Below are 57322 nucleotides of genomic sequence, written 5' to 3'. Positions count from 1 at the left end.
AAGATATTGAGTGCTAGAGATCTAAATAGCTTAAGCCATTAATAGCGATCTGCTTCAATAACTATCACTTCCAAGTTCAACGAGCCTCATTGATTTGAGGCCGTATGGGCTTAACTGGAAAAAAGAGCTTAATCTTGGTTGAAGAATATAACCAAGCTGCCACCTTTTAAGCTACTTCCGTAGTTAATCGTAAAACCTATTCCCACGTTATCGACCCACTCATTAAACAGGTTTGGGTTAAGCAACCAACCAACACTGCCCTCGTAGTAAGATGTGGTGCCCATAGATGCCACGGTGTCACCACCAATATCAATTCGTCTTATACTCGAGTACATCGAAGTGATGTTCTTATCCCAACGCACGAGATCATAGAAAACCTTGGCTTCATTGGCGATATACCACCCTTCAGGATGACCGACATTGCCATTATTCGCCTCGCCCCAGCCGATGCCATTAAAGTAATGCCAACTGGTGCTCAATTTATACTTTCCCCAGTCATTCTTATCTTCGTACATCAGCTTGATTTTAGGCTCGATGATGTAAGCCCAAGCATCAGTATTGAGATATACGCCATCCAGTTGGTCTTGAATAGGCTTTAGCAACGAAGCGCGATATTCATAATCATTGCGGTAGTAAGAGATGTGGTTACCGATTGCAGAGCTGAAGCTCCAATATTCGTCTAGCTGGGACACATTCGCGAATTCGACGTAGCCAGACACTACCGACTCTTTTTGAAAATCGTTTCTGTTTGCTGCCGCGTACTCGACATCGTTCTCGATTCGCAATGCAGACAAGCGTAGCGTCACCTCTTGATGGTTGTCTTCGATGTAACTTGGTAATTCAAATGTGTAAGGCAAACTCAGGGAGGTGATGTTTTGGCGACGACTTACCGAATCATTCGAACCGATGTCTTCATTGTCCAAACTAAACACTTTATTGGGGTCAAAGTTATTGATACCAAAAGTGAAAACATCGGTGTCGTTGAGCAATACACTGGTGGCAAAGCTCTGCTCTAGATCCTTTCGAAAAAGATCAGATAGCGTATTGGCATTAACAGTGGTCGCCAAAGCGGTAAAAAATAGAGGAACCGCAAGCGTCCAAGATGTGTTAGTCATAGAAAATGACTTCGAATGTGGCATTTCTTTTATCACTTAAAGCACTTCCTAGCTCAAACGCTATTAGAAGTATAAATTCAAATATCGAAAAGAGCTCGCCAACTAACGCGCAAGCTCCAAAATGTTACGTTGTACAAAGGTATTTCTACCACTTTGCTTCGCTTGATAAAGCGCTTGATCGACCTTTTCGTAAATAGACGCAATAGATTCGCCACCTTCTGGCACAAATGACAACACACCTTGTGACGCTGTCACTCTATCCGATACCGTTGAGTGTTCATGAGCGTAGTTCATCTCATGCAATGCCTCTTTAACTCGAGTCGCGTGTACCTTAGCGCCTTCACTATCTGTATCGCTAAGAATCAGAACAAACTCTTCACCGCCATAACGACCTACAAATTCTCCCGCACGAACAAACAGCTGTTTCAAGGTATTAGCAAGCCCTTGTAAGCACTTATCCCCTTGAATATGACCATAATTATCGTTGTAAGGCTTAAAGAAGTCTACATCTAGAAGTATGACTGTCATGGATATATTACGTCTTCCGTGCCACGCTATGCTCTCTTCAAGCTTAGTATCCATATATCGACGGTTATACAATTTGGTCAGGCCATCTTCGTTGGCTTGTTGCTGCAGAAGGATGTTCAGTTCTTCGAGTTTGGCTGTGCTTTGTTTTAGCTCTCGTCTCATGTGCGCGATACGTTGCATCGCAATCAGCTTAGAATTCAAAACAACCTTGTTTACTGGCTTGATCAGGTAATCATCGCCACCAGCGTCAATCGCTTTTGCGATCATCTCAGGTTCTTCGTGACCACTAAGAAAGATGATGGGAACCCATTCTGGGAATCGGCTTCGAACCTCATTCGCCACTTCAAAACCATCCATATCAGGCATGCTGATATCAAGTAACACGAGTTCAGGATCAAAATCAGAATAAACACTCAGGGCTTCTTTTCCGCTACCGACAGCTTCTACAATATGACCCAGTTGCTTGAGTCGGATAGCAAGTTGCATCCTGTCTAGTTGAACGTCATCAACCAGCAATATGCGCATTGAAGATCCCTTTTCTATCATCACATCACCTTTATCTAGTGTTGAATATTCAAAGTAGCTCAAATTTGGGCTTAAATCATGCCCTAATCTCTATATTAGATTGACTTTTTTACAGATCTTTTTAGCATTGTTTCTTTTTAAAGAGAAATACTATGTCAGACGCTACAAACAACGAACAACAAGAAATCGATTTAACCACCATCTCACCAGAACTTCGTCAAGTTATCGAATTTGATGGCGTACCAAAAGAGATGCACTTTATGGTTACTTCTATTCACGAAGTGTCTGAAGAAGCAGTACGCGAAGCTTGGGATAGTCTTCCAGCAAGCGCACAAAATGTTTTAGACAACTTCGAGCAGTTCCACGCTCTAATCTCAGTTAGCCAAGCTTTCGCTGGTGTTAACGTGATGGAAGAGTTCCCTACTCTTAAACTTCCAGAAGACATGTCTGACGAAGAAAAAGAAGAGTACCGTGCTCAACTGCTAGACCAAGTTCTACACAACTGTGTAAAAGACATGGTTAAACAAATCAAGAAAGCTCGTCGTGATGCAATCTTGAAGCGTGATTTCAAAGAAGTTTTTACTAAGTAAGTCGCTAGTCGCCTAAACTAGGCTAAGCGCTAACAGTACTACTTAGAATTAAGCCGCATGTTTCTTTAAACACGCGGCTTTTTTATATCCGCTATTTTCTGTTCGTCGATCGTTACGTCTGTATGTTCTTGTTGCTAATGTTCATATGATTCGACAAATCATATGCTTTAACACTCATATAGTGTGGCGCAAAACTGGCAGTTATACCGTATAAAAATGACGCATGTATCCATTCATGGAATCAAGACCGAATTTTCAGAACCTATAACAGGCAGTATCGCGGCAATATCGAAAAACTGACCTTGTCAGGTTTAATGCGTTACCGCGATATCTCTTTGAGCGACACTCACACCTTTAATTTGAGCGTAAACACGCTGCCCGATTTCTAGATTTAACTCATCCAGCGCCCACAATGTAATGGTTGCCCATAGGTAGCACCCAGACTCTAACTCTAGCTCGACCTCGACACTCTGCTTATTTGTGCCTTGTTGGTGCGTCTCTACGCTTTTAATGGTGACAGGAAGGATGTTACGTATAGAAGTCCCTTTCGGCCGTTCTAGCGTGATAGAGACATCATTTGCCCTAACTTGCAGCCTCACTGTCGTACCAAGCTCACTCGATACTTTCTGAACCCATAACGACGTCGACTTTCCTAGCATCAGGCGAGACAGCGCATAATCGTCATTGTGTTCCGCTAATGTCGCTTCAAACAACGAGCTTTGCTCTGAGAAAGATTGCCAAGGTTGCATGGCTCTCGATGCCCAAACCTCTTCCGTCACACCCGACGAAATCACTTTGCCTTGGTCAATAATCACAAGGTGATTTGCCAAGCGTAAAATTTCATTGAGGCTATGGGTGACATAGATGATCGGTATTTGGACGGTTTCGGATAAGTTTTCCAGAAATGGCATCACTTCGCGCTTACGAGGCAAGTCGAGAGACGCTAAAGGCTCATCCATCAACAAAATGCTCGGCTTTGATAACAAAGCGCGGCCAATCGCCACACGTTGCTTCTCACCGCCAGACAAACGAGCTGGGTATCGGTCAAGCAATGAACCCAAAGACAACAGCGAGACTATTTGCTCAAAGTGCGCTTGATCGACGCTTTTCATACCGTATTTAAGGTTCGCTGCCACCTTCATATGTGGAAACAATCGCGACTCTTGGAACACATAACCGACGTTGCGTTTGTGAGTCGGCAAATTAATGCCATTTTCACTATCGAACAGTGTGGTTCCAGATACGCTGATCAGACCTTTATCGGGCTGTTTAAGGCCACTGATTGCATTGATAAGTGAGGTTTTACCCGCGCCAGAACGACCAAAAATTGCCGTAATGCCGCTACTTGGTAATTCCAAGTCGATATCAAAGAACGTTTCACCAAGTTGTTGTTGATATTGGAGGATCAAAGCACTCATGCATTGCCTCCCAAGCGTTGTGCTGACTTTTTGTTGAGCCACTCAGATAGCATCAATGAACCCAGCGCTATCACAATAGAAATGACACACAAACGCGCGGCTTCCATTTCAGCGCCAGGGGTTTCAATAAAGGTATACATAGCCAAAGGAATGGTTTGAGTTTCACCGGGAATATTTGAAACGAAGCTAATGGTCGCGCCAAACTCCCCTAGGCTTCTTGCGAATGAAAGCATGGTGCCGGTAATGACCCCTGGGATCATCAAGGGTAAAGTGATCGTGAAAAACACACGAAGAGGTGAAGCGCCTAATGTAGCAGCCGCCTCTTCAAGCTTACTGTCTACGGTTTCTAGGCTCAATCTAATAGAGCGAACCATCAGCGGCAACGCCACAACCACACAAGCGAGTGCCGCGCCCTTCCAGCTAAAGCTGAATACAATACCAAACACGTCATTGAGCCACGAACCTATGATACCTTGCCTGCCCATCATCACTAGCAGTAAATAGCCAATAACCACAGGTGGAAGTACCAAAGGTAAATGGACAATACTCTCAACAATGCTCTTACCTACAAATTGTTTCTTAGCAAGTAGCCATGCTAAGCCAATACCGATAGGGATAAGCCATAAGATTGCAAACCCAGCGACTTTTAAGCTCAGCATTAAGGCTTGGTATTCGTATTCCGATAAATACATCATTTAACGCACTTCAAATCCAAAACTGTTCAAGGTGTCTTTCGCTTTTTCGCTCTTTAGGAAAGTATAGAACTCTTCTGCCACAACTTTATCACTCAACTTCGCTACAGGGTAACGTATTGGTGTGTGCAGATCTGATGGGAAGGTCGACACTAGGTTTACTTCTTTAGAAAGCAACGCATCCGTTTTGTAGACAATGCCAAGCTTAGCTTCACTGCGCTCGACTAAGGCTAAGGCCATACGAACATTGTTACTTGGTGCCAATCGAGTTTTCACATCGTCCCATACACCTAACGTTTCTAACGCTTCTTTTGCATAGATACCAGCAGGAACCGACATGGTGTTACCCACTGCAAGCCTTTCATTAGTAAGAAGTTTAGCCCATTGTTCACCTTTTGATAGGTCTAACGTTACCGATGTCTCTTTAGGAGCAATCAGCACCAGTTCGTTTTCACATAGGTTTGTGACATTGTCACTATAAACCAATTTACGATCGACTAAATGCGTCATCCATTTCTCATTTGCCGAGATAAAAATGTCTGCTGGTGCTCCTCTTTCGATTTGTCGCACCAAAGACGATGTACTCGCGTACACAGGAATCACATCGACAGAATGGTCTTTCTCAAACTCTTCAACCAACAGATTAACCGCATTGGTCATCGACGATGCAGCGTAAACTCGTAGCTTTTCCGCAGCAAAAAGATGACTAGAACTCAATGCCGAAGTTAAAGCCATGGTTAAAAGGAAGACTCGCTTTTTCATTGTTATCACTTATCTATTGTTCGTTTAAGTTCTTTAGCTAACTTCTAAATGGCGGCTTAAGCTGTTAACTCTGGCCAAAGCAGATCAAGATTTAAGTACTCTTCGATGGCATCAGCGATTCGATTAATACCCAGCTCTTTAAGCTGTTCGTGGTCAATCGCGGTCACATCGTTGGCTCCTGCCCATTCGCAAATAAGCGACAACGCATCACTGTTGTCGAATACGCCATGCAAGTAAGTACCAAAAATCGAGTTATCTTGATTCACAGCGCCATCTAGGCTGCCAGATTCTAACTGAACCGGTAAGGCTGTTTCTTTGACATCAGTCCTACCTACGTGGATTTCATACCCTTTTACTTGTGCTGTTTTGCCATCCAGCGTCATGGTGCCGCGTACGTTGGTTAAGGTTTTCTGCTGTGTAAGGGTCGTTTCAGTATCCAGATACCTTAACCCTTCGCTGCTGCCGGGTTCCCCTTCAACGCCATCAGGATCGTGGATGATGTTACCTAACATTTGGTAGCCACCGCAGATACCCATCACTTTGCCGCCTAAGCGCAGGTGGCGTTGAATATCTTTATCCCAGCCTTGTTCTTTTAGGTAATCCAAATCTGCTCTTACCGACTTTGTACCCGGCAAGATAATTAAATCAGCATTGTTTACACGTTCGCCTTTACCGACATAACGTAAATCAATCGAAGGATTCAATCTTAACGCGTCAAAGTCTGTATGGTTGCTGATTCGGGTTAGCACTGGCACCGCCACCTTAAGCTTAGCTTCTCCGTCAGACTCTTGAGCAGAGGTAATGGCATCTTCCGCTTCTAAGTTAAAACCATGCAGATATGGCAAAACACCAATGACTGGCTTGCCGGTTTTTTCCTCTAGCCAATCTAGGCCAGATTGAAGCAGTGCGATATCGCCTCTAAAACGATTTATCACAAAGCCTTTTACACGAGCTTGTTCAGATTCAGACAATAGAGCTAATGTCCCGTAGAGATGCGCAAAAACGCCACCACGGTCAATATCAGCAACGATGAGCACAGGGATGTCCGCTTTCTCAGCAAATCCCATGTTAGCGATATCATTTTCACGAAGATTGATTTCGGCTGGGCTCCCCGCACCTTCAATCATCACGCTTTCATATTCTTCAGAAAGTCGGTCAAACGAATCGATAACTGTATCCATCGCCACTTTCTTGTAATCATGATAACCCGTCGCTTCCATGTTGCTCAGCGCTCGGCCTTGCAAAATCACTTGCGCGCCGGTATCTGAGTTGGGCTTTAGCAATACAGGGTTCATGTGAACGGTTGGCTCTATATTACAAGCTTGCGCCTGAACCGCTTGAGCACGGCCAATTTCGCCACCATCTTTTGTCACAGCACTGTTCAACGCCATGTTTTGTGGCTTAAAAGGTGCCACTTTGATTCCTTTCCTTGCCAAAACACGGCATAAACCTGCCACCAAAACACTTTTTCCGGCATCTGACGTTGTCCCTTGAACCATAAGGGCACTTAATGGTGCTCGCATTTGTACTTAAATCCTTAATTTCTTAATTTTCAATTTATAGCTGTGGGCAATATTTCTCTGCGACCATCTTAACGTCATTGCCGAGTAGATGCTCAATAAAATGAATGGAAAATGAATGTGTTACTCACTCTGGATTCAACCCCAGTGTTGTTTAATAGCTCCATCGAAACGAAGCTTGTGAACGATAACAGGCGCTTCAACAAAAAACGTACTAACGAAAAGAAACGTTTCAAATTCAGAAAAACGTTTCTACTAAAAACAACATTAAGGGATTCACCATGAAAAAAACTGTATTAGCTATCGCATCTACTATTATCCTTGCTCCTACTTTCGCAATGGCTAGTGACCACAACAGCAACAAGCACGAAAGCGCTATTGCTTATACTGGCCCAATTGAAACCGTTTCTGTTGCGACACTACTTGCCGACACAAGCATGTTCGCAGAGCAAGAAGCAATTGTGGATGGCAAGATCGTTCGTCAACTTAAGAATGACACGTTTGTCTTCTCTGATGGCCAGAGTGAAATTCAAATCGAACTTGATGATGATATCCGCCTAGCACAACCACTGACCGCTGATACAAAAGTTCGTATCTTCGGTGAATATGAAGGTGGTAAGACACCTGAAATCGAAGTGGACCACATCCAGGTTCTATAAGCGATTAATATAAAAATACCGACTTCAAATAATTGGCCTGCATATTGCAAGCTTTTTTGTATTATACTGCCGCAAAATACAATTTATATGGAGTCACCATGCTAGGTTGCACGAATAAGACTGTCCTTTTAGGACTCGCTGCACTGTGTTCATTCTCTGCGTCTGCAAACAACTTTAACTACAACACATTCGAGCTGCGCATGGGTACTAGCCCAAGTACTTTCGGTGGTGAAGTCACAACAATGTTCACTCAGAACTCTCATTTTGTTGCTCGTATCGATTCAGAATTTGAAAGTGATTGGGATGCAGCGGTAGGTATGGGATTCAACGGCCCAATCAGTCAATTTGCTGACGTTACTGGCCAAATGTTACTGCACAACATTGAACGGAATGACGATAACCACATCAAAACAGAAATTAACCTTGGCTTGAGAGCTTGGTTAATGGCAAACGTTGAAGTTAACGCACGCCTTGGTCAACTGATCGACAACGATGACACTCGTTCAATTTTGGGTATCGGTGCTCGTTTCCATTCAACTGATCAACTGTCTGTTGGTCTTGATATGCGCAATAACGGCACATATGGCCACCAAATCTTAATGTCGGCTCGATTCGGATTCTAATCTAGATTTCAATTACTGAGTAATAAATAGCTAAACGTATTACATAGAAAAGCCCCGAACATATTAATGTTCGGGGCTTTTTTGTTTGTTAGTTTCGCTGGCTTTTAGTCGTTCACGACCTGAGCCAGCGACTTGCTTTATAAGCTAACCATCAGCATCTTTTTCTGGTGATCTAAGTACTCTTCATAAGTACCTTGGAAGCTCACTAGCTGTTGATCTTTTACATCGATGATGTGTGTTGCTAATGAAGAAACGAACTCTCGGTCATGGCTTACGAAGATAAGCGTGCCAGTGTAAACCTTCAACGCGTCGTTCAGGGCTTGGATTGCTTCCATGTCCATGTGGTTGGTTGGTTCGTCCATTACAAGCACGTTGATGTCTTGCATCATTAGCTTGCCGAATAACAGACGGTTCTTCTCACCACCAGAACAGTTACGCGCTTTTTTGTTCGCATCGTCAGCAGTAAACAATAGGCGACCTAGAATGCCACGTACCATAAGGTCATCGTGCTTCACTGTGCGCCATTGAGAGATCCAATCGAAGATGCTCAGGTCGTTGTCAAAGTCAGTCGTGCTATCTTGTGCGCAGTAGCCTACCGATGCGTTTTCAGACCATTTAACGATACCTTCGTTTTGCTCTAGTTCTTGAACTAGGCAACGTAGCAGCGTGGTTTTACCCACACCGTTCTCACCGATAACAGCAAGACGTGTGCCCGCTTCAAGCAACAAGTTACCACCAGCAAACAGTGTTTCGCCATCGAAGCCGTGACTAAGCTCTTTAAGTTCAAGCGCTTGACGGTGTAATTTCTTACCTTCGCCAAAATCAATAGATGGGCTCATACGGCTCGATGATTTCACTTCATCAAGCGTGATCTTATCCATTTTCTTGGCACGAGAGCTTGCTTGTTTTGCTTTAGATGCGTTAGCACCAAAACGGTTTACGAAATCTTGAAGCTCGCTGATTTCAGCCGCTTTCTTAGCGTTGCTTGCTAAAAGCTGTTCACGAATCAAGCCAGATGCTTCTAGGAAGTACTCGTAGTTACCAGGGTAGACACGTAGCTCACCGTAGTCGATGTCTGCCATGTGTGTACACACAGAGTTCAGGAAGTGTCTATCGTGCGAAATGATGATCATTGTACATTTACGCTGGTTTAGCTCTTCAGCAAGCCAGTTGATCGTGTGAATGTCCAAGTTGTTGGTTGGTTCATCAAGAAGCAGGATATCTGGGTTTGCAAACAGAGCTTGTGCCAATAGCACACGCAGTTTCCAACCTGGAGCTACTTGCTGCATCAAGCCGAAATGGAACTCTTCTTCAATACCCGCTTGAATTAGGATGTCGCCAGCACGGCTTTCTGCTGTGTAGCCATCCATTTCCGCGAATTCACTTTCAAGTTCTGCGACTTTCATGCCGTCGTCTTCGCTCATTTCTGGCAAAGAGTAAATGCGGTCACGTTCTTGTTTTACTTCCCAAAGTTTTCTGTCGCCCATGATCACAACGTCGATAACGCTGTACTGTTCGAAAGCGAACTGATCTTGGCTTAGCACACCCAGTTTTTCTCCTGGAGTGATAGAAACGTTGCCCGAGCTTGGCGTTAATGCGCCACTTAGGATTTTCATGAACGTTGATTTGCCGCAACCATTAGCGCCGATCAAACCATAACGGTTGCCGTTACCAAATTTAGCAGAGATGTTTTCAAACAGCGGCTCTGCGCCAAATTGCATTGTGATGTTCGCGGTAGATATCAAAGAACTAATTCCTAAGCGTGTACTGACAGATAATTATTAGGCTATTTCAAGAACCTAAATAAGAAGTACGAAAGTATGGATTAAACAAAAATCGAAGCGCGGATTATATAGAGATCTCGATCACGTTGTCGAGGCTAAACAGTAAACGAATAGTAAACATAGACCATTTAGATGCTTTTCATACGTTATGGGGTGTAAATAAAAAAATCCCCACCAGCAGAACTGGTAGGGATTTCATTTATCAACACTAAAAGTCTTTTAAGCTCGTCACCTTTGAAACTATAGCTCTTCAAAACGAAAAGCTTTGATGACGAGCAGAACTTGTTATTTAGTAATTTTCTTCTGAACGTATTTTTTGCTCACGTCGACAACCGCAACATCTCTAAAGAAGCTTCTACCCAACAGAAGTGGGAAAGAAAGATGCGTTCGGTCGGCTAGCGTAAATTCAGTTTTGTCTTTTAGATCGCCAATTTGAATCGAAGCTACAACCACAGCGCGTCGTTGTGTGCCTTCTGCGCTTGATTGCTTGATCTTAACCCAGCGTTCTACTGGTAAGCTGATCTCTTCAGTTGTAATTCCGTCGTGTTCAATCTTGAACTTAACCCAGTCTTTGCCGTCACGTTCAAAATCAACAATATCAACTGCACTGATTGAAGAGGTTGTTGCACCGGTATCGACACGTGCTTTAAACGCTTCTTTTAAACCAGGAACAAACACCCACTCTTCTTCACCAAGAATCAGTTTGCCGTCACTTGTTTTTCTAACCTTCTCTACTGGTTTTTCAACAGGTGCAGGTTTTACTTCCGGCTCAGTTGGTTTTACTTCTTCAGGCTTCTCAGTAGGTTCCGTTACTTTCTCGCCTTCTGTTGCGTCAGTTTTTGAAGAGTCATCCACAACAGGTTGTTCGATTTGAGGCTTTTGCTCTGGCTCAACAGGAGCTTGAGTTGTAGCCGAACAAGCAAACAGGCCACCACTTAGCATTAAAACTACAATCGCTTTCCAATTATACATTCAGTCACCTTCTATTTTGAAACGTTTGCTATCGCTTTTGCTACATAAGGAATATGAGATTCGGAAAGGCCTGCGATATTGATGCGTCCATCACCAACACCATAGACTCCATATTCTTCACGTAATTGATTCATTTGAGTTTCTTTAAAGCCTAGTACACTAAACATGCCTTTATGGCTTTCAATGAAGTCAAATTGTGACGTGTTATAAGTATTTCGCAATTCATCACATAAACTTTGGCGCAGATTTAACAAACGTTGCTGCATTTCACTCAATTCTTGCTTCCAAATCGAGGTTAGCTCTTGATTCTGAAGAATTGTTTTAACCAAAGCTGCACCATGATCTGGCGGCATTGTGTAAGTTGAACGAGCAAGCGTTAGAAGCTTACCTTTAGCATTGCCAACGTGTTCGCTGTTTTTGCCAATCACGATAGCGGCACCCGTTCTTTCACGGTATAAACCGAAGTTCTTCGAGCAAGATGTCGTAATCAACATCTCTTCGACGTTGTTAGCCATGTGTTGAAGACCTTTTGCGTCTTCTTCTAAGCCATCACCAAAGCCTTGGTAAGCAATATCAACGAACGGCAAGAAGCCATTTTTCTGCGATAGTTTGGTAATTTCCTGCCACGCTTCAAAGTTGATATCCGCACCCGTTGGGTTATGACAGCAACCGTGCAGTAGTACCACATCTGATGGACCCGCTTTTGAAAGGTCATCCAACATTCTTGCAGTATCAACTTGCTTCGTTTCAGGACTGAAGTAATTGTAATATCGAACTTTTAAGCCTGCCGCTTCCATCACCGGTTTGTGGTTAACGTAGCTTGGGTTTGAAATCCAAACCGTGGTGTCTGGTTGAGAAACTTTCATTAAGTCACCCAACATGCGAAGTGCACCACTTGCACCCGGTGTTTGAATCGCAGCAACGCGATCCATTGCAGAAGTCCCTTTAAGCAGCAGATCAACCATGCTCTGGTTGAACTCTTCACAGCCTGCTAGGCCAACGTAAGCTTTGGTTTTCTGCGTTTCAACAACGATATCTTGAGCCATAGAAACGGCTTTCATGATCGGAGTTTCGCCTTGATCGTTTTTGTAAACGCCAATGCCTAAATCGACTTTATCAGTACGAGTATCGCCGCGGTAAGCAACAGAAAGAGATAGAATTGGATCTAAAGTTGGTTTTGGTAGATGTGAAAACATGAAAGTCACAACCCTTTGAAATTCAAGTAATGGCCTCCAAGTTATCATTTTATTTACAATTTAAGAAACAGAAATTCATCAAAGTTTTGATTTTTAGGAGATAACTCTAGTTGAGACTGGTGCAATCTAATATTCCCTATTCCATATAGTTCAATATTCAATCAATTTACAAATTTAGAACGTCATAAAATAAAAAAGCCTCAACAGAGAAGCTGAGGCTACTAATTTGCACTAATGTAGGTTGACGTTAACTAACGAAAGTCTACTAGAGTCGGAACCGATGAATAATTTGGTTTGAACTACCACGCCAATCCAACATTGGATCCGCTTTATCTTGCTCAAAACGACCATCAATCAAAGTATCAACATATTCAAGTACTTGCCTCTGCTTTTCGTCGAGTTCGTCGAGCTCGTAGCCCGTCCACATCCAGATGTCTTTGCCTTCACATTCTGCTTTTACACGCTGAACAAGCTTAAGCACTTCAGACACGTTTGCAGGATGCAAAGGATCACCACCAGAAAGCGACAAGCCACGACGCTTAATTCGCGGATCATTGAGATCAGCGATAATGTGGTCTTGCAGTTCTTGAGTAAACAAATGCCCAGAGTCCAACCTTTGCGTCGATTGGTTATAACACCCGCGACACTGGTGTACACAACCCGACACAAACAAAGTGCAGCGTGTTCCAGGGCCATTTACAACGTCGATTGGGTGATATTGGTGATAATTCATAAGGCAGTATTGAAAACTCGTGATTACTTAATAGTTTGAGAAGATGTGTTGTAAAAGCTGAAACGAAAGAATTGGTATCGACATAACGCCGATACCAATCATATTTCTTGAAACGTAGCTCTTCTAAATAAGCTAGCTAATAATCTTAGAGCTTACTAAAGATGCTTCACTCGGCGTTTAACTTCTTCTTGCTTACCGAAGTTAAATGGTCGTGCATCTGGGCTACCAAGGTAACCACAAACACGGCGTGTTACCGATACTTTGGTTGAGTCGTGGTTGCCACACTTAGGACACGTAAAGCCCTTACTAGTACAGTCAAATTCACCGTTGTAACCACATTCGTAGCACTCATCAATCGGCGTATTTGTACCGTAGTAAGGAACACGTGTGTAGCTGTAGTCCCATACGTTTTCTAGTGCTTCGATGTTCTTCTGCATGTTCGGGAACTCACCGTAACAGATGAAACCACCACTAGAGATTTCAGGATAAGGCATCTCAAAATCGATCTTGTCGTATGGGTTCACTTTCTTCTGCACGTCTAAGTGAAAGCTGTTGGTGTAATAACCACGGTCTGTTACGCCATCAATCACACCAAACTCTTTGGTGTCGATGCTGCAGAAACGACTACATAGGTTTTCACTTGGTGTGCCGTATAGGCTGAATGCATAACCTGTCTCTTTGGTCCAAGATTCTACTTCACGCTTCATGTACTCCACTAGCTCAAGCGCTTTAGCACGCATTTCGCCGTCGTCGTACAAGTGAACGTCTGTGCCGTAAAGCGCAGTCATTGCTTCGTGGATACCGATGTAACCAAGAGAAACAGACGCACGGCCGTTCTTGAAGATGTCTGCAATAGAGTCGTCTGCTTTCAAGCGAACGCCACACGCACCTTCCATGTATAGGATTGGAGCAACACGCGCTTTCACGTTTTCTAGACGAGAAATACGAGTTTCTAATGCACGACGAGCCAGCTTGAGTTTATCATCAAGCAGTTCGTAGAACTTAGCCATATCTTGTTTTGCGTTAATCGCAATACGTGGCAAGTTCAAGCTAACAACACCTAAGTTGTTACGGCCTTCGTGAATCAACTCACCATTTTCTTCGTAAGTATTCAAGAAGCTACGACAACCCATAGGAGTTTTAAATGACCCTGTCACTTCTACTACTTTGTCGTAGTTAAGAATGTCTGGGTACATACGCTTAGACGCACACTCTAGCGCTAATTGCTTGATGTCGTAGTTTGGATCTTGCTTCTGGTGGTTCAAACCATCTTTGATCGCAAATACCAGTTTAGGGAACACGGCTGTTTTACGGTTCTTACCCAAACCTGCAATGCGGTTTTTCAAGATTGATTGCTGAATCAATTTCGAGCCCCAGCTTTCACCTAAACCAAAACCAAACGTCACGAATGGTGTTTGTCCATTAGCGGTGTGCAGCGTGTTTACTTCGTACTCCAGAGATTGGAACGCGTCGTAACACTCTTTCTCTGTGCGAGAGATAGCAAAAGCTTCTGGGCTATGAATGTCCCACTCTTTCGCTAGCGATAAGTGCTTCTCGTAGCTCGCCATAACGTAAGGTTCAAGAACCTCATCGATGCGGTTAATCGTTGTGCCGCCGTAGATGTGACTCGCCACTTGCGCGATGATCTGCGCGGTTACCGCTGTCGCCGTAGAAATAGACTTAGGTGTGTCGATTTCCGCGTTACCCATCTTGAAGCCATGCGTTAACATGCCTTTCAGATCGATAAGCATGCAGTTAAACATTGGGAAGAACGGTGCGTAGTCTAGATCGTGGTAGTGAATATCACCACATTCGTGAGCATGTACGATATCACGTGGCAAAATGTGAGTTTTTGCATAGTGTTTAGCCACGATACCCGCCAGCAGGTCACGCTGAGTTGGGATTACTTTGCCATCTTTGTTCGCGTTTTCATTGATTAGATCAACGTTGCTTTCTTCGATCAAACCTTCGATCTCACGAGTTAAAGCGCTTTGCTTCTCACGGGCGATGTCGCGGTCATGACGATATTCAATGTAGGCACGAGCCAGAGACTTGTATGGTCCCTGCATTAGCTCGTTCTCGACCATGGTTTGAATTTCAGAGATATGAACTTCATCGTAGTCTTCGAGCTTCAACTCAACTGCTAATGCCACATTCAGTGCATAAATAGCAATTTCCTTATCGGCTTTGTCTGATGCTGCTTCCACTGCAGCTTGGATGCGATCTCTACTGAATGGAGCTCTTGAGCCATCACGCTTGATTACGATTGATTTCACCACTTCTCCTTACTCTTGAGGTATTCACAGACTTATCCACAAACACACTATATAGAGCGATTTATCGTTTAACTAACACTAGATATTGTGGCGTATTTAACGAGAACCACCAACTTTGAGTATTGATTTGGATCAATAAAAAGAGAACGCTGACTAAGATCAATTCAATATTATTACGCTAGTTCTCAAGTCGAAAAGAAACAATGTAACAATAAAAAAACTCCTAAAAAGAGTTGAATTTTTGGTAAGTGTTGTAGGATAACGGCTCATCAATATTGGCAGACAAAATTAGGGATATTTGGCATGAAACGACTTCAAAACTGGATAATGTTAGGCTGCTTACTCAGTAGCCAGACATTTGCTGAACCTTTGACCATATCCAGTTGGAATATCGAATGGTTATCAACCAACGAGGCTGTGAATAAGTTTTCTGACAAACGTGATCAAGCTGATTTCGACAAACTCGCAACTTATTTTCAATCCTTAGACGCAGACGTGGTTGCGTTTCAAGAAGTCGATAACGTAAATGCCATTCAGCGTGTGGCTGGTGATCAATACAAGATATTGATGTCTGACCGGGCACTATCTAAGAACAGCAACCGCCAATTTAAAGAAGTGAACCAATACACGGGATTTGCAGTTCGTAAAGGAGTAGCCCTCACCGACTACGCTGACTTTCCGCTTGAAACCACATCCAACAGTAAACTTAGGTTTGCCAGCTATATCGTTGTAGAAAAAAACTTTAAACCCATTCACATGTTGTCTGTGCATGTAAAGGCAGGTTGTAGCGGAGCGTATAAGTCCAACCGCGATTGCTCTCGTTTAAAAGAGCAAGCTCAGCAACTGAACAAGTGGATAAAGCAAAGAGAGCGCAATAACGAAGACTACGCCATTCTTGGCGACTTTAACCATAACCTCGCTTACTCACGAGATTGGATGTGGAAAGAGTTATCACAATATACTGATGCGCAGTTAGCGACACGAAAGACCCGTGCAGATTGTAAGGTACGCTCTAACCGCAACAATTATCGCACACATCAGTTCCGCTCTGTTATTGATCATATTGTGGTGAGTGAGTCGCTAAATGCTTCTCCTGCAAAGCAGAAGGTATTTGAAACACAAGATGTTCTGGACTACAAACTCAGCGACCACTGTCCAGTTTCAACGACTATTAAATAGTAGATTTTAGATAACAGCAGATTGTAGATAACTGAAAATAATAGAAACAGTAAATATAGAAAGAGGCTGACTGACTTTCGTGCTGAAAGCGAGTCAACCTCTATGCTTGGTCAGCTCAGAACGGATAACGTCAAAGCCAATGTAATCAGCTATAAGCTTGCTACTAACACGTTTTGTTCATACGATCCGCCAGCCACATTCCCACCAGCATGCTTATCATAAACACCCACACCGTCGGGTTGCCGCCACTTAGGCTGGTTACCGCAGGGCCTGGGCAAAAGCCTGCAATCCCCCAGCCTAAGCCAAACGCTGTAGATCCAAGAATCAGCTTTCTGTCTATTAACGGATTGTTACGGCTATCTAACGGCTCGCCATTGATGGCTTTAGCGCGCTTTTTAATGACCAGATGATAAAACGGTGCAAAGACCAATAGCGCGCCACCCATGACGAATGCCAAACTAATGTCCCAGTTACCGGTAATGTCTAAGAAGCCGAGTACCTTCTCAGGATCAACCATCCCTGAGATGATCATGCCAGAGCCAAAAAGAATACCTGCGACCAAACCGATAACGATAGTAAATGAAGCGTTTTTCATTATGCCCCCAAGCCAGTCAGATTCTTGATAAACACGGTTACGATTGCCACACCCATAAATACACAGGTCGCAACAATAGAACGTTTAGATAAACGCGCCATTCCGACAATGCCATGCCCGCTAGTACAACCGTTCGCTGTTTTAGTACCAAAGCCCACCAGAAGGCCAGCAATAATCACTAAAGCGAGATTCATCTCTTCTAACTGCGGAAGTTGGTAGCCCGTCGGAATTAATAGCCAACCACTTGCGACCATTCCCACAACAAAGGCGATACGCCAGTGTTTTTCGGTGTTTGCTGTATCCGCATCTTTACGTTCTTTGTTGCTGGTGCCAGTTGGCAATAATCGGCTGACAATGCCACTAATGCCAGCAACTCGACCAATCCCCAACATTAAAACAATGGCCGACACGCCTAACAACATGCCGCCGAAAAAAGCATCCCAAGGAATCAAACTAAGCACAAACCTCTCCTATCCACAAACATCATAAACTCATAACAACCTATAAATTAGAGTTTACTAATAAATATAAATTAGTCAATGCTAATGTACTGCGAGTATGTGTCGTTTTGTAAGTTTGGAATTAATAAGCGCCCTGCATGAAAAAAGCCCCTAGGTGTTAACCTAAGGGCTTAAGATTTATTCTGTCTTTGGTAAAGAACAGCTATTTGACCTTGTTCTTCTCAGCAATCCATTGCGACATGTACTTAGTGCTCGCCATACTATGGTGCTTAAGCATTGAACCAAAGAAATTATTCAGTCGATGCGCATCAAGCTCAGAACCTAGCGCAGTCAGTCGCTCGATCAATTTGCCGCCCAGTTGATTCTGTTCATAGTGCGCTTCAAGAATTGAATGACATTGGCTTTGAGCTTTAAGCCATTTCTTTTCATCTTTATAAAGAGCGACAGCTTGTTCAACAAACTCATCAATATCATCTGACACTGCACCCGGCCATTGCAGTTCACCTTGCGGTAGCATGCCTTCACTGCCGATCTCGCTGGTTACATTCGGAGTTTGCAGCTTCATCGCATCAAGTAACTTGCCTTTAATGCCAGCGCCAAAACGTAATGGCGCAACACAAACACGTGCATCTTCCATCACTTCTTGAGCATCTTTAGCCCAACCTTTGATATGGAAACCGGTTTTTGGATTATGCAAAGCGGTTGCTTTCGGCGGCGGATAAGATCCGTAAATATGAAGTTCACTATCAGGCAACTGCTTACGAATCTTCGGCCAAATCTTCTGTAACTGAAGCACTGCATCCCAGTTAGGCGCATGTCTAAAATTACCTATCGTCATGAAATGCTTACGTTCTTCAAAGCTTTTCGTACTTTCAGGCAACGTGTTGAGATCAACCATGAACGGCAGGTGATGTAATAGTTTTGGATCGATATTGAACTCAGATTGGAGCAATTCCATCTCGTAACTTGAGATGATCAACGAAAGATCACAGCGCAGGATTGCAGCGATTTCACGTTTCGCCAAGTCACTGTACAGGTGCTCTTTCGTTAACTCTGTCTCTTTCTTAACAGCTTCATGTCGAGCATTGCGTAGGAATTGTAAATCTTCAGTATCCAGTAGCTTAAAGGCATTGGGACATACCTTCTCGACGCGCCAGCCGAATTGCTCTTCCATCATAAAACGGTCAAACATCACAACATCGGGCTGCAGCTCTTCAATGTAATCGTCAAAGCTATCGCAATTTAACTGTATAGATTGGCTTGTGATGCCCTCTTCAGAGAGATCAATCATGTGCTCGGTTTCTTGAGCGGGTGTTGCAAATTCAACTGACCAACCTTGTCTCTTAAATAGACGTAAAAGAGACATCATATGGCTGCCAGCCGCCGATGAATTCGGTTCTGGCCAAACGTAGCCAATTGCTAAAACTTTCTTCAAAATACTTCCTAAGAAATAACAAAAGGGCCACAGAAGCCCCTAATAAAACGTTAATCGAGTTATGCCGCTGATAATAATGGTTCTAAGAACTCAGCGATCAGATTCGTTCACCTACATTGCGAGCTATCATAAGCACTTCATCGGCTGAGTAAAAGTTTGAAATCGTGGTTTCGACTTGAGCGCCCAATGTCGACTGATAGAGCTTTTGTGCAAAGTTATCTGCTCTGGTGGTCACTAATACATGTTTTAGTGTCGAGCCCTGCTCTGATAGCTTCTGCTTCACTTGAGGCAAAGAGTCTAGAATCAGCTTTTTGCCCAATCCTTGCCCCTGAGCACTCGGTAACACAGCAAGTTGTTCTAGCTCCAAAACAGCTTCAGGCCTAAACCCACTCTTTTGAACCCAAATAATGTAGCCGACAATCTCGCCATCGCTTTCAGCAACAAAGTTAAGAAAGCGTGGCGCAGCATTTAAGTTACATTGTAACCAATTTTTTGAGTTTTGCTGTCGAACAAAAGTAGCTTGGTGAACTAAAGCCGCTCCATCGAGGTCGGCTTCTGTCATAAAACGAACTTGCGCCATGCTGCTACTCATTCTCAGAATTAGGACGCGTTTTACAGTGTAAAATGGCTTTCTCTAGAAGTTCTAATGCCGAGCTATCTGCTTCTGGAAGCTTAGCGTCCGATTGACCTAACGGCTCAACACGGCTACCCCACTTAATATGGCCTGCCCCCCAAGTTAAACCGGCACCGAATGCCGCCACAAGAATGTTTGAGTTAGGTTTAACAAAGCCTTGCTCTAACGATTCACACAATGCAATCGGCACAGTCGCAGCCGATGTGTTGCCGTAGTTTTGAATGTTCACAAACGCTTTCTCACGTTCAATGCCCGCCATATCACACAGAGTTTGAATAATTCGGATGTTCGCTTGGTGCGGAATCACAACATCGATGTTTTCAGTTGAGATGCCAGTGCGACTCAATACTGTATGTGCTGCAGCGCCCATTCCTTTCACTGCACGCTTGAAGATCTCTTTACCAACGAAATCAAAATCCCAGTAACCGTTATCAGCAGCAAAGCGGTCCATAGAAGTACCGAATTTTGGTACTGCTAGAATGTCACGGCCCTCTGCGTCACAACCGATTTGAGCTTCTTGTAAACCCACTTGCTCTTCAGTACGTGATAGAACCACAGCGCCAGCGCCATCACCGAATAGAACCGCAGTATCACGCTTGGTCCAGTCGATGAAGAATGAAAGACGCTCTGCACCCACAACGATCGCATTGCGGTAGTTGCCCGCTTGAATCAATCGAGTTGCTGTTTCAACACCGTAGATAAAGCCTGTACACGCTGCATTAAGGTCAAAAGCTGCTGCGCTCTTGATGCCTAAGTTCTGTTGAACTTTAGACGCGGCATTTGGAATAAGAGAGTCTGGACTGCACGTCGCTACGATCACAAGATCGATATCTTCGGCTGTTAAACCAGCACACGCCATTGCATGTTGAGCAGCAACGGTCGCTAGCTCAGAGGTATTTACATGACTGATACGACGATTTTCGATACCAGTTCGAGTACGAATCCACTCGTCAGACGTATCAATGAAAGTGCTTAAATCATCATTGGATAGCACGGCTGGTGGCAGACACTTTCCCCAGCCCGTAATTTCAGCGTAAAATTTTGTCATCATTTACCTGTTTATTGTTTGTTTTTATTTGAGTATCTTATTCTTGTTTTAAACAGTATAAGCGTTCCGTACATGATTCGTAAATCGCGTTAGGCACGGAGACGCAATAAAAAGAGAAAGTTATGTCTACATTCAACACACGTTGCCCTTCTTGCGGTGGCGTAAACCGAGTTCCTTCAGAAAGAATTTCAGAAAGCCCTACTTGTGGTAAGTGCAAAAACGCACTTCTAGACGGTGCACCAATCGAAGGTACGTCACTGAATTTCCAATCAATTTTGAACAGTTCACAGCCTGTCGTTGTCGATTTTTGGGCGACATGGTGCAACCCATGTGTAGGTTTCGCACCTGTATTTAGCGATGTCGCTAAAGAGCGCGCTGGCGATGTTCGATTTGTTAAAATTGATACCGAAGCTCAACAGCAACTGGCGGCTATGTATCAAATCAGAAGCATCCCAACGGTGATGGTGTTCAAGAACGGTCAACGTGTTGATACGATTAACGGTGCACTGCCAAAAGGTCAATTTGATCAGTGGCTTAATCAAGCACTAACTAAGTAATACTATTGGTTAAGCTATTGATTTAGCATTACTTAATTCTAAGTAAGCACACAAAAATAGGTTAGAGAGTCTTACCAAATCAAGACTATCTAACCTACTGTTTTATTTATGGTTATCACTTAACTTCTTGAATAAAACTACAGCTTCGCCTTTCGCTTGAATATTAGATTCTTGCTTGCCAAACCCGTATTGCTGTTTGATTTGATCTGCGACTTTCTCTGCAATCATAATGGTTGGTGCATTGGTGTTTGCCCCAATCAGTGTCGGCATCACAGAAGCATCAATGACTCTCAAATTATCCAATCCATAAACTTTGAGATCTTTATCTACCACAGCTAAAGAATCGCTACTAGGTCCCATTTTACAGGTCCCGATCGGGTGATACTGAGTGTCTGCACGATTGCGAATATCTTGCTCGATAGCCTTGTCATCACTGGCGTCCACAGGGTAGAAAGCATTGCCTCGGATATCATCAAACGCGGAACTCTCTAACATTTGATACTGCTTCTTCCAGCCCTTAATCATGATCTCCATGTCTTCAGGATGACTGAAAAACGCAGGATCGATCTTAGGCGGATCATAGGGATCATTACTATTGAGCGTTACGGTGCCGTAGCTCTTCGGTCGCAATAAGGTGACATGAGAGGTAAAGCCATGACTGGTATGAATTTTTCTAGCATGGTCATCTACAACAGCGACCACAAATACAAACTCTAAATCCGGTACAGCGATATGATCTTCGGAACAGAGAAAGCCTATTCCCTCTGCAAAATTACTGCTCATTTTACCGCGGCGTTCTTTGCGCCATAGTGGTAAGGCTTTGGTCATTTCAGAGGCCATTTGCAGCGAGATACCAAAAGTTTCACGCTTTTCACTGCATTTATACGAATGTACTAAGTCGATATGATCTTGAAGGTTCTTGCCCACTCCAGGTAATTCATGAACCTGTTCGATTCCATGTGTCTCTAGTTCAGTTTGAGCACCGACACCAGACAGTAACAGCAATTGGGGAGAACCAAACGCGCCAGCGGAAAGAATCACTTCTTTGTTGCATCGTATCTGATAACGCTTTCCGCTAGAACCATATTCAACACCAATCGCCTTCTTGCCTTCAAACAAAACCTTATGTGTGGTGGCTTTAGTCACGACCGTGAGATTCGATCGTGAAAGGTTTGGCGTTAAGTAAGCCTTGGCAGCACTGCATCGTTCACCATTCAGCTGTGTTACCTGCGTCGGCATCGCCCCAAACTGAGCAGCGCCGTTAATATCCTCATTGCGAGGTACACCTATCGATTCACACGCCGTTAAATAACGTTCCAACATAGGGCTTGGCGATCTAAGATTGGCCACATTAAGAGGACCACCTTGGCCATGGAACTCATCTTGGTGGACTTCGTTGTTTTCTGCTTTCTTAAAGTAAGGCAAACAGGATTCATAGTTCCAGCCAGCATTGCCCAAGCTTTCCCATCTATCGTAGTCATAGCGATGTCCACGAGCGTACATCATGGCATTGATAGAGCTAGAACCGCCAAGTGTCTTACCTCTAGGCTGATAGCCTTTACGACCGTTCAAACCCGGCTGTTCAACCGTTTCGAATGCCCAATTATTGAGTTTGGTTGGCATCATCGCCACCACGCCAACGGGTGTGTGAATGAATGGGCTGGTGTCTTTACCACCCGCTTCTAACAAGCAAACCGTCACATCAGGATCTTCCGACAGCCGAGAAGCCATCACACACCCAGCTGAACCACCGCCAACAATAATAAAATCATAACTATCCATTTGCCATCTCCGCTATTTCTAGTGGGTGTAACTCACGCTTCAAGATTTTTCCGGTTGCTGTCATGGGTAAGGCTTTACGAATGAATACCTTACGCGGGTATTTGTAGTCGGCGAGTTGCTCACGACACCATGCTATCAAGGCGGCACTATCACATTGCGTATGTTCGTGAAGAACCACATGCGCGTGGATCTCCTCGCCTAAATGTTCATGATGCTCGCCTACCACCGCGACCATTTCGACATCGGGGTGACACATCAACACTTCTTCGACTTCACGTGGATAAACGTTGTACCCACCACGAATAATCATGTCTTTAACACGGTCAACAATGAACAAATTGCCATGCTCATCGACGCGACCGATATCTCCCGTTAAGAACCAACCATCACGAATAGATTCAGCTGTCGCCTCTGGCCTTTGATAATAGCCTTTCATCACACTTGGGCTTTTAATGCAGACTTCGCCGAGTTCACCCATAGCGACAGAGTTGCCTTGTATATCAGTAATCTTGATGAGGTGGCCACATAAAGGCTGACCGACACTACCCGATAAACGATCGCCATCAATATGATTAAAGGTCGCAACCGGCGCCGTTTCCGAGAGCCCATAACCTTCTAAGACTGGTAATTCAAAACGAGATTCAAACTGTCGTATAACCTCAAGCGGCATAGAAGCACCGCCAGAAACACCTAACCTCAAGCTGTGTTTAACCTGTTCAGAGCGTTTGCTTGTGTTTTCTAAACTATCAGAAGACTCTTCTCCCGCCTTTAATAGCGCGATATACATAGTAGGAACACCCGCAAACACGCTGACTTTATGGCTAATGATCTGTTCAATAACCAATGACGGTTCAAAACGAGGAATCAACACCATGGTGGACCCTGTTAGCACACTCGCGTTCATCATCACCGTCTGACCGAAGCTATGGAATAAAGGCAGTGTAGCCATTGTGGTGTCGCTGTACTCCAATCTCATTAGATACTGTGACGACATCGCATTGGTTTGCATGTTGGTGTGGGAAAGCTCAGCCCCTTTTGGTTGACCGGTCGTGCCAGAGGTATAAAGGATCACAGCGGTATCATCGCCATGACAAGCCACAGACTCAAAAGGAGTAAAAGGTTGTGCCAACCAATCAGCGATTGATTCATGCTCCCCATTACTTTCTAAAGTAGTGTCTGTGTTTGTTGGGATAGGCATCTCGACAAAGTGTTCACAGTGGTTTGCCTGCTCAAAACCTTGTAAACCATAGCGACCAATTGGAAGCTCTTCACTGCCGTCAAAACATAAATAGGCCTTCGCGTTAGAGTCATTAAGGTGATAAGCGATCTCTCTGGCCTTGAATAGCACGTTCAAAGGCACGACTACACAACCCGCTTTTAGAATCCCGTAATAGGCTATCGGAAAGTAAGTCACGTTCGGGCATGACAACGCTACCTTATCTCCGTTCTGCAACCCAAGTCTTTTCAAGTTAGCAGCCACGTTTCCAGAAAGTTGTTCTAACTGAGAAAAACTGATTTCATCCGATCCCATACGCAGAGCGGCTTTAGTTGGAAAAAGCGAAGCGCTACGCTCCAAATTAACAGCAAGATTGTGCATCCATTATCTCCTTGTGCGGCTTAGACCTGTTTGTGACGGTCACCGTAGACGTTCTAATCGTTGTAATAAGTCTCTTTCTTGTCATCACGAGCCTGCACATTGGTGTGTCATGTAGATAAGAGTCGTTATTGAGCAAAATGTTTGAGACGCTCCAATGTGCAGCCCAATAAATTACAACATTTCGATAACATTTCGAACAGGTTTCAAAAAGACAAAAACCGGTGATATTCGGACACAGCCTGCGCTAGCCCAATAAAACCTTGCACACATAAACCAAAATTTGGAACAAGCTTGCGAAAGTGAGAACAAGCAACAGGCGTAAATGTTAAAAGTTCGGTTAAGATATCGATATTCAACAAGAGGCAGCTTATGGAATACACCGCAGTTTACGAACCCGACATGCAAGCATTCGGCATTCTGGATCTTCAGTTGCTGCATCGTTACCTGTCGCCTGTTCTCAGTATCGAAGAGTTGCTCGAAGGCAGTAACATCGATGCTCTCCAACTCAACACACCCGATACACACATCACTTTGGCGCAAAAGCTTGCTGTGTTCAGTAATGCGTTAGCGAATTCCAACGAAGACGGATTGGGGCTTAAAGTTGGCCAACAAGCGAGGTTCAGCGATTTCGGCGTGCTCGGTTATGCGGTGTTTAGCAGCGAAACACTACTCGATGCCTTTTTAATCGGGTTTAAGTATCTGCAACTTGCTGGCCCTGTCCTCAGGAAAACCATGTCTGTAGAAGACAACATTGGTTACTTTCGCGCAGAGCAACTTATCGAACTCGATTCTTTACTGCCCTTTTGTTGTGAATACTGGTTCGCAGCGATACACAGTTTGTGCGAAGAGGTCTTACAGCAGCCCTTTCCTTCTCAAGTGATCCGCTTCCCCTATCCAAAACCTGAATACGGCGATCTATACACAGAGATTTTCCGCTGCCCGGTTGAATTCAATAGTGACCGGCTTGAATGGGAGTTCGACGCAACCACCTTGTATTCATCTCTTCCTACCGCCAACCCCATCACTTTACAGATGTGCTTAAAATCGTGTGATGACATGTTGGCAAAAGTCAGTGCACCCAGTAGCCTCAAAGAGAAAGTCTCTCAGATGCTGATTGAAAGGCCAGGATGTTACCCTTCTATAGAATCCATTTCTTCAGAACTGGGCATGTCTTCTCGAACTCTGCGTCGTCACCTGAAAGCAGCGGATACGAGCTATCAGAAGATACTGGACCATGTTCGCTTTCACCTTTCCCGGCACTACCTTTCTTCAACTCGAATGAGTATTGAAGAGATATCTGAACGAGTTGGCTTTTCTGATAGCGCTAACTTTCGTCATGCCTTTCGTAAGTGGAGTGGTAACTCGCCACGTCAATACCGTAAAGAAACTGTCTAACACTTAAAATCCCACTCAATCCAAATCATAAAAAGACAATCACGCTGCAATCTTTTTCTAAATTAAACCACCAATGAACAACGGCTTAACGACTTTTTGCCCGCATAAAATCTCGCCAAACCACCAAATATCGCAACCGTATTTTAGTTTAGTTGGTCGATAAATTTCCTTTATCTTAACGACCATTTTTATTTGTTTTACCCAATTCAGTTTCTCCCCCATAGTCGCGGAAAATTCATCGTTTCTTTTACTATCAGAGGCTCCTGCATTGGACAACATCCAACCAACAACTCGCATAACTGTTCCTGTTATTGCATTGTCTTTTTACGCGATCGCTTCAGGCTACTTAATGAGTTCATTACCATTAATGCTGTCTGAGTATGGCTTAGACAAAGATCTATCGAGTTGGTTGGCGAGTGCATTCTATGCAGGTCTACTGGCTGGTACATTATTGATTGAACGTGCCATTGCGCGTGTTGGCCACAAAGATGCGTTCGTCATCGCATTGAGTGTGTTCATCGCAACGATCCTTGTATTGCCATTGATCCCACACCAAGCAGTATGGCTACTAGCTCGCTTTGTGGCTGGTGTGGCGGTTGCAGGTATCTTCGTGATTGTAGAGTCTTGGCTAATGAGCGGCGACGAGTCACAACGCGCAAAACGTCTCGCTATCTACATGTGTTCACTGTACGGCGGTTCTGCAGTTGGTCAGCTTGGTATCGGTTACCTAGGTATTACTGGTGGCGTACCTTTCATCGCAATGTTCACTCTTCTGTTTGGTGCGATCATTGTGCTGATGTACGGACAAGCAACTCCACCACAGATCCACGATGCGCAATCTTTGTCTTTAAAGCAGATCAGCAAATTAAGCCACAGCGCGCTAATTGGCTGCATTGTTTCCGGATTAACGCTAGGTGCGATTTACGGCTTGATGCCAGTTGAACTTGCTCAACGTAACATTGCACACGAAGACATTGGTGGTTTGATGGCTTTGGTTATCATGGGTGGTATGGCTGTACAGCCGATGGTGACTTGGTTATCTCACCACGTAGGACAAGTGTTATTAATGGCTCTGTTCTGCCTGCTAGGGGTTGCAAGCATTGGTGTGCTGACTATCAATCACGATTTCTACGTACTAGGCATGAGCTTGTTCGTATTAGGCATGGCCACATTTGCGCTATACCCAATCGCGATTAACTTAGGTTGCCGTAACCTTGACCCAAGCTACTTGGTGTCAGTGACTCAAATCATGCTACTTTGCTACAGCATCGGTTCTGTTGCGGGACCAATCGTTGCAGACAGCTTTATGGATTCACAAGCAGGATTGTTCACTTACCTGTTCGCGTCTCTACTTGCTACAACGATCTACATGTTGATTGCTAGCCTAAAGCGCTCTCACCTACAGATTGCAGGCGAGTAAGCTTAAATAGACAGACACTAGATGCGTGTCATTAGGGCTCCGAGTTCAGACTTTATGTCTAAGCGAAGGGCCCTTTTCAACTCATGCCTATATGTAACCTTCTTCTCCCACACTTCTCATTTCATCGTGCAAGGCTAACCAAGAAGTCGATGGCTCTTTCGATATTGACTGGGTGATAAACCGAAATGCTTTTTGAAGCGATGCGAAAAGTTATAAGGATCTTTGTAGCCCAAGCGATTAGCAATCATAGAAACTGACCAATCTTGATATTTCAACAGGCTGGTGGCTTTATCCATGCGTAATTGAATCAATTTACTGCGTGGCGACAGGTTAAATAGCGTCTTGGTGACTCGATTGAGCTGCTCTTCACTGATGAACACTCTTTCGGCCATCCCTGCCACTGTCCATGGCTGGTGCAGACTACTTTCAATTTCGTTATAGAGCGCTTGAACACGTGCAGTGGTGCTGGTCGACTTAGGCTCAAACCCCGTCAAGGTTCGGATAATTTCACTCAAGAGTAACTTACGGTAACTGGCTCTACCGCCTATCTCAAAGTAAACCAAGTTCATTAATGACCAGATCTGCTCACACTCTCCAAAAGGCACAATCCCCTGTCTTAAACTTGCTATGTGCTGCCATTGCTTGGTGTCAGGCGTCAGCATCCACGCCATTTTCCAATAATTATATTGAGGATCGAGTTCAAAACGAAATGGGGTTTCAGCAGGAAGCACCACGAGTGTATAAGGTGTAATCGCTTGGACCGATGTTGCGGTTGTTAGAATGCCGCCACCTTCCATAGTGAAAATCAACGTATGAACATTAACGGATTCGCGCTCAACCCAGTAGCCATCATATAGCTTCGCCATGCCGCCCATATAGACACCAAAGCTTTTCATCTCTGGAATATCTTCAACGGTCAAAAAACGTTCTTTGCACTGTTCAGCGAGAAAAACATCATCATGCCAAGTTGATTTTGGTCTCATTGAATCAATGACGGATTCGCACAGGTTTTGTTGTTTTTTAAACATGTTGTTACTTCGCTCAAATCACTATAGTTCTGCCATAAATCGGAGAGCTTATGACAACTAACATCAACCCTAACTCATCTATGAATAACAAGCCAGAGAGCATCTTACCTCGTATCGTTAAACTGGGTTTACCTGTTGCTTTACAAAGTGCGCTTGTCGCTATTCTTGCCCTTGCTGACGTATTAATGGTCAGTGATTATGGTATGGAAGCAGCTGCGGCTGTGGGAATTGCATCAAAATGGCACTTCGTTGCTATTATGATTATGGCAGGGTTGGCCTCAGCAAACGGAACATTAGTCGCTCAATACTGGGGAAAGAACGACCGAAAAAGCGCGCGAACGGTATCATCTATCGCAATGGTGTTTGGCTTAAAAGTTCTGCTGCCTGTTACTGCAATCATCACTCTTGGTTCTCAGTTTTTAATGATGTTGCAGACCAGCGATCAAACCGTGATTGAACTTGGCGCGACTTACCTGTGGTATGGATTCCCTGTTCTTCTTCTGACTCACATTGTGGTCGTGGTAGAAGCAAGCATGCGCTCATCAGGTGACACCGTAACACCACTATTGCTTGGTGCGGTCACGATTGCCCTCAACATCGCACTTAACTTCGTACTCATTAAAGGTGCCTTCGGTATTCCAGCGATGGGCGTTTCAGGTGCGGCATTGGCAACCACTTTAGCGCGCTTGATTCAAGTGGGTTTGATGTATGGCTATATGCGCATGCGTAAACACTGGTTGTTAACCACGCCTAGCTCACCACATCGTCCGTCATTATGGTTGTCTTACCGTCGTATTGCTTTGCCACTAACGATGAATGCCGTGTTATGGGCAATGGGTACTATGGCATACCAAATGATCTTCGGTCACATGGGCACAACGGAACTTGCTGTGTTCTCTATGCTCGCGCCTTTTGAGTCGCTGTGTTACTCGATATTCTTTGGTATTTCTGTAGCGTGTTCCGTGTTGCTTGGTCACTCACTCGGTCGTGATGAGTTTGATGACGCTATGAGTATGGGTCTGACGTTCATCAAAGCCGTGGTTGGTTTTGGTGCGGTTGTAGGCTTGCTATTGTTTATGGGTAAAGAGCACGTTCTGTCATGGCTAAACCTGACCAAAGACGCTTTATACCCGCTTGCTTCACCTGCGATGATGATCATGTGCTTTGCGGTCGTGATTCGCATGCTCAACATGGTGATCATTAACGGTATTATTCGTGCTGGTGGTGATAATGCGTTCTGCCTTCGCATGGATTTCATCGCGATGTGGATGGTGGGCATTCCAGTATGTGTTTACGGCGCGTTTGTCGCTGAATGGGACTTTAAATACATCTATGGTCTAATGTTGGTAGAAGAAGTCGTGAAATTGACCATCTGTTCACACCGTTATTTGAGCCGACGCTGGATCAACAACCTAACGGTGACCTACGAAGAGCCTCAAGCGGCGTAAGTTTCAGTTACCTGGCTATATTCAAACTTAGATAAAACGTATCTACATAAAAAAGGTCTGAGAAATCAGACCTTTTGCATTTCTTTAGAAATTACTTTAAAGCGCCACTTACTTCTTGTTCATTCGGATATGGCGGTTCGACACATTCGGCAACGGCTTTTCAGGCACTTTCCGTTTCTCATGAATCAGATGTCGAATCGCTAATATCGGATGCTTAAGTAGCATTCTTGGCCCGGCATAGCGCATCACCAATCGCATTTGCTCTTTCGGGTCTGGTTTATAGCAATGAATCGGACACTTATTACAGGTCGGTTTTGCTTCGCCATAAGGACATCTATCCAGTCGTGTTTCGGCGTAACGCAACAGTTGCTCACACTCCTCACATAACGCGTTATTCTGACGAACTTCACCGTGGTGATCTTTGCAATAGATGTGCACCATCGCAATAACGGTTTTGTACTCCGTTGCGAGCTCACCTTGTAGAATATTGTTATGTTGGAACATGTTTTAATTACCTAATGAGAAACCGTACAGGTTGAGATTAACGCTTTCGCTTATCACATCTTCAACTCGCTCGAACACAAAGCCTAACTTAGTCAGTAGTGTGATACTTCGAATGTTATCAGAGGTAGTGATGGCAACTAAATGATCGATATCAGCATTCTGCTTAGCTTGTTCAATTATCGCCTCCGCGGCTTCTTGGGCAAAGCCTTGACCATAAAACTCAGGAGCAAACCCGTAGCCAATATCATGCGACGCTAAGGTGTCTCTTTTTATTAATCCGCAGATACCAATTGGCGTTGAAGTTTCTTTGATTTCAACCATCAACAAACAGACACCCTTCTCTTCATGCATCTTAAGAATGTTGTTTTCAATGTACTCGACAGCCTTTTCAGTGTCGTTGATTTCCTTATCACCAATGTAACGCAGGAAATCTTCTGAGCTGTATAGTCGTTGAATAAACGCCGCATCTTGAGGTGTGATCATTCTTAATCTTAAACGTTCGGTCTCGACTGACTGCATAGTGATATTTTCCTTGCTGAATACCATGTAAATATTGAGTTCTAGAGCTAAAATGATTATCCTCCACCGCCTAAACTAAATACAAGGCTATGCAGCAATGAACCGTAAGAAAAAAATCAATCAAATTCTAAAAAAGAAGCAGAAACAGGCGAATTCTAAACTGCATAGTAGCAACAAGCCTCGCTACATCTCTAAAGCTGACCGTGCAAAAATGGAAGCTGAAGAACAAGCGAAAGCAGCTCAAGAGCAAGCTGAAGGTTCAGTAGAAGCAACGGTTGAAGCTGAAGAGACAAAAGCTGCAGAGTAAGTTTATACTCGCAGTCCTCTTGTCTGACACTCTTTTCAGAGCCAACAGACAAGAACAAAAAAGCAGCCTCAAATTGGGCTGCTTTTTTGATCCTACCATTTTTAATCGCGCTGGTTAGCCTTTGAATGGCTGCACTTCCCAACGGGCAAACGGTGCTTTTGCGTTGATTCCCGCTCTGCCCCAACGATCAACAGAATCCACTACCAAGATACGCTCATTCGGTACCAATGATTTAATCAAGTTGCTTGGCTTTTTCGCTGTAACTAACCATAGAGCATCATCTTCCGAAAACATCTCTTTAAGCTTGGCTTTGTCCTGCTCTGTCCATTCCAGTTCAGCTTTGAACATGCGTTCTTCAACAAACAGTTGGCTGCCAGAGGCGAAATCTTCCAAGCTTTCTGAAAGCAACAATACTGAATCTACGTCATTGTCGAGCAATACTGCTTGCTGCTTGTTGATCAGTTCACGAACATCCAACATCACACGTTGTAAGTTGCTATCAATCGTTTCAGCTTGCGCAGGCCACAACAACTTAAAGTCATCAGCCACAATTGCCGCCATACGCGTTAGATTGGTTGGGTTTAACCACGCGTATTTAGACACTTCACCATTTGATAACGTCAGCGCAGCTACACCTTGCGCGCGCGGTGTAATCGCTTGAGCCGCATCCACTTCAACCAAACGGATATTGCCCTGTCTTGCGTATACAAATGTAGGATCAGCTTGCCAAATAGATGACAGCGTTAATGCTACGGTCGCCTTTTCGCCGGATTGAAGGACTTTGCTTGCGCCTTTAGTACCAAACCAGTTTGGCAGACGATCAATGCCGTAGCGCTTTGGTGGCAGATATTCGGTGGTAATGTCTGTGCCTTTGGTTAGCTCTGTCGCCAAAGCATAAGTCACAGGCGTACTGGTAAGGATATCCTCGGCATTAGCACTGATAGACACCATTGAGCCGGCCAACCATAGGCTGCTAACGGCACCAACTTTAGTAATAGCCTTCACTGTTCTTGAGATACGATTAATTAAAGAGGTCATGATTATGCCTTTCTTATAATCCGGTATAGCGTTGCCGCTAGGAAAAATGTCGCTGAAACGATGATGATCGAAGCGCCCGAAGGTACTGGTAGTTTCAATTCCATAGGTAAGACGGTTCCAACTAAACACGCGACTGTTGCCAGTAATGCCGACAGCAATACAAAGCTGCCCATGCGTTTAGTTAACAAGCGAGCTGTCGCACCTGGGATCAGCAATAATGCACCAACCAGAACAGCACCTACGATCTTCACCGCTGCAATCGTCACTAAGGTGATCATCATGACAAACAAGTAGTCGTAGAAACTGGTGTTATAACCACGAACCTTGGCAATATCAGGGCTGATACAGGTTAGAAGAATACGGTTGAACGTCGGTATCAAGAGCAAAATAATGATCGCGCAGCTGCCTGCGAGAATCGCTAAGTCTTGGTCTGTTACCGTCAAAATCGAACCAAATAGTACGTTCTCAAGCATGTGGATGTTGATCTTACGCGCCACGTACATCAGCAATGCCGCACCCACTGCCAGTGCTAAAGCAAGGAAAACGCCAACTAAAGTATCGTATGGCACATTGGTTCTGTTTCTTACAAAGTGAAGAAGCAGCGCGAAGATCATACAGAAGCTAAACAGACCAATAATTGGGTTTTCTGGTGGCTCGCCAAGCAACACACCTATAGCGATACCGGTTAATGCCGCGTGGCCTACCGCTTCAGAGAAGAAAGCCAAACGCTTAGCAATCACCAAAGTACCCAGGCCACCTAGTAACGGGCCCAGTAACAATGCAGCAACCAGTGCATTGACCATGAACGCATACATGAAGCTGTCAGATAACCAACCCGCTTCAACACCACTTACGGCAAGTTGTCGTAGCCAATCCATTACGCAACCTCCTTCGGTTTGTTCATCGCAGCACCACTGCTGTAATGCTGGAATAAGCTTTCAATCTTACTTGGATGTAGTACCTGTTCGTGTGGACCACTATCAACCAAGAATCGATTCACAACATGTACATTGGCTTCAAGGCGACGTACTGCGGTTACATCGTGGTGAACCGCAAGGATCGTGCGACCCTCGTCAACACATTCACGAATCAGCGATTCAAGATAACGAACGCCCTGCTCGTCCATACCCGTGGTTGGTTCATCCAACACCAGTAGACTTGGGTTATCTAATAGCGCTTGGGCAAACAGCACGCGTTGCTGCTCACCACCCGATAACTGTCCCATGCGGCGGTCGCTACGAGTAGCCATACCAACGCGATCTAATTGTGCGAGTGCAAGATCCAATTGCTTAGACTTACGACGCCAAAATAGCGGAATTCGAGTTTGGTTAAGCAACACGAAATCCATGACCGTCAAAGGCAAGCTCGATTCGAAGGTCGCTTTTTGTGGAACATAACCGATACTTGGCTTTTCTGGCCAATGAATATTGATTTGCCCAGAGAAAGGCGTCAAACCAAGAACAGAGCGTAGCAGAGAGGTTTTACCACCGCCGTTTGGCCCCATGATTACATGGCACTCACCCGCTTTAAGTTCTAGTGAGATATCGTCAAGAATGACGTTGTTGTCATATTGCAGACCGAGTTGATTGATTGAAATCGATGGACCTAACATTATGCGTTCCCGCTTTTAGCTTGGTTCGCCGCCGCAAATTTCATTGCTTCGATTAATGTCTCGAGATTCTTCTGCATCTCAACTTCGACTTTGTCGTCTTCATATTCGCCATGCGTCATGTGAGAGAAACGGTAAAGCTGAACACCCGTTTCCGCTTCAATCGTGTCAACAAAACGGTTTGGCATGTTTAGCTCATAGAACAACACGTCAATGCCCGATGCGCGGATCTTTTCGATCGTTTCTTGCAACTGGCTCGGACTTGGTTCAACACCGTGTGCAGGCTCAATCACCGCCGCAACATCCAAACCAAATTCTTGAAGGATGTAGCCATACGCATTGTGCGTGGTCGCCACCTTCATACCTGAAGTATCTAACTCACCTAATGACAACATCGCATCGCGCTTCATAAAGCGAAATTGCTTTGCGTATTTACGTGCATTCTTACGATAAAAAGCCGCGTTGTCAGGGTCGAGCTTAGAGACCTCACTCGCGATGGTGTAAACCTTTTGAATTGTTGTCGAAAGCCCAACAAAGGTATGTGGGTTAACGGCACCTTGACCAACAGACTGACCAAGAGCAGGAAGTAGAGGCACTTCTTTGTTTGCTTCGATCACGACTAGGTCATCACGTTGCGCGGCTGAAATCACTTTAAGCGCGAAGTCATCGTGACCAATACCGTTTACCACGATGGCGTCCATCTGGCTCAATCTCTTCAAGTCGTTCGGTTGTGGCAAGTAGTTATGCGGATTAAAGCCGGCATCAACCAAAGGAAGGATGTTCACTTTGTCGCCTACTACTGCTTTTACGTAGCTGTAGTAAGGTTGAAGCGTGATACCAATCGTCAGCTTGTTGCTGTCGATCTTATATTCTTTTGCCAATGCATTGGGTGCCATGAACACCGCTAATAACGACATGAACAGAGTCATAATTCGCATAGTAATTCTCTTATTATTAGTGAGCATCGCTTTCATGATGCTGTTCAATTTCTGATTCGTTCACGACCATTTTCCAACCCGTAGACTCTAGCGTGTGTTGGTCAAAAGTAGCGGGCTGTTTCGCTACACCGCCCAAGAAGATCCAGATTTCAGGAGAAACGCTGTTCGCATTTAAAATAAAGGAATCCGCAAAACCATGATCGGTTGGCGTAGCTTGTTCACTTGGTGTCGCAGATTCACTTGGAGCAGAGAAATAGTAACCACGCTCGTCCAGTACCCAAGCATGAGAACCTTTGCGCTTCCAACTCTGATCTTCTACAAACGGGGCAACCCATTCATCTTTAAGTGATGCAACACTCGGCCATTCACCATCTGAGTCCATGCGCAGGTCACGGATTTCTTCATGCGCTAAACGCAGCTCTGATAGCATCGCCAAGTTTTCTTGTTCAACATCAGTCACTAGAATTTGATGATCAAGCACTGCTTTAACGTGGGATTCAGCCTGATGAAATGGGATTGCGACAGTTGCAAAGCAAAGGATGAACACAATGATCAGTCCTACCCATTTGCCCTCTCTGCCGCCCGTATCAGCACGTACGCTTTGAATCATCATTTTTCACTGATCTCTACAACATCAACTTCAACTGGAAACTCATGACCTGAATCGAACACAAGGTAGAACTCAGTGTCAGGATGTGGGAATTCAACGATAGAACGTTTATCTGTCATCTCTTTTGCAATCAAGTTGTCTTCGTAATCGTACATCTCAACTGCGTAATCAATCGCTTTGCTGCCATCCGAATAACCCGCTTCACAAGCAACAGTCTTACCTTCAAACCAGCAGCTCATCAGTGGAAAGTGTGCTTGAGCAGGTAATGCAGCGAAACCAAGTCCCAATGCTAAGCAAGGAGTCATTAAAGCGTTAAGTTTTGTTTTTATTGTCATGGTTCGTACCCTAGCCACAGTGCAAATTCTCAGAAGTAAACTGAGCGATAAAGGGCTCAAATGAGCCCTTAAGTTTTTTTGATTCTTAATCAGGGATCTAGCCCCGATATCACAGACTATTGAAGCAGCGCTTCGAACGTTAGGTGAACGTTCGCGCTTGCTTTGTCTGCCAGTGGGTTGTCAATCAACTCACCTTTGTAGTTCGCTTTCATTACGTAACGACCTGCTACGTCTGGAGTAAACGTGATTTCACCGTTCTCATCACTCACCACATCAATCTGCTCTTGGTGGTTGCGGTAAAGCGTACCTTCACGAGTAATCTCCGCTTTCACGTCTTTCTGGATTTCACCGTTGTAGAAGAACTGGAATGTCACAGGTTCGCCTTCAACGATATCTGAAGGGTGTGTCACAGGCTTCATTTCTAGAAGCTTGCCTTCAATTTTGAACACTGAATCCGTTGGCTTACCTACCGTGATGTAGCTTTCTGCACGAGTGAAGCTGATCTGCGTTACCACGTCACGTGATTTTTCAGGCAGAACTGAGTCACGCTCAGCTTTGTTTGCTTTAATCCACTTCACCGTGTCACGGCGACCCGCTTTGTATTGCGTGTAGTAAGACGGCTGGTTGTTGATCGCCACTTTGTGTGTACCTTCTTCTTCAAAATAGAAGTCGAAGATTGAACGACGCTTGCCACGAATAACGAAGTTAGGACGCTCGCTGCGGCCATCTGGCATGATGACATGAGCATTTTCGCTGCCAGCAGGCTTATCAAAAACAAACGTACCGTGAGACGCAGTAACATCGAACGTTAGCCAATCACCACCTTCTTTAGATACAGTAAAGTGAGATGGCAAAATCCAACGTGGGTGAGCTTGTGCCGTTGTCGTTGCTGCTAGACCGAATGCCATCACACCCGCTAGAGCAAGTGCTTTGATTTTTGTCTGTTTCATCATGTTCAATTCCATTATTTATAATTGTTAGCCGTGTCGCTCTATCTGAGCCTACGATGACCACTGTCTATTCTGTTCAGCTTGGTTTTAGTTCGTACTTACTAGTTACTGTTCGCACTTACTAGTTACTGTTCGCACTTACTATTTAGCGATGTAGTTCAGGGTGATTTCACCCGTCTCTTCCGTTGCTTTTAATTCGTAAGATATGTTTGAATCTGCGAGTGATACTTTTTGGCGAAGGTAATTACGGCCACCGTGTTCACGAACCACTTCGATATGAACCGTGTACTCGCCTTGTTCTAACGTTTCACCGCTGTCGCTCTTACCATCCCACACGAAACGGTACTGGCCAGCAGGACGTGTTGCAGACGTCACAGCATCAACCAGTTCACGATCGTAACGGCCAACCTTTCTCCACCAGCTGCGCAGATCCTTAAGCCATTCGTCTTTACCGACCCAAAGCTCGATGGTTTTCACTGACTTTCGTTCGCTATTCTCTACCCACACCGCCACATAAGGACGTGCATACATAGAGGTATCAATCTTTGGAAGCTCAAAGCTGACATCCAGTTTTGCCGTATCAGGAATCGCTTGTGCCATACCTAGGCTTGGCAAAAGAGATAAAGCAAGAAGCGCCTTGCTCCAGTTCATTTTTTTCATTTTTAACAACCTTTTAAATCCGTTTAACCTTAAGTTCGCTCTTCAATCCGATTCATCAATCGAATCAAGCGTTAAGGCACGGCGACAAAATAGATAACCAATGAGATTGCAGACCCAAACACCGTCCATTTGATGGAAGTATTAAGCGTCTTTTTCTTAGGTAACAGTAAGCACACGCCAGTAAGCACAAAGAAGATCATCAATAGCGCAGTGATATCGATAAACCATTTCCATACTTCACCGCTGTTACGACCTTTATGCAGATCGTTCAACAATGCGATAACGCCGTAATTAGTGGTTTCGACTTCTACAAACTCAGACGTAACGTCAACAAAAACGGAAGCGTTGTAGCCGGGTCCTTTGAAGTCCATAGATACCTCACCGATGAGCAACTCACCATCTTCAATCTCTGCATAGATGTCCAAACCAGAAGGAACGCCGGAGAGGTTGGCTTCTTCGAACAGAAACGTTTCAAAGGCTGTCTCGTCAGCTTTTAAACGTCCGTCTTGAACCGTAAATAAACTTGTAGGAAGCGTTAGCGTAGAGCGTTGGATATTGGGTTGGCTTGATTCAAATAACTCAGGTCGGTTCAGGGTGATACCGGTTACTGAGAAAAAAAGAACCACGAACAGAAGCGCCATAGAAATATAAACATGAAGTCGACGAGCCCATGACTGAACCGCCCTACTTTTTAACGACATACAAACCAATACCTATAAATTTTATGGCGACAATTTAGTTGATAATCATTCGTATTGGCAGTCAATTTACATTGTTTACGTTTGCCGAGTGGCGTAAGGAAATTTACATAACATTACATGGGAAGTAATCGAACTGTATGCATATTCTTGCTAACGTGTACTAAAGGGGTTTGATTCGTTTTATTAGAGGTTATTGATAACAGGGTCAAAGCTCAAAAAAGCTCAATCTCAACATGCTTGATTGAGATGGGTTTAAGGTAACAGTCGTAGCTTTAAGGATAGAAAGTTGGGACTATTTGATCACTGGTTTGATGATAGCTAATGAAGCTTAAAAGGATTTGAAATGCGTATTTTTGTTTTGGCTTTTGCTGCGCTAGTGACGGCGTGCACCAGCCAAATAATCAGCACGGAAGAACATATTCAAGAATACATCGGTTCAGACATAACCGATGCACAAGAGCAGTATCTAACCGAACGCTCACGTCCTATCAGCTTTTGGGCATCTCGAAACTATGCTTGGGTTGAGACGAAGAAACCACTAGATAATGGTTACACTTTACATGCCTTTAAGAACCCTTATCGAGACTGCACCATTAACTGGGTCGCTAACACCAGTGGCGCAATTCAAAGTGCGACGCTTAGTGGCACGATGTGCGAGCCTTAATCAATCCAGGCCAATCGAACAATAACGCTAGATGAGCTAAAGTCTCAAGGTGAGTTTAAGTCGCTAGAATTAAAAAGGGTGTCATTTGAACGATCAAATGACACCCTTTTGCTTTTGTTGGTTCTTATGTGCTGTTCTTGTCTTCTGTTTGCGATGAGCTGTTAGACGTTTCCGTTATCACTTACCGTTCTTAGCTGAGTCAGATATTTAATCCAACCTTTTGCCTCAGAAGAAGGCTCAATGTTGTTCGCACGTTTCGCTTGAGCAAGAGCATTATCAAGATTCTTTAGCTTGTACCATGAACGTACTTTCGCTAAAGCAACATCAGCTTGCTTGTTCTTGTCTTTCACTTTATCCAAAACAACCAGAGCACGATCGTAGTAACCTTGTTGAACCAGTAACTGAGCCACATTCCAATGATATTGCGTGTCTTTTTTAGACGCTAACGTCCACACTTCAATCGCATTGTCCCATTCTTTCGCTAGCTGCCAGTAGGTTGCTTGTTCAGCCAGAAGTTGAACATCGTTGTTCGCATCATCTAACTTAGCGATCTCTTGTGCTGCTCTCTCTGGAATGCCTCGTTTAGCATAAAGCTGAGCCAGTAATCTACGGTCTGAGTTTTTCAACTCAACACCTTGTAGATCAGCCAACGCTAGCGTGTTCAATGCATCACGATTACGTTCTAATCTTAGCTGAATACCAACAAGTTGACGCCACCAGTTATCTTTCTCTGGTTGAAGTTCAATGAGGCTTTCCAGTGTCGGAATAGACTGTTTCCACTGCTTTAACTGTAGCTGAGCACCCAATTTTAGCGATAAAGGTGATAACTCTGGTTTTGAATTGAACTTGTCGTGATTACCGATGGCCACTAGGACTTTCGACCAGTTTTCAATTTGGTATTCAGCTTGTGCAATTCGCATCCAAAGCGTGTCTTTCTTTTCCTTTTCAGGCGCTGTTTTCACTAACTCGTAGTAGTGCGGAAGCGCGTTTTTAAACTGCTGATCGTTCAACAACAAATCAGCCAGCATACGCTTCGTTATCCAAGCTTGCTCATCGACTAACAAATTCGTATCGACGGCATAAGTGAGCTGCTTAATCGCCGCGTCAGTTTTGCCATCTTGCCAGTAAAACACACCCAACATACGAGCTACGTATGCTTTGTCGTAACCTTTAGAAAGCTCCAAGCCTGCGAGTACATCAATCGCCTGTTTAACCTGTTCATCTTGAGCAAGCTTATGCGCCTTTTGAACACGAATGGCAGTATATTGAGATAGCTCTTGCGCTTGTGTTGTAAGGGGCATTAACAACAAGCCCACTAATATCCATATCTGTTTCATCATTTTGCCAACTTAAACTCTAGTTTCACGGTTTGACCAACCTGAGCTATCGCTTTTCCATCGACGACTTTTGGTTGATATTTCCATTTTTTAAGTGCTCTCATCGCTTCACGTTCAAACATACGACGTGGGTTTGCGTCAGTGACTTGAATGTCAATTGGGCGTCCCGTTTCGTCGATGGTAAAAGACATTATCACATGGCCTTCAGCGCCACGCTTCAGCGCTTTAGGTGGGTAACGAGGTTCTACTCGATACAGAGGCATTGCTTGTTGGTTTGACCCAAAATCAGAAAATGTCGGCGCGTTAATCGCTAGGCCGTCAATGGATGTATTCAAATCCAAAGAAGGTAATGAAGACATCGAATTCAGAGGCGTAACTTCAGCTTGTGACTGAGACGTTTGCGCTTCCGGTGGCGGCTCTGGCATTTCTGGTTTTTCAGGGACTGCACGTTGTCTTCTTTGAACTTCTTGTTCTTGTTCCACCATTACCATGTTGAAACTTAACGTCTCGCTATCGTCTGGTGAACGTTGGTGGCCATTATCGACCATCCAAGCCATGAAAGAAAACAGCGCTAAGCCCAATGCACCCGCTAGCGGTAAAGCAAGAAATAGGCGAATCATTTATGAAGATCCTCCAAGATCATCGCTTTTCAGCAGCAAGCGCAATGTTTTTAACACCCGCACCTTTAGCGGCGTCCATCACTTTAACAACGGTTCCGTTGTAAGCGTGTTCATCCGCTTGAATGACCAAAGAAGCATCAGGTTGTTCTAGCAATAAATGCTCTAACGTCGCTTGAACACGTTCAACATCAACAACACGTTTATCGATGAAAATGTCGTTTGCAGAAGTAATCGCAACAAAGATGCCTGCATCCTTTTGGCTTACTACGTTAGAAGCTTGTGGGCGATTGACTTCCACCCCTGATTCACGAACAAATGAACTGGTCACAATAAAGAAAATAAGCATGATAAAGACAATATCAAGCATCGAAGTAAGGTCTATTTGAGCCTCTTCGTTTTTAGAATGACGTCGACCGAGTCTCATCGTTGACTCCTTAAAGATTTTTCTAATTTCAATTCTAAGCGGTTACACACTTTCGCTAAGCGAGCGTGAACAAACATGCCCGCTAACGCTGCAACCATGCCTGCCATGGTTGGCAGTGTTGCTAACGAGATACCTGAAGCCATCAATTTAGGGTCACTGCTGCCTTGTGTCGCCATAACATCAAAAACAGAGATCATACCGGTTACAGTGCCTAGCAAGCCCAACATCGGGCAAATAGCGACTAACAGCTTAATAAAATTCAAGTTCTGGTTAAGCAAGATACTCGCTTGCCCTAACCAACCTTCACGAATGGCTTTGGCATGCCAAGAAGAGTGATCTTCTCTTTCATGCCACTTAGTAATCCAAGCTTGGCGCTGCTTTGGAAAGTAGAACGCAAGATAAAGCACACGTTCGACTACAAGCACCCAATAAACTAGGACGACGGCCGCTAGCCACCACAGGACGAAACCGCCCTGCTCCATAAAGCTTGATAAAGACAGCAGCCAGTCACTCGTTAACCAACTCGCTGGTAATAGAGAACCCGACAAAATATCCATTACGCAGCAGTCCCAACTGGTGAAACCACAGCTTTTGATTCAACCGTCTTTTCTGCCTGCTCAGCAACAAGACCAATACCTTGTTTCTCAAGAATATTGCGAATGTTTTCTGCTTGAGTGCTAAGAATGTTGTGTGCCAGTAGAAGAGGCATTGCCGCAACCAGACCAAGTACCGTAGTGACAAGCGCCATAGAAATACCACCCGCCATTACTTTAGGGTCGCCATTACCAAACTGTGTGATCACTTGGAACGTTTCGATCATGCCGGTTACTGTACCTAAAAGGCCCAACATTGGTGCTAGTGCCGCCAATAGCTTAAGCATCGATAGACCTTTCTCTAGGTGAGTCTGCTCATCAACTACCGCTTCTAAAAGTCGCAACTCTAACGCTTCAACCGTTTGGTTTTGTTCCTTGTTGTACATCGCAAGAACACGACCTAGTGGGTTATCACCCGCTTGCTCAGGGTTCTTAAGTTGCGCGCGAATTTTCTGGCGTGCGATAGCAAGAGAGACACCACGAACTAATGCGATGATTAGACCAATAGCTAGTAGGCCAAGAATCACTTTACCAACCACACCACCCGCTTGTAGACGGTCAGTTAAACTTGGCGTAAGTGCTAATTGCTCTAGCATAAACCCGCGAGAAGGATCGACAACCACGTTAGATACTTCACCATTCGCTAACGAAGAAAGTGACGCTAACGTTGGACCATTTTGTGGTTGCTTAAGGTAAGCGATCGCATCTTCACGCTGAGTGTTCCAGCTAACATAGCCTTGCTCTGTCACAAGACCAATCGAACCTAGTCGGTAAGCGTCAACCTTGTTTGTATTGCCTTCACCATTAATGAATGCAATTTGAGATTTGCTAAGCTCAGAACTCGCTTGGATCTGTTCAACCATGCTCATCCACAAACCGGTCAGCTGTGGCATTGAAGGCAGTGATTTAGCATCAATGATTTGATCAACAGTTGCAGTGTGTTCAGCACGATCAACACTATTCACGGTTGAGCTAAGCTCTGCGCCGAGTTCTTTTGCGTTTTGACGAACGACACCGAACAGCTCGCCTAAGCTACCGGTTTCTAAACGCAGCTTCTCTTCTAAGCGAGCAAGCTTGTTTTCGTTATCACTGAACGTTTGAGTCAGAACATCTGTCGCACCTTGGATAGACGTACGCTTCGCTTCAAGCTGAGCTTTGATCGCTTTCAGTTCTTGTTCTGTCTTTTTGAAATCAGCTTCACGCACTACGTTGTGAGAAGCTTGAGTTCGACTCTCTGATTTTGCTTTATTAACTAGCTGAGCCGTTGAGTCTGAAGCTGAGAAAGCAGAAAATGAAAGTGATGTAATGCAAAGCAATGCTGCTAATGGTTTTAAGTTCATTACTTAACCTCCGCAACAGTTAAAGAAACAGGTAAAGTAATCAAGCTTGGGGCAGCTTGTTGGCCAGCAATATCGTACGCTTTATCTAGCTCTGACTTCATAGAAGAATCAAGTTCTTGCCATTGAGCTTCTGTTTGATTCCAAGCCCAGTATTGGCTGCCATTTAGATTACGAGCAACCAAAGAGATACGACCTAGGTGCAGAACATCTGCCTCGATTGTTTTATCACTCGCCAATGCGACACGACCTTGGTAAACACCCAACTTAATGCCGTAGTCCATCTCGATTTGGTATGCCTCTAGGATACGACGGTATTTCTCAGCATCACTTACGTCTGCACGAGTCATCATTGATTGAAGCTTTTCTACTCTTTCTAGACGCTGTTCTTTCTTAATCGGCACGTCTTTCTCTACCAACTGTTCAAGACCATCGATCATTTGATACATCAATGGCACAACACCTTGGCGTGTGTATTTGATTTCTTCGATCTGCTCTTCAATGCTTTGAGCTTCTTGGTTTTGGCTCTCAACTAATGCAGCAAGGTGATCGTGATAGATTTCTAGGTTTTTAACTTCTTCTTGCAGACGCTCAATCTCAGCTTGCAGCATTAAAGTCGCTTGTGAGCTTTTATCAATAACCTTTTGGCTCGAAGCCGACGCGTTATTGGTCTTGTTTTGAATTGATTGAGCTTGATCCAAGCTGTTTGCCATAGAAGACGTTGCAACCAAACTGATGGCAAGCGCTAGGCTAGTTTTTAAAAGATTCATAATTGTAGTCATTTACTATAGAAGAAGGTCAAATACATTTTATTGATAAATACTATTATTGATAAGCACTCTCATTATCATTAAAAGTCACTCGCATTACTAGGGATATTTTACTGAATAGCAGAATCACGAAAGGAGAAAGCCGAAACTTTCCCCTTAGTATTTAGGCTAACAATAGTACCCTACTAACAAATTAGTATTTTACCTGTAAAGTCGCCATGTAGTTACGGCCTTCGCCGATTACTACGTCTTCAGCAAATTGGTGGTTTGAAGATGTTGAACCGCCACCCGCTAGGTATTCTTTATCAAATACGTTCTCGACTGTTAGACGCGCTACGAAATCAAGAGAATCGTCGTACTTAAGCGTGTATGCAGCACCCATATCTACACGTGCGTAGCCGTCTTTCTTGAGTGTGTTCGCGCTATCGCCGTAACGAGAACCTTCGTAGATAAGACCCAGGTTCACATCAACTTCGTTTGTTGCTGCATAGGTAGACCAAACGCTTGCTGCAAACTCAGGTACGTCTACTGGACGGTTACCTTCATACGTTTCATGGTTCGTGATTTCAGCATCTAAGTACATTGCAGAACCAGACATAGAGAATTTTTCGGAGATAAAGCCTTGCGCTGCTAACTCAGCACCACGGTGAACTTGTTCGCCACCTTGTGTCTTCGTCCAATCGCCTGATGAAGTGTCTTCTACATCCATTGAAATGTTTTCTTGGGTAATATCGAATACCGCACCAGAAACGAATAGACGTTCGTCCATCAGTTCCCACTTAGTACCGACTTCGTAAGACACGCCCGTTGCTGCGTCAAGAAGTTCGCCATCGTTGGTGTAGTTGCGGCTTCCGCTAGACACAACACCTTGTGGTTCGAAACTTTCAGAGTAAGAAGCGTAGATACTACCGTTTGATGCTGGGTGGTAAATCAGGCCAAGCTTAGGCGCTACATTTTCTTCTGCTACGCCATCACTTACTTTACGGTCGAAACGAGCACCCGCAAGAACTTGCCATTCATCATTAATAGTAATCAAATCTTGGATGTAGAAGCCCCAAGTATCGTAAGTACTCATCTTACCTAGCGATGTTGGACCCACTGACGGCGCTGGTACTGTTGCATCTGGTACGTATTCAGCGCTGCTGAAGCGATCCATACCACGGTAGTAGCTGTAACCTAACCAGTTAGCACCGAATAGTAATTGGTGTTCTGTGCCCGCAAGATCGGCGGTTGTCGTTAGATCTACGTAAGCCGTTCTAAAACGCCATTTGTCATGACGGTAGTTACCGCCTTGAGTAACGGTACCCGTACCGTCAGGGTTCATATTTGAAAAGCTTGGGTAGCTTTCCATATCGATACGTTCGAAATCTTGGTAGTTGAAACCTGTTTTCACTGACCATGTATCAGTTAGATTAGCAGCAATATCAAAACCAACGTTCTCAACATCATTCTCGATCTGTGACCACTGTGCATCCCAGATGTGCTTGTCGCTACCTACTCGGTTGCCGTCTAGCGTGTATAAAGCGCCAGAATCTACGCTACCTTCGTCGTTAGTTTTGTCGTAATGAACAGAAACTGTCACGTCTTCAGTTACATCGTAATCAACGAATACACCACCAACAAAACGTTCTGTTTGTGGTTCAGTTCCGTCACCATAAGTTCTCCAAGAGCCGTAGCTTTCTTTAGATAGAATCGCGCGACCACGTAGAGTTTCAGCGTCGTTCAAAGCGCCACTTACGTCTACCGTTGTACGAGAATGGTCATTAGAACCAATATCTTGGCTAACACTTACTTGCGTATCGTAAGTTGGCTTTTTGCTTACCATGTTGATCAAACCACCTGGTGCAGAAATACCGTAAAGAAGACCAGAAGGTCCTTTTAGTACTTCAACACGCTCTAGCAGTTCGATTGGTTGGCGGTAGTGAGACCAGTGTTGTTGGCCATTTTTCAGGAAGCCTGAAGAGCTCTCTACCGAGAAACCACGCAGAGAAAAACGCTCACGGTTACGACTAGTACCACCAGCACTTACACTCGCGTCATTCTTAAGAACGTCACCTAAGGTTGTTGCACGCTGTTCATCGATGATTTGCTCATCAATTACTGAAACTTGTCCCGGAGTCTCTAATTGAGTCGCCTCCATGCGCATTGCTGTTGTGTTCGTGTCGGCTTTGTAGCCGTAATCTCGACCTTCAACAACCATATGTTCATCTGTTTTTACTGTTTCTGCCAGTACTGCCGGTGAAGCTAGTACCGCGCCGATCACTAAAGCCAATGGGCTCTTTGAAAACATGTCCTTTACTCCGATTTATTCTTTTATTCGAACACTTTTTATTTTGTTGTGTCCGTTGTTGTCCCGTTTCCGGTACCACTGAGTCATTTCGGAGGTGAATATAAGTGATAATTATTACCATTTGCATTAAATTTACATTCTTTGCATTCGTAAAGTTTTGTAAAGCGCTTAGAAAGACTTTGTCCTCTCCACCAGAAATTGTCGTTCAACACATCATTTGATCCTCTGACTTAATGATTCATTCACAAATAAGTGCACAACACTTTATTACAAGGTTATTTGCTCCATCAATCCAACCCCAAAACCGATAAGAAAACCTTCTATCTTATTTACTACCTTTGAAACGATGTTTTTATGTATAAAAGCCTCGATAAATGTAAATAAATAGTGAATTATTTTGTTTTTATTTGTTTAATTTACACAATTATCAGTGATTTTGATCACATCTATAATTCCAAACTCATTTTTTGTTTTTCGAATTGATTATCCGACTGCTAATCTCCTGCTCACTTTGAAAAGGTATCAAAGTTATAAATAATAAGGAGTGTTCTAAATGAATACCAAGAAACCTATGTCTCTGACTGGTCGAGTAATCCTCGGTATGGTCGTAGGTATATTAACGGGATTCGCCATTCAATCCCTTTTTGCAGACAACGGATTTGTTAACAACTACATCGTTAACGGACTCTTTGAAGTGGGCGGACAAATCTTTGTCGCCAGTTTAAAAATGCTTGTTGTGCCTCTAGTCTTCGTTTCACTAGTGTGCGGTACAAGTTCTCTTAAAGACTTATCAACTCTTGGCCGTATGGGTGGCAAAACGCTTGCACTTTATATCGGTACTACTGCCGTTGCCATCACTCTAGCATTAACTATCGGTAACCTGTTCCAACCTGGAGCTGGTGCGGATCTTACTGCTGCGAGCTCTTTCAAATCAGCGGATGCCCCTTCTCTGGGCCAAGTAATCATCGACATGTTCCCAACCAACCCTATTCAGGCGATGGCTGAGGGCAAAACGTTACAAGTTATCGTATTTGCAGTGTTGTTTGGTATCGCAATCAGTGCAGCGGGCAAACCCGGTGAACGTATCGCTGCAGTTTTCTCTGATCTAAACGAAGTGATCATGAAGCTAGTTGCGCTACTAATGAACCTTGCTCCTTACGGCGTATTCTTCTTGATGGCGAAACTGTTCTCTGGCCTTGGCTTAGGTGCAATTTGGAACCTAGCAGAATACTTCTTAGTGCTTGCTGGTACCCTGCTGTTGCATGGCTTGGTGACTTACAGTGCGATGCTTAAAGGATTCACAGGTCTTAGTCCGATTACGTTCCTACGTAAGATGGAAGATGCAATCATGTTTGCATTCTCAACAGCATCTTCGAACGCAACAATTCCAGTAACTATGGAAACGGCTAAGAACCGTATGGGCGTAGACAACAAAGTCGCTTCTTTCACAGTACCACTAGGTGCAACTGTGAACATGGACGGCACTGCAATCATGCAAGGTGTTGCGACGGCGTTTATCGCGCAAGCGTACAACATCGACCTTTCAATGGGTGATTACCTAATGGTTATCCTAACGGCGACACTGGCGTCTGTTGGTACTGCAGGTGTCCCTGGTGTTGGTCTTGTTATGCTAGCGATGGTATTGAACCAAGTTGGTCTACCGCTTGAAGGTATTGCTCTAATCATGGGTGTTGACCGCCTTCTTGATATGATTCGTACCGCTGTAAACATCACAGGTGATAGTGCCGTATCTATCATCGTTGCTAAGTCTGAAGGCGCTCTAGACGAGTCTCGCTTCAACGACCCAGCAGCAGGTGAGAAAGAAGAAGAAGTTAAGCTAGCTCGCCAACAGGCATAATCTCGCTTATCTTATGCTCTTGTCTTCAAGCTCAGGCGTAATTAATGGCTACGCCTAGCCCATACCAAAGCGCATAAAGAAAAACGCCACTGCAGATGCAGTGGCGTTTTTTATTGGGTATCGCTTAAGTCATTACAACTGAGTTGGGTCAATTATCTATTTAGCGTTCTTCTCAATAAAGAAAGCTAATCACCGATTGGGAACATCAAGTTCACTCTCAGCCCCCCACCTTCTCTATTCTCAGCGTTTACATGTCCATTCATCACACCCATCGCTTCTTTAACAATCGCAAGGCCTAGACCGTAACCGCCAGACTGTTTGTCTCGGGCTGATTCTATTCGTGTAAACGGGTCGAATATACCTGCAATCTTGTTATGAGGAATGCCATCACCGTCATCTTCTACACATATGACACTGTAACGTTTATCTGTGACCTGTTCGTATGTCGTCACGACAACATGAGCGTTCTCACCCGCGTATTTAATGGCATTCCCGACCAAGTTACCAATCACTCGAAGCAGCAGCCTCTCATCAACGTTAACCATTGAGGTCGGTGTCTCTAGAGAGCCAATCAAAGTTTGATTCGGTTTTAAATCGTTTTGCATCTGCGCGATCAACATTGAACAATAGTGCTCAAGGTGCATTAAGCTTAACTTGGAATCATAGCGAGAGGTTTCTAAGCGGCTAAATTCAAGTATCTCACCCACCAGCTTATTCATCTCTTCTGTTTCATTTTCCATTCGTTCTAGCAAACCAATGCTTTTATCATCAACCTTGCTGCGCAGCAGGTGCAGAGCGAGGTTTTGCCTTGCTAATGGCGTTCTTAACTCGTGTGACACATCACGAATCAAACGACGTTGCTTTTCAGCCAGAGATTTAATTTCAAAGGTCATATGATCAAAATCGTGGGCAAGCTCGTTGAACTCCCGCGTGGTGGAATTTAGCTCCGACACCACACTAACAGTGAAGTCTCCTTGAGCCAGTCTGCGGCTCGCTTCTCTCAATCGATCCAACGGCTGCTGCAGGCTTTTGGCCATGATAATCGAGAACAGAGACAATACGACCAATGCAATCAATGCTTTAAGCATATAGGAATATGGCGCAAAAGATTTTGCGGGATGAAACTGGTGCGGTAGTTGGATAACCAGTGTTTTACCGTTATCCAGTGGTAGGCCGAAGATCGGCTTACTCACTCGATCACTAAGTTGGTGATCTAACGTTCTTAAGTATTTGAGCTTAAATTCAAAATGTGGGTGCATGTGACGATGTGTGATCGGACGATTGTCTTTATCAATTACGAACAGATAATACTGCTGAGCATTACCCCAGTCCGCGAGTTCATCCATGTCCCCTTCTTCGATCAACACATTCGCTTGGTAAGCAAGGTCGAGCATTTCCGCTTTTACCGATTCTGGGACTTTAAGCAGCGCTTTCATCAAGGCTCTTTCAGCGACACCTTGCAGGATCAAAATACTCACCAAAATGACGGTCAGGTAACTGAACAGTTGGAAAGTGAGTCCGTCTTTACGCTTAGCAATAAAATCAGGGCAACGCAGCAGTTTTTTACTCATGCTCCGACCGACTCTAGGTAACTGTAACCTTTACCACGAACGGTTTTTATATGTTGTTTAGACAAACCTGCCTGAACGAGCTTTCTACGTATATTGCTGATATGCATATCTAAATTACGATCGAAGGGACACAATTCTTTCTTGAGTACATGGATTTGCAGATCAGATTTTGAGACGACAATACCGTCATTTTTGACCAAATAATCAAGCAAGTCTTTTTCAGTGCCAGTTAATGGCAAACGAGAGAGTTGTTCACACAAGCCGTGATTAGAGGAAGCTAAAGATTGTCTTTGGCGTTCAAAACCCACTCGGCGCAAGATCACCTTAATACGGGTTAAGAGTTCAGGAACATTGAAAGGTTTAGCGATGTACTGGTCGGCGCCTGCTTGGTAGCCATCGAGCATTGAGGCATCGTCGTTAAGCGCGGTTAGCATAAGAATGGGAGTAGCAAAACGCTGACAAATACGTCTTGCTACTTGAATGCCGCTTAGGTTCGGAAGCATTACATCGAGTAGAACCAAATCGACAGGGTGAGATTGAATAAACTCAAGCGCGGATTCACCGCAATGAACAGTATCAACGTGATACCCCTCATTTTCTAACACTTCACCCAGTAATTCACACAACTGAATATCATCATCAACAACTAAAACGCGAGACATTACACATACCGATAAATAAGAACTGTTTGCATTCTAATTATCGTTATTATTGATTTCAATTATAAAGTGCCCGATTTCCTCTATAGAAGAAAATCTTTTTCAATCGGTACAAATTTTGATGCAGAATCGATAAGATTTTGAGCAGTTAACCCGGGAACACCATACACTTCAACAGGCTTGCCAAAGCGCTCTTTGATTCGCTCTACAAGGATTTCGAAATCACCGTCTCCTGATACCAAAACAATCGTATCAACCGTCTCAGCAAGTTCTATCGCGTCTAACGCAATACCCACATCCCAATCGCCTTTTGCACTGCCATCTCGACGCTGAATAAACGGCTTTAACTTCACATTAAAGCCCACACCACGAAGGATATGATGAAATTGACGCTGCTTTGGATCTTGGCTTGAGATTGCGTAAGCATTAGCTGCAATAACGTTACGCCCTTCCGTGGCAACATACCAAAACTGGTTATAGTCGAAGTTAGAACGGTATTTGTCGCGCGTCGTGTAGTAAACGTTCTGAACGTCGACCAAAATTGCTATGTTTTCCATAAATTCATACCTTTAGATTTTCCGTATACCCTATTCTATTCAATTGTAAAATGCGAGTCGCTTTACTCAATAAAAATGAACCTGCCAGCTATCGTTAACGTAAATCTAATATCTTTAGCGTAAAGCTAAGTGTCTTTACGTAATCCTAACTATGCTTATTGTAAGTGGATTTGTTTTGAGCGTTTCTTAGGTGGTTCTGATCTTCACCTTCTTCTTTACGTAGCGTTCAAATCGTACTCAGGCTTAGAGTTTTTAAAGGGAGGTTGGCAATGCTGCACCGACAAACACACAATTCGATCGTAAGCATCGACACAACCAAAGCGATGCAAACTTTAAATCAACCATCAAACTCTGGTAGCTGGTTTAGTTTGCTTAAACTACTGACCATCAGCACGGTAATAATCATGAGCTTAACCATCAATTCAGTACTCGCCTACCCCGCTTATTCTCACTCAAAGCCTTTGCCACACCGCAGTGTGATTTATTTCGCTCCAAAGGAAGATTCAATCGTTAAAGAGTTTCTGAATGAAGTGTTGCTCAATAACTGTCAATTGGACGAACGAGATGTCGTCATTATGGTTATTGCTGAGAGTGGTTACACAGTCCCAACTTGGTTAGAAGAAGAGTTTAACTTAGAAGCAGTCACCAGTATTTACGAGATCCCGAAAGGATCACATACCGCTGTTTTGATTGGTAAAGACGGGAAAGAGAAGCACCGATGGAGTGGCAAAACAGATTGGAAACAGATCACCAATATCATTGACGAAATGCCGATGCGCCAACAAGAAATGCAGCGACAAGGCAGCCGCTGCAGTATTTGATTCTTGATGGACTCAGTAGTGGCTTAGAGATCCAATTAGAAGGTCAAACGATCAAGCTTGTTTGTTAAACCAAGCAAGTTTTTCATGGAGCTGAGCCACGCTGCCTACAACAATCAGCGCTGGGCTCTTTGCGACGCTCGCAAGGTCAGCTAAATCACGTAACCCACCTCTAAACACCTTTTGTTCTTGGCGTGTACCGTTTTCGATGATCGCAACTGGCATGTCAGCTCGCATACCATTATCGAGTAGATTCTTCTGAATGTTCGGACTCTCTTTCAAGCCCATGTAAAACACGATGGTATGGTTGTGCTGAGCAAGAGATTGCCAGTCAATATCTTCGCCATCTTTCTTCAAGTGACCTGTAATAAACTGCACGCTTTGTGCATGATCACGGTGCGTCAACGGAATGCCCGCATAAGCCGTTGCTCCGGCAGCAGCTGTGATGCCCGGAATCACTTCAAATCTCACGTCATTCTCAGCTAACGTTTCACACTCTTCACCACCACGACCAAAGATAAACGAGTCACCACCTTTTAGACGCACTACGTGTTTGTTCTCTTGAGCTTTGGTCACTAATAGTTGGTTGATCTGATCTTGCGGTACGCAGTGATGATCGAGCTTTTTGCCCACATACAACATTTCTGCTTCTGGATTAGCCATCTCCAAAATATCTTTTGATACCAAACGGTCATAAACCAACACGTCTGCTTGTTGAATCACTCGTGCCGCTTTTAACGTAAGTAAGTCTGGGTCGCCCGGACCTGCACCTACTAATGAAACAAATCCTGTGTTTCCTGTTTTAACATTCGATGGCGATACTTCTGACATGCTTTGCTCCGAAAGTTAGCTTGTTATATTTCAAGCTTAATTCTGTATGACGATTCATCGTTGTATGAATCACCAATATCCCTACTTCTTAGACTATCAGTTGTTGCCATAAAACTTTACGATTAATTCTAATCAAGATAGAAGTTTATATAACAAAACAATCTATTACGTTGGAAAACCCTGACATTTTCACCATCATCAAGCACACATTGCTCGCCTTAGGTGCACGGTTATCAAAGTAGAGAGTGTTAAGATCAAAAAAGCCCCAAATCAACAGCTTGGGGCTTAACACACATTATTAGTTGCTCATTAACCTAGAACTATCTAATTACTTAGCGCCTAGAGAAGGAGCTGTTTTAGCATGAGTTAGGTATAGAGGAACACACGTCATTAATAGACCACCAACGATGTTACCTAGGATTGTTGGGATAAGGTTGAAGTTCAACCATGTCGCGATACCAAAATCAGCGCCAAGAATCATACCTAGTGGGAATAGGAACATGTTTACTACTGTGTGCTCAAATACGAGTGCGAAGAAGATGAAGATTGGGAACCACATCATTGCTACACGGCCAGATACTGTGCGTGCAGTCATGTTGCCAATCACACCTAGACATACCATAAGGTTACAGAAGATACCGCGTACGAAACACGTGATCCATCCGTCCATACCCATGTTTTCAAAACCTAGGCTACGACCTGTAGAAACAGCAATGAACTTTTGAGCAACAGCGTTTGGTTCTAAAGAGAAGTTACCCGTTAGTGATACTGCAACAAGGAAAGCAACAATCAAAGAACCGATAAGGTTACCAAGACCAACAATACCCCAACAACGTAGGATACGACCCCAAGTAATACCTGGGCGGTTGTCGAATTTCGCTAAAGGTGCAAGGCCGAATACGCCAGTTACTAGGTCATAACCCATTACACTTAGAATGACGAAGCCAACTGGGAACACAAGTGCGCCAACAAGGCCAATACCGGTTTGAACCATTGCTGTAATAGCAACAACAACCGCTAGAGAAAGGATGATACCAGCCATAGTGCTTCGAATCAGAAGATCGCGAGTACTTGTTTTCGTTTTCGCTTCACCCACATCAATCATCGTTTGAACGAATTCAGCTGGTTTGTAATCAGGAGACATAAGGTTGTCCTTAAAAAGTTTAAATTAAAAGTTAAAATTGGATAGGAAAAGGCTCTAGTTGCCGAGTTAAGGCAATATCGAGAACTAGAACCCTTGAACTATCAAATCTTACTCATCCGAAGATTAAGCAGAGATTTCTACAGCGCCTTTGGCAACACGAGCTTTGTACGCTTTCACGTTGAAGTTCTCGTCTTCCATGCACACACCTGTTGCTAGGTTAAAGCGTTGCTTCTTAAGTGGGCTTGCTACCCAAAGCTCTTCTTTGTGCTCAACAATCAAGCCACGTGATAACACGTTTGACTGGAAGTAAGGGTCTGTGTTGCTAATCGCGAATACTTCTTCAGCCTCAGTTGGGCGGAAGATAGCCACTTGCTCACCACTAACCAACGCACAAACACCTGTACCTGGGATAATGTCTTCGATCTTACAAACTTTGGTAAATGCCATGATGTCGTCTCCCAATTAAACAGATTCTACGTGAATGATGTCGCCCTGATGCTTTGAAGTAATGGCTTCAGGGTGTTTCTCAGTGAATGTCGCAGGACGGTGTTGTTCACGACCATCTTCAACAAACACAACGTTATCATCGCGGTCATCAGCATTGATGAAGTGTGCAAAGCGCTTAAGTTGAGCTTCGTCGTTGATTGTATCTGTCCATTCACAAGCGAAGTTATCAACTAGGCCAGCAATGTCAGTTTCAAGTTGGTCATTGATACCAAGCTTGTTGTCTACAATCACTTCACGTAGGTAATCAACACCACCTTCTAGGTTGTCCATCCATACCGAAGTACGTTGTAGTGGCGCAGCCGTGCGGATGTAGAACATCATGAAACGGTCGATGTACTTGATTAGCGTTTCTTGGTCTAGGTCGCTTGCCAGTAAGTCTGCGTGGCGAGGCTTCATACCACCGTTACCACATACATACATGTTCCAGCCTGCGTCAGTTGCGATGATACCTAAGTCTTTACCTTGAGCTTCAGCACACTCACGAGTACATCCAGACACACCAAACTTCATCTTATGAGGAGTACGAATGCCTTTGTAACGGTTCTCGATCATCACGCCTAGGCCAACTGAATCTTGAACGCCGTAGCGACACCAAGTAGAACCTACACATGTCTTAGCCATACGAAGTGCTTTTGCGTAAGCTTGACCCGTTTCGTAACCCGCAGCGATTAACTTCTTCCAGATAGCTGGTAAGTCATCTTTCTGAGCACCGAACAGGCCGATACGTTGTGCACCAGTGATCTTGGTGTACAGGTTGTATTCTGCAGCAACATCAGCAAGTACGCTTAGTGCTTGAGGTGTTACTTCACCACCCGCCATACGAGGGATTACAGAGTAAGTACCGTCTTTTTGCATGTTACCTAGGAAGTTGTCGTTGGTATCGTGCAGCTTCACTAATTCAGGCTTAAGGATGTGTTCACCCCAGCAAGAAGCAAGGATAGAACCTGCTAGAGGCTTACATACTTCACAGCCGTAGCCTTTACCGTATTTCTCTAATAGCTCATCGAACGTTTTGATTTCTTCGATGCGAATTAGGTGGAAAAGCTCTTGGCGAGAGTATGCAAAGTGCTCACACACGTCGTTCTTCACTTCAACACCAGCTTTAGCAAGTTCAGCGTTTAGTACTGAAGTCACTAGTGGAATACAACCACCACAACCAGTACCTGCGCCTGTTACTGCTTTGATATCACCGATTGTGTGGTGACCTTCAGCAACCGCTTGAGCGATCTTGCCTTTAGTCACATCGAAACAAGAACAGATAACAGCAGACTCAGGAAGAGAATCCGCGCCAAGTGTTGGCTTTTCAGCACCAGCATGAGCAGGAAGAATCAATGCATCTGGGTGTTCTGGTAGGTCGATTTCGTTCAGCATAAGCTGTAGAAGATCACCGTAGTCAGACGTGTCACCAACCATTACTGCACCAAGCAGCTTCTTGTTGTCTTCAGAAACGATTAGACGCTTGTAAACTTCTTGTTCTTCGTTTTGGTAAACGTAGCTCTTACAGCCAGGAGTACGACCGTTCGCATCGCCGATAGAGCCTACTTTCACGCCCAAAAGCTTAAGCTTCGCAGACATGTCAGCACCTTCAAATGTGCTTTCGTTACCAACAACGTGGTCAACCGCTACCGTTGCCATTTTGTAACCAGGAGCCACTAGGCCGTAGAACGTTTGGTTCCAAGACGCACACTCACCGATTGCGTAGATGTCTTTGTCTGTCGTTTGACAGTGATCATTAATCTCGATACCGCCACGTGGTGCAATACCCAGCCCCATTTGACGAGCAAGTTTGTCTTGTGGGCGAATACCAGCAGAGAATACGATGAAATCAGTTTCTAGCTCAGTACCGTCTGCAAAGCGCATTACGTTACGAGCTTCAGTGCCTTCAGGAGCAATCTCAAGCGTGTTCTTACTTGTATGTACGTTAACGCCCATACGTTCGATTTTTTGACGAAGTTGGTTACCACCCGCTTGGTCAAGCTGCTCAGCCATTAGCTTTGGAGCAAACTCAACAACGTGCGTGGTTACACCAAGAGCTTTTAGTGCGCCTGCAGCTTCAAGACCAAGCAAACCACCACCAACAACCACACCAGATTTAGAATTCTTAGCGGTTGCTTCGATAGCTTTCAAGTCTTCGATTGTGCGGTAAACGAAACAGTCTTTACCTTCGTTACCTTTGATTGGCGGAACGAATGGGTATGAACCTGTAGCAAGGATTAGCTTGTCGTATTGAATTTCACGACCAGTACTTGAGTAAACTGTTTTCTTTTCACGGTTAACGTTAATAGCACGCTCACCGATCAGCATGTTGATGCCGTGTTTCTCGTAGAAGCCTTCTTTAACTAAAGAAAGTTCGTCCGCAGTATGGTGTGAAAAGTAAGAAGAAAGGTGTACACGATCATAGGCTACGCGAGGCTCTTCACAGAAGACTGTGATGTCCATGTTAGCAACGTCTGTCTTCTCGACTAAATCTTCGATATAGCGATGGCCGACCATCCCGTTACCGATTACGACTAGCTTCATCTTGCTCATAAGAATTCCTGAAGGTTATATATTTCTTAACTGAGCGAATAATGAATTATGAAAGAAAATGAAAATATGATGTAAATCAATTACGAAATCGAACTACCCTAAAGGGGTAGGACAAAAGAGGTAGATCTGCTGATTTATCATACGAAGCAAACGAATAACCGTAGGTTTAATAAGGTTTAGCGGGGTTTTATATACACTTTCGTGCAGTAGATAAGATGTTGTAAAGTTTCACAATAGGTTAGCAGTAACACAAGTAAATGACAATCATTTTCATTTGTGGTCATAATAAGTGTAATAACTCATGAAAGCGTTACAGGATCATGAGCAACTATGTATAAATATGAAGAATTTAATGACGCAAAAGACAGTCGCCCTTTTCCATTCCCCACTCATTCCACTCACAAACGGCGCAATTGGTTAACAGATGCTGTTGGTTGTTTAGCAAATGATAGGTTTACATAAGGAAAAGACCGGCACAAAAGTGATCTGATATAGCTTGTTCCTAGTGGTGCTACTGATTAGAGAGCATACGTGGAAGTTTGAACATAGCATGAGGGTTTAGAATTTCAGATAGCAAAAAGGCCAGCATTTCTGCTGGCCTTTCAACTTTGAATAGTGGAGGCGCCTCCCGGAGTCGAACCGAGGTCCACGGATTTGCAATCCGCTGCAT

57 protein-coding genes are annotated in these 57322 nt (G+C 44.2%); 12 read left to right on the top strand and 45 right to left on the bottom strand.

The annotated features are described in order from the left end of the window. Window positions 1–128: 128 nt before the first annotated feature. Window positions 129–1139, bottom strand: a complete 1011-nt coding sequence (locus A6D97_RS18045) for a Solitary outer membrane autotransporter beta-barrel domain (protein ID WP_029235232.1) — start codon at window positions 1137–1139, stop codon at window positions 129–131. Window positions 1140–1217: 78 nt separating this feature from the next. Further along, the gene (locus tag A6D97_RS18040; RefSeq protein ID WP_170791831.1) at window positions 1218–2189 is read right to left on the bottom strand and encodes a diguanylate cyclase; all 972 of its coding nucleotides are present in this window, start codon (window positions 2187–2189) and stop codon (window positions 1218–1220) included. Window positions 2190–2320: 131 nt separating this feature from the next. On the opposite strand from A6D97_RS18040, the gene A6D97_RS18035 reads away from it, so the two are divergent. Continuing rightward, window positions 2321–2758 carry a DUF3069 domain-containing protein gene (locus A6D97_RS18035; protein ID WP_017060108.1) on the top strand — a complete coding sequence of 146 codons (438 nt, stop codon included), beginning with the start codon at window positions 2321–2323 and terminating at the stop codon, window positions 2756–2758. Between the two features lie 311 nt (window positions 2759–3069). On the opposite strand, the gene modC is transcribed toward A6D97_RS18035, so the two are convergent. Genes modC through A6D97_RS18015 form a run of 4 tightly spaced genes read right to left on the bottom strand, consistent with a single transcriptional unit; the run spans window position 3070 to window position 7153 of the window. After that, the gene (gene modC / locus A6D97_RS18030; RefSeq protein WP_017060109.1) at window positions 3070–4176 is read right to left on the bottom strand and encodes a molybdenum ABC transporter ATP-binding protein ModC; all 1107 of its coding nucleotides are present in this window, start codon (window positions 4174–4176) and stop codon (window positions 3070–3072) included. Continuing rightward, window positions 4173–4871, bottom strand: coding sequence for a molybdate ABC transporter permease subunit (gene modB, locus A6D97_RS18025; RefSeq protein ID WP_017060110.1), 699 nt, complete (start codon window positions 4869–4871; stop codon window positions 4173–4175). The genes modC and modB overlap by 4 nt, the downstream gene beginning before the upstream one ends. Beyond that, window positions 4872–5630, bottom strand: a complete 759-nt coding sequence (gene modA, locus A6D97_RS18020; protein ID WP_017060111.1) for a molybdate ABC transporter substrate-binding protein — start codon at window positions 5628–5630, stop codon at window positions 4872–4874. Between the two features lie 56 nt (window positions 5631–5686). After that, entirely contained in the window at window positions 5687–7153 is a 1467-nt protein-coding gene (locus tag A6D97_RS18015) for a cobyric acid synthase (RefSeq protein WP_017067811.1), read from the bottom strand. A 278-nt stretch (window positions 7154–7431) separates the two neighbouring features. On the opposite strand from A6D97_RS18015, the gene A6D97_RS18010 reads away from it, so the two are divergent. Beyond that, window positions 7432–7809: a NirD/YgiW/YdeI family stress tolerance protein gene (locus A6D97_RS18010; RefSeq protein WP_048608277.1), complete on the top strand. Its 378-nt coding sequence runs from the start codon at window positions 7432–7434 to the stop codon at window positions 7807–7809. A 98-nt stretch (window positions 7810–7907) separates the two neighbouring features. After that, on the top strand, window positions 7908–8432 hold the full coding sequence (locus A6D97_RS18005) for a hypothetical protein (protein WP_017060115.1): 525 nt from the start codon (window positions 7908–7910) through the stop codon (window positions 8430–8432). Window positions 8433–8569: 137 nt separating this feature from the next. On the opposite strand, the gene A6D97_RS18000 is transcribed toward A6D97_RS18005, so the two are convergent. The 5 genes from A6D97_RS18000 to nrdD all read right to left on the bottom strand — a co-directional run bounded on the left by A6D97_RS18000 (window position 8570) and on the right by nrdD (window position 15393). Then, window positions 8570–10177 (bottom strand): ABC-F family ATPase, encoded by a 1608-nt coding sequence (locus A6D97_RS18000; protein ID WP_083190248.1) that lies wholly within the window; start codon window positions 10175–10177, stop codon window positions 8570–8572. 324 nt (window positions 10178–10501) lie between these two features. After that, on the bottom strand, window positions 10502–11188 hold the full coding sequence (locus tag A6D97_RS17995) for an ATP-dependent zinc protease (protein ID WP_017069095.1): 687 nt from the start codon (window positions 11186–11188) through the stop codon (window positions 10502–10504). An 11-nt stretch (window positions 11189–11199) separates the two neighbouring features. Beyond that, window positions 11200–12384 (bottom strand): amino acid aminotransferase, encoded by a 1185-nt coding sequence (locus tag A6D97_RS17990; protein WP_048612657.1) that lies wholly within the window; start codon window positions 12382–12384, stop codon window positions 11200–11202. A 265-nt stretch (window positions 12385–12649) separates the two neighbouring features. Further along, complete coding sequence (gene nrdG / locus A6D97_RS17985; RefSeq protein ID WP_017064571.1) at window positions 12650–13117, bottom strand: anaerobic ribonucleoside-triphosphate reductase-activating protein; 468 nt, start codon at window positions 13115–13117, stop codon at window positions 12650–12652. Between the two features lie 155 nt (window positions 13118–13272). Further along, a complete protein-coding gene (gene nrdD / locus A6D97_RS17980) occupies window positions 13273–15393 on the bottom strand; it encodes an anaerobic ribonucleoside-triphosphate reductase (RefSeq protein ID WP_017064570.1) in 2121 nt (706 codons plus the stop codon). Between the two features lie 303 nt (window positions 15394–15696). Here nrdD and A6D97_RS17975 point away from each other — a divergent pair, with 303 nt between their 5' ends. Further along, window positions 15697–16572 carry an endonuclease/exonuclease/phosphatase family protein gene (locus A6D97_RS17975; protein WP_065584946.1) on the top strand — a complete coding sequence of 292 codons (876 nt, stop codon included), beginning with the start codon at window positions 15697–15699 and terminating at the stop codon, window positions 16570–16572. A gap of 163 nt (window positions 16573–16735) precedes the next feature. On the opposite strand, the gene A6D97_RS17970 is transcribed toward A6D97_RS17975, so the two are convergent. The 5 genes from A6D97_RS17970 to A6D97_RS17950 all read right to left on the bottom strand — a co-directional run bounded on the left by A6D97_RS17970 (window position 16736) and on the right by A6D97_RS17950 (window position 20745). Next, window positions 16736–17167 (bottom strand): YeeE/YedE family protein, encoded by a 432-nt coding sequence (locus A6D97_RS17970; RefSeq protein ID WP_016787649.1) that lies wholly within the window; start codon window positions 17165–17167, stop codon window positions 16736–16738. Then, on the bottom strand, window positions 17167–17628 hold the full coding sequence (locus tag A6D97_RS17965; protein ID WP_010429747.1) for a YeeE/YedE family protein: 462 nt from the start codon (window positions 17626–17628) through the stop codon (window positions 17167–17169). Before A6D97_RS17965 ends, A6D97_RS17970 begins: the two co-directional genes overlap by 1 nt. A gap of 202 nt (window positions 17629–17830) precedes the next feature. Continuing rightward, window positions 17831–19063, bottom strand: coding sequence for a glycosyltransferase (locus A6D97_RS17960; RefSeq protein ID WP_065584945.1), 1233 nt, complete (start codon window positions 19061–19063; stop codon window positions 17831–17833). 97 nt (window positions 19064–19160) lie between these two features. Then, window positions 19161–19625 carry a GNAT family N-acetyltransferase gene (locus A6D97_RS17955; RefSeq protein ID WP_029235379.1) on the bottom strand — a complete coding sequence of 155 codons (465 nt, stop codon included), beginning with the start codon at window positions 19623–19625 and terminating at the stop codon, window positions 19161–19163. A 22-nt stretch (window positions 19626–19647) separates the two neighbouring features. Continuing rightward, complete coding sequence (locus A6D97_RS17950) at window positions 19648–20745, bottom strand: ketoacyl-ACP synthase III (protein ID WP_065584944.1); 1098 nt, start codon at window positions 20743–20745, stop codon at window positions 19648–19650. A 122-nt stretch (window positions 20746–20867) separates the two neighbouring features. On the opposite strand from A6D97_RS17950, the gene trxC reads away from it, so the two are divergent. Next, window positions 20868–21302 (top strand): thioredoxin TrxC, encoded by a 435-nt coding sequence (trxC, locus tag A6D97_RS17945; RefSeq protein WP_017060125.1) that lies wholly within the window; start codon window positions 20868–20870, stop codon window positions 21300–21302. A 102-nt stretch (window positions 21303–21404) separates the two neighbouring features. On the opposite strand, the gene A6D97_RS17940 is transcribed toward trxC, so the two are convergent. Together A6D97_RS17940 and A6D97_RS17935 are read right to left on the bottom strand one after the other, a co-directional pair. Beyond that, window positions 21405–23084: a GMC family oxidoreductase N-terminal domain-containing protein gene (locus A6D97_RS17940; protein ID WP_065584943.1), complete on the bottom strand. Its 1680-nt coding sequence runs from the start codon at window positions 23082–23084 to the stop codon at window positions 21405–21407. Then, complete coding sequence (locus A6D97_RS17935) at window positions 23077–24681, bottom strand: long-chain fatty acid--CoA ligase (RefSeq protein ID WP_065584942.1); 1605 nt, start codon at window positions 24679–24681, stop codon at window positions 23077–23079. Before A6D97_RS17935 ends, A6D97_RS17940 begins: the two co-directional genes overlap by 8 nt. Window positions 24682–25050: 369 nt before the next feature. Here A6D97_RS17935 and A6D97_RS17930 point away from each other — a divergent pair, with 369 nt between their 5' ends. Continuing rightward, entirely contained in the window at window positions 25051–26076 is a 1026-nt protein-coding gene (locus tag A6D97_RS17930) for an AraC family transcriptional regulator (RefSeq protein ID WP_017069105.1), read from the top strand. Between the two features lie 57 nt (window positions 26077–26133). Here the strand turns inward: A6D97_RS17930 and A6D97_RS17925 are convergent, their stop codons facing one another. Continuing rightward, on the bottom strand, window positions 26134–26373 hold the full coding sequence (locus tag A6D97_RS17925; RefSeq protein WP_017060129.1) for a hypothetical protein: 240 nt from the start codon (window positions 26371–26373) through the stop codon (window positions 26134–26136). Here A6D97_RS17925 and A6D97_RS17920 point away from each other — a divergent pair. Further along, complete coding sequence (locus tag A6D97_RS17920) at window positions 26345–27496, top strand: MFS transporter (protein WP_029235229.1); 1152 nt, start codon at window positions 26345–26347, stop codon at window positions 27494–27496. The two genes, A6D97_RS17925 and A6D97_RS17920, sit on opposite strands and share 29 nt — an antisense overlap. Before the next feature lie 134 nt (window positions 27497–27630). On the opposite strand, the gene A6D97_RS17915 is transcribed toward A6D97_RS17920, so the two are convergent. Beyond that, the gene (locus A6D97_RS17915; RefSeq protein ID WP_065584941.1) at window positions 27631–28524 is read right to left on the bottom strand and encodes an AraC family transcriptional regulator; all 894 of its coding nucleotides are present in this window, start codon (window positions 28522–28524) and stop codon (window positions 27631–27633) included. A 50-nt stretch (window positions 28525–28574) separates the two neighbouring features. Between A6D97_RS17915 and A6D97_RS17910 the strand changes: the two genes are divergently transcribed. Then, window positions 28575–29972, top strand: a complete 1398-nt coding sequence (locus tag A6D97_RS17910; RefSeq protein ID WP_065584940.1) for an MATE family efflux transporter — start codon at window positions 28575–28577, stop codon at window positions 29970–29972. 108 nt (window positions 29973–30080) lie between these two features. On the opposite strand, the gene A6D97_RS17905 is transcribed toward A6D97_RS17910, so the two are convergent. Both A6D97_RS17905 and A6D97_RS17900 read right to left on the bottom strand, forming a co-directional pair. Continuing rightward, entirely contained in the window at window positions 30081–30476 is a 396-nt protein-coding gene (locus tag A6D97_RS17905) for a nitrous oxide-stimulated promoter family protein (protein WP_017060975.1), read from the bottom strand. Between the two features lie 3 nt (window positions 30477–30479). Then, the gene (locus A6D97_RS17900; protein WP_017067858.1) at window positions 30480–30995 is read right to left on the bottom strand and encodes a GNAT family N-acetyltransferase; all 516 of its coding nucleotides are present in this window, start codon (window positions 30993–30995) and stop codon (window positions 30480–30482) included. 97 nt (window positions 30996–31092) lie between these two features. On the opposite strand from A6D97_RS17900, the gene A6D97_RS17895 reads away from it, so the two are divergent. Further along, window positions 31093–31302 (top strand): DUF2986 domain-containing protein, encoded by a 210-nt coding sequence (locus tag A6D97_RS17895; protein ID WP_017060973.1) that lies wholly within the window; start codon window positions 31093–31095, stop codon window positions 31300–31302. A gap of 114 nt (window positions 31303–31416) precedes the next feature. Here the strand turns inward: A6D97_RS17895 and A6D97_RS17890 are convergent, their stop codons facing one another. The 9 genes from A6D97_RS17890 to A6D97_RS17850 form a co-directional block, all read right to left on the bottom strand. After that, window positions 31417–32340 (bottom strand): ABC transporter substrate-binding protein, encoded by a 924-nt coding sequence (locus A6D97_RS17890; protein ID WP_065584939.1) that lies wholly within the window; start codon window positions 32338–32340, stop codon window positions 31417–31419. 2 nt (window positions 32341–32342) lie between these two features. Continuing rightward, on the bottom strand, window positions 32343–33218 hold the full coding sequence (locus A6D97_RS17885; RefSeq protein WP_050622353.1) for a metal ABC transporter permease: 876 nt from the start codon (window positions 33216–33218) through the stop codon (window positions 32343–32345). Further along, window positions 33218–33952: a metal ABC transporter ATP-binding protein gene (locus tag A6D97_RS17880; protein ID WP_017067855.1), complete on the bottom strand. Its 735-nt coding sequence runs from the start codon at window positions 33950–33952 to the stop codon at window positions 33218–33220. The genes A6D97_RS17885 and A6D97_RS17880 overlap by 1 nt, the downstream gene beginning before the upstream one ends. Beyond that, a complete protein-coding gene (locus A6D97_RS17875) occupies window positions 33952–34887 on the bottom strand; it encodes a zinc ABC transporter substrate-binding protein (RefSeq protein ID WP_065584938.1) in 936 nt (311 codons plus the stop codon). Before A6D97_RS17875 ends, A6D97_RS17880 begins: the two co-directional genes overlap by 1 nt. A 16-nt stretch (window positions 34888–34903) precedes the next feature. Beyond that, entirely contained in the window at window positions 34904–35500 is a 597-nt protein-coding gene (locus A6D97_RS17870; protein ID WP_065584937.1) for a hypothetical protein, read from the bottom strand. Then, window positions 35497–35832: a hypothetical protein gene (locus A6D97_RS17865; protein ID WP_017062543.1), complete on the bottom strand. Its 336-nt coding sequence runs from the start codon at window positions 35830–35832 to the stop codon at window positions 35497–35499. Before A6D97_RS17865 ends, A6D97_RS17870 begins: the two co-directional genes overlap by 4 nt. 116 nt (window positions 35833–35948) lie before the next feature. After that, window positions 35949–36785, bottom strand: coding sequence for a DUF4198 domain-containing protein (locus A6D97_RS17860; protein ID WP_017062544.1), 837 nt, complete (start codon window positions 36783–36785; stop codon window positions 35949–35951). A 138-nt stretch (window positions 36786–36923) separates the two neighbouring features. Then, window positions 36924–37442 carry a DUF2271 domain-containing protein gene (locus A6D97_RS17855; protein ID WP_017062545.1) on the bottom strand — a complete coding sequence of 173 codons (519 nt, stop codon included), beginning with the start codon at window positions 37440–37442 and terminating at the stop codon, window positions 36924–36926. Window positions 37443–37513: 71 nt separating this feature from the next. Then, complete coding sequence (locus tag A6D97_RS17850; protein ID WP_017062546.1) at window positions 37514–38143, bottom strand: PepSY-associated TM helix domain-containing protein; 630 nt, start codon at window positions 38141–38143, stop codon at window positions 37514–37516. Window positions 38144–38486: 343 nt separating this feature from the next. Here A6D97_RS17850 and A6D97_RS17845 point away from each other — a divergent pair, with 343 nt between their 5' ends. Continuing rightward, entirely contained in the window at window positions 38487–38807 is a 321-nt protein-coding gene (locus A6D97_RS17845) for a hypothetical protein (protein ID WP_065584936.1), read from the top strand. Window positions 38808–38968: 161 nt separating this feature from the next. Here the strand turns inward: A6D97_RS17845 and A6D97_RS17840 are convergent, their stop codons facing one another. From A6D97_RS17840 to A6D97_RS17810, 7 genes are all read right to left on the bottom strand, one after another. Further along, window positions 38969–40147 carry a hypothetical protein gene (locus A6D97_RS17840; protein ID WP_065584935.1) on the bottom strand — a complete coding sequence of 393 codons (1179 nt, stop codon included), beginning with the start codon at window positions 40145–40147 and terminating at the stop codon, window positions 38969–38971. After that, complete coding sequence (locus A6D97_RS17835) at window positions 40144–40764, bottom strand: energy transducer TonB (RefSeq protein ID WP_017067523.1); 621 nt, start codon at window positions 40762–40764, stop codon at window positions 40144–40146. Before A6D97_RS17835 ends, A6D97_RS17840 begins: the two co-directional genes overlap by 4 nt. A 19-nt stretch (window positions 40765–40783) precedes the next feature. Beyond that, window positions 40784–41188, bottom strand: coding sequence for a biopolymer transporter ExbD (locus A6D97_RS17830; RefSeq protein ID WP_004731145.1), 405 nt, complete (start codon window positions 41186–41188; stop codon window positions 40784–40786). Beyond that, window positions 41185–41745: a MotA/TolQ/ExbB proton channel family protein gene (locus tag A6D97_RS17825; protein ID WP_004731144.1), complete on the bottom strand. Its 561-nt coding sequence runs from the start codon at window positions 41743–41745 to the stop codon at window positions 41185–41187. The genes A6D97_RS17830 and A6D97_RS17825 overlap by 4 nt, the downstream gene beginning before the upstream one ends. Continuing rightward, complete coding sequence (locus tag A6D97_RS17820) at window positions 41745–43121, bottom strand: MotA/TolQ/ExbB proton channel family protein (protein ID WP_065584934.1); 1377 nt, start codon at window positions 43119–43121, stop codon at window positions 41745–41747. The genes A6D97_RS17825 and A6D97_RS17820 overlap by 1 nt, the downstream gene beginning before the upstream one ends. Next, on the bottom strand, window positions 43121–43888 hold the full coding sequence (locus tag A6D97_RS17815) for a DUF3450 domain-containing protein (protein ID WP_065584933.1): 768 nt from the start codon (window positions 43886–43888) through the stop codon (window positions 43121–43123). The genes A6D97_RS17820 and A6D97_RS17815 overlap by 1 nt, the downstream gene beginning before the upstream one ends. A 193-nt stretch (window positions 43889–44081) precedes the next feature. Then, complete coding sequence (locus A6D97_RS17810) at window positions 44082–46178, bottom strand: TonB-dependent siderophore receptor (protein WP_065584932.1); 2097 nt, start codon at window positions 46176–46178, stop codon at window positions 44082–44084. A 553-nt stretch (window positions 46179–46731) separates the two neighbouring features. Between A6D97_RS17810 and A6D97_RS17805 the strand changes: the two genes are divergently transcribed. Beyond that, a complete protein-coding gene (locus A6D97_RS17805) occupies window positions 46732–48036 on the top strand; it encodes a dicarboxylate/amino acid:cation symporter (RefSeq protein ID WP_017062553.1) in 1305 nt (434 codons plus the stop codon). A 185-nt stretch (window positions 48037–48221) separates the two neighbouring features. Here the strand turns inward: A6D97_RS17805 and A6D97_RS17800 are convergent, their stop codons facing one another. The 3 genes from A6D97_RS17800 to A6D97_RS17790 form a co-directional block, all read right to left on the bottom strand. Continuing rightward, window positions 48222–49607: a sensor histidine kinase gene (locus A6D97_RS17800; RefSeq protein WP_065584931.1), complete on the bottom strand. Its 1386-nt coding sequence runs from the start codon at window positions 49605–49607 to the stop codon at window positions 48222–48224. Then, complete coding sequence (locus A6D97_RS17795; protein WP_017062555.1) at window positions 49604–50269, bottom strand: response regulator transcription factor; 666 nt, start codon at window positions 50267–50269, stop codon at window positions 49604–49606. Before A6D97_RS17795 ends, A6D97_RS17800 begins: the two co-directional genes overlap by 4 nt. 80 nt (window positions 50270–50349) lie before the next feature. Continuing rightward, window positions 50350–50823, bottom strand: coding sequence for an NYN domain-containing protein (locus A6D97_RS17790; protein ID WP_010429860.1), 474 nt, complete (start codon window positions 50821–50823; stop codon window positions 50350–50352). Between the two features lie 323 nt (window positions 50824–51146). Between A6D97_RS17790 and A6D97_RS17785 the strand changes: the two genes are divergently transcribed. Beyond that, window positions 51147–51644, top strand: coding sequence for a DUF4174 domain-containing protein (locus tag A6D97_RS17785; RefSeq protein ID WP_050546503.1), 498 nt, complete (start codon window positions 51147–51149; stop codon window positions 51642–51644). Between the two features lie 51 nt (window positions 51645–51695). Here A6D97_RS17785 and cobA read toward each other — a convergent pair whose 3' ends face one another. From cobA to nirB, 4 genes are all read right to left on the bottom strand, one after another. Further along, the gene (cobA, locus tag A6D97_RS17780) at window positions 51696–52472 is read right to left on the bottom strand and encodes a uroporphyrinogen-III C-methyltransferase (RefSeq protein ID WP_017069122.1); all 777 of its coding nucleotides are present in this window, start codon (window positions 52470–52472) and stop codon (window positions 51696–51698) included. 328 nt (window positions 52473–52800) lie between these two features. Continuing rightward, the gene (locus tag A6D97_RS17775; protein ID WP_017062558.1) at window positions 52801–53616 is read right to left on the bottom strand and encodes a formate/nitrite transporter family protein; all 816 of its coding nucleotides are present in this window, start codon (window positions 53614–53616) and stop codon (window positions 52801–52803) included. Window positions 53617–53739: 123 nt separating this feature from the next. Continuing rightward, window positions 53740–54063, bottom strand: coding sequence for a nitrite reductase small subunit NirD (nirD, locus tag A6D97_RS17770; RefSeq protein WP_017062559.1), 324 nt, complete (start codon window positions 54061–54063; stop codon window positions 53740–53742). A 15-nt stretch (window positions 54064–54078) separates the two neighbouring features. Continuing rightward, window positions 54079–56652, bottom strand: coding sequence for a nitrite reductase large subunit NirB (gene nirB / locus A6D97_RS17765; protein WP_017062560.1), 2574 nt, complete (start codon window positions 56650–56652; stop codon window positions 54079–54081). Window positions 56653–57322 lie beyond the last annotated feature (670 nt).

The sequence above is a fragment of the Vibrio sp. ZF57 genome (genome assembly GCF_001691235.1).
GTDB lineage: Bacteria > Pseudomonadota > Gammaproteobacteria > Enterobacterales > Vibrionaceae > Vibrio > Vibrio crassostreae_C.
The sequence above is the reverse complement of the archived record's forward strand: the minus strand, read 5'-3'. Positions and strand labels throughout refer to the sequence as shown.

What these genes read in the sequence shown, in the direction of transcription:
- A6D97_RS18035 (WP_017060108.1), top strand. Translation starts at nt 2,321, where the DNA reads ATGTCAGACGCTACAAACAACGAACAACAAGAAATCGATTTAACCACC.
- A6D97_RS17880 (WP_017067855.1), bottom strand. Translation starts at nt 33,952, where the DNA reads ATGTTAGGTCCATCGATTTCAATCAATCAACTCGGTCTGCAATATGAC.
- A6D97_RS17865 (WP_017062543.1), bottom strand. Translation starts at nt 35,832, where the DNA reads ATGACAATAAAAACAAAACTTAACGCTTTAATGACTCCTTGCTTAGCA.
- A6D97_RS17930 (WP_017069105.1), top strand. Translation starts at nt 25,051, where the DNA reads ATGGAATACACCGCAGTTTACGAACCCGACATGCAAGCATTCGGCATT.
- nirD (WP_017062559.1), bottom strand. Translation starts at nt 54,063, where the DNA reads ATGGCATTTACCAAAGTTTGTAAGATCGAAGACATTATCCCAGGTACA.
- A6D97_RS17835 (WP_017067523.1), bottom strand. Translation starts at nt 40,764, where the DNA reads ATGATTCGCCTATTTCTTGCTTTACCGCTAGCGGGTGCATTGGGCTTA.
- A6D97_RS17990 (WP_048612657.1), bottom strand. Translation starts at nt 12,384, where the DNA reads ATGTTTTCACATCTACCAAAACCAACTTTAGATCCAATTCTATCTCTT.
- A6D97_RS17825 (WP_004731144.1), bottom strand. Translation starts at nt 41,745, where the DNA reads ATGGATATTTTGTCGGGTTCTCTATTACCAGCGAGTTGGTTAACGAGT.
- A6D97_RS17870 (WP_065584937.1), bottom strand. Translation starts at nt 35,500, where the DNA reads ATGATGATTCAAAGCGTACGTGCTGATACGGGCGGCAGAGAGGGCAAA.
- A6D97_RS17860 (WP_017062544.1), bottom strand. Translation starts at nt 36,785, where the DNA reads ATGATGAAACAGACAAAAATCAAAGCACTTGCTCTAGCGGGTGTGATG.
- A6D97_RS18040 (WP_170791831.1), bottom strand. Translation starts at nt 2,189, where the DNA reads ATGATAGAAAAGGGATCTTCAATGCGCATATTGCTGGTTGATGACGTT.
- A6D97_RS17840 (WP_065584935.1), bottom strand. Translation starts at nt 40,147, where the DNA reads ATGATGAAACAGATATGGATATTAGTGGGCTTGTTGTTAATGCCCCTT.
- trxC (WP_017060125.1), top strand. Translation starts at nt 20,868, where the DNA reads ATGTCTACATTCAACACACGTTGCCCTTCTTGCGGTGGCGTAAACCGA.
- A6D97_RS17845 (WP_065584936.1), top strand. Translation starts at nt 38,487, where the DNA reads ATGCGTATTTTTGTTTTGGCTTTTGCTGCGCTAGTGACGGCGTGCACC.
- A6D97_RS17820 (WP_065584934.1), bottom strand. Translation starts at nt 43,121, where the DNA reads ATGAACTTAAAACCATTAGCAGCATTGCTTTGCATTACATCACTTTCA.
- A6D97_RS17850 (WP_017062546.1), bottom strand. Translation starts at nt 38,143, where the DNA reads ATGTCGTTAAAAAGTAGGGCGGTTCAGTCATGGGCTCGTCGACTTCAT.
- A6D97_RS17855 (WP_017062545.1), bottom strand. Translation starts at nt 37,442, where the DNA reads ATGAAAAAAATGAACTGGAGCAAGGCGCTTCTTGCTTTATCTCTTTTG.
- modA (WP_017060111.1), bottom strand. Translation starts at nt 5,630, where the DNA reads ATGAAAAAGCGAGTCTTCCTTTTAACCATGGCTTTAACTTCGGCATTG.
- modC (WP_017060109.1), bottom strand. Translation starts at nt 4,176, where the DNA reads ATGAGTGCTTTGATCCTCCAATATCAACAACAACTTGGTGAAACGTTC.
- A6D97_RS18005 (WP_017060115.1), top strand. Translation starts at nt 7,908, where the DNA reads ATGCTAGGTTGCACGAATAAGACTGTCCTTTTAGGACTCGCTGCACTG.
- A6D97_RS18045 (WP_029235232.1), bottom strand. Translation starts at nt 1,139, where the DNA reads ATGCCACATTCGAAGTCATTTTCTATGACTAACACATCTTGGACGCTT.
- A6D97_RS17900 (WP_017067858.1), bottom strand. Translation starts at nt 30,995, where the DNA reads ATGCAGTCAGTCGAGACCGAACGTTTAAGATTAAGAATGATCACACCT.
- A6D97_RS17955 (WP_029235379.1), bottom strand. Translation starts at nt 19,625, where the DNA reads ATGACAGAAGCCGACCTCGATGGAGCGGCTTTAGTTCACCAAGCTACT.
- nirB (WP_017062560.1), bottom strand. Translation starts at nt 56,652, where the DNA reads ATGAGCAAGATGAAGCTAGTCGTAATCGGTAACGGGATGGTCGGCCAT.
- A6D97_RS17775 (WP_017062558.1), bottom strand. Translation starts at nt 53,616, where the DNA reads ATGTCTCCTGATTACAAACCAGCTGAATTCGTTCAAACGATGATTGAT.
- A6D97_RS17890 (WP_065584939.1), bottom strand. Translation starts at nt 32,340, where the DNA reads ATGACCTCTTTAATTAATCGTATCTCAAGAACAGTGAAGGCTATTACT.
- A6D97_RS17910 (WP_065584940.1), top strand. Translation starts at nt 28,575, where the DNA reads ATGACAACTAACATCAACCCTAACTCATCTATGAATAACAAGCCAGAG.
- A6D97_RS17950 (WP_065584944.1), bottom strand. Translation starts at nt 20,745, where the DNA reads ATGACAAAATTTTACGCTGAAATTACGGGCTGGGGAAAGTGTCTGCCA.
- A6D97_RS17915 (WP_065584941.1), bottom strand. Translation starts at nt 28,524, where the DNA reads ATGTTTAAAAAACAACAAAACCTGTGCGAATCCGTCATTGATTCAATG.
- A6D97_RS17995 (WP_017069095.1), bottom strand. Translation starts at nt 11,188, where the DNA reads ATGTATAATTGGAAAGCGATTGTAGTTTTAATGCTAAGTGGTGGCCTG.
- A6D97_RS17800 (WP_065584931.1), bottom strand. Translation starts at nt 49,607, where the DNA reads ATGAGTAAAAAACTGCTGCGTTGCCCTGATTTTATTGCTAAGCGTAAA.
- A6D97_RS17935 (WP_065584942.1), bottom strand. Translation starts at nt 24,681, where the DNA reads ATGCACAATCTTGCTGTTAATTTGGAGCGTAGCGCTTCGCTTTTTCCA.
- A6D97_RS17815 (WP_065584933.1), bottom strand. Translation starts at nt 43,888, where the DNA reads ATGAATCTTTTAAAAACTAGCCTAGCGCTTGCCATCAGTTTGGTTGCA.
- A6D97_RS17975 (WP_065584946.1), top strand. Translation starts at nt 15,697, where the DNA reads ATGAAACGACTTCAAAACTGGATAATGTTAGGCTGCTTACTCAGTAGC.
- A6D97_RS17805 (WP_017062553.1), top strand. Translation starts at nt 46,732, where the DNA reads ATGAATACCAAGAAACCTATGTCTCTGACTGGTCGAGTAATCCTCGGT.
- nrdG (WP_017064571.1), bottom strand. Translation starts at nt 13,117, where the DNA reads ATGAATTATCACCAATATCACCCAATCGACGTTGTAAATGGCCCTGGA.
- A6D97_RS17810 (WP_065584932.1), bottom strand. Translation starts at nt 46,178, where the DNA reads ATGTTTTCAAAGAGCCCATTGGCTTTAGTGATCGGCGCGGTACTAGCT.
- modB (WP_017060110.1), bottom strand. Translation starts at nt 4,871, where the DNA reads ATGATGTATTTATCGGAATACGAATACCAAGCCTTAATGCTGAGCTTA.
- A6D97_RS17875 (WP_065584938.1), bottom strand. Translation starts at nt 34,887, where the DNA reads ATGCGAATTATGACTCTGTTCATGTCGTTATTAGCGGTGTTCATGGCA.
- A6D97_RS17940 (WP_065584943.1), bottom strand. Translation starts at nt 23,084, where the DNA reads ATGGATAGTTATGATTTTATTATTGTTGGCGGTGGTTCAGCTGGGTGT.
- A6D97_RS18010 (WP_048608277.1), top strand. Translation starts at nt 7,432, where the DNA reads ATGAAAAAAACTGTATTAGCTATCGCATCTACTATTATCCTTGCTCCT.
- A6D97_RS17895 (WP_017060973.1), top strand. Translation starts at nt 31,093, where the DNA reads ATGAACCGTAAGAAAAAAATCAATCAAATTCTAAAAAAGAAGCAGAAA.
- A6D97_RS17885 (WP_050622353.1), bottom strand. Translation starts at nt 33,218, where the DNA reads ATGGATTGGCTACGACAACTTGCCGTAAGTGGTGTTGAAGCGGGTTGG.
- A6D97_RS18015 (WP_017067811.1), bottom strand. Translation starts at nt 7,153, where the DNA reads ATGCGAGCACCATTAAGTGCCCTTATGGTTCAAGGGACAACGTCAGAT.
- cobA (WP_017069122.1), bottom strand. Translation starts at nt 52,472, where the DNA reads ATGTCAGAAGTATCGCCATCGAATGTTAAAACAGGAAACACAGGATTT.
- A6D97_RS17785 (WP_050546503.1), top strand. Translation starts at nt 51,147, where the DNA reads ATGCAAACTTTAAATCAACCATCAAACTCTGGTAGCTGGTTTAGTTTG.
- A6D97_RS17970 (WP_016787649.1), bottom strand. Translation starts at nt 17,167, where the DNA reads ATGAAAAACGCTTCATTTACTATCGTTATCGGTTTGGTCGCAGGTATT.
- A6D97_RS17925 (WP_017060129.1), bottom strand. Translation starts at nt 26,373, where the DNA reads ATGCGAGTTGTTGGTTGGATGTTGTCCAATGCAGGAGCCTCTGATAGT.
- A6D97_RS17905 (WP_017060975.1), bottom strand. Translation starts at nt 30,476, where the DNA reads ATGTTCCAACATAACAATATTCTACAAGGTGAGCTCGCAACGGAGTAC.
- A6D97_RS17830 (WP_004731145.1), bottom strand. Translation starts at nt 41,188, where the DNA reads ATGAGACTCGGTCGACGTCATTCTAAAAACGAAGAGGCTCAAATAGAC.
- A6D97_RS17790 (WP_010429860.1), bottom strand. Translation starts at nt 50,823, where the DNA reads ATGGAAAACATAGCAATTTTGGTCGACGTTCAGAACGTTTACTACACG.
- A6D97_RS17795 (WP_017062555.1), bottom strand. Translation starts at nt 50,269, where the DNA reads ATGTCTCGCGTTTTAGTTGTTGATGATGATATTCAGTTGTGTGAATTA.